The following is a 57298-nucleotide window of genomic DNA, read 5'->3' on the forward strand; positions in this document are numbered from 1 at the left end:
ATCCAGAGCGCCTGCTCGGCGCGTTCGCCATCGTGGGCGAGCTTCCGGCTCTCGACGCGGTAGCCGAAGGGCGGCACGCCATCCATCCAGATGCCCTTGCGGCGGCTGGCGGCGACATTGTCGCGAATGCGTTCGGCGGTCACCTCGCGTGCTCCAGCGCTTCAATTGAGGATTTCCGATTGTAGACAGCACTCCGCAGCTTGCGGACGACCTTCGATTTTTTCGGACGGCTGCGTCATGTCCGCCCTCTGTGGTTCTTGAGGCCGAAGAAGTTCCAGCCATTTCACCGCGTGCCGGTGATGGCGCGGGCGATCGAGGACAGCGACTTGTATGATCCTACCTGCCATTCGAAACAGTCGGCTGTGACCGTGACGACTTGCTCGACTCCCTGCCACTCGCGCAGCAGTCGCGTAAAGTGATGGGGCGCTCGTGGCCGTCCGAAACGGCCTCTCCGCGCTCGGCATACCCGTCACGGAGCCGGTGGGACGTGTCTGTCTGGGGAAGGGGAAGCTTCACTATCAGATTATTTGCGCAATACGGCGCTGACCTCGGCCGCGACCTTGCCGTTGGCGCCGCGGTGCCGCCGGCTATGGTCCTATTGATGCCGCGGCCGACACTGGTGGCGGGGGTGTCGGCGGCCTCGCTGCTGTTCCTGGCGCTGCTGGGCGCCTGGGCTGCCGGCGCGAACGTGGTGAAGGCGATATGGCGCGTGACCTTCTGGGGCACGCTCGCAGTGGCCCTTACCGGGATTGGGGCGGTGTTCGGGTCGGTCCAATGACGGCGATCAGGTAAACTTCGCGCCGCGGCTGCCTGCTTGGCGCCGGCGCGGCGTCAGCCGGCCGTGGCGCGGCGGCCGGTGCCGAAGCGGCCCGGTTTGCCCGGTTCAGGAAGGTCCATCCGCAGCCGCGCGGTATAGGCGTTGCGGACGTGCTGCGCCGCCGCCTCGGCCGCCGCTGCCGCGTTCCGCGCGGCGATCGCCTCGGCCAGGATCGCGTGTTCTGCGATCACTTCGGTCTGCCGTTCCGGCACCAGCAGGGTGGACCCGCGCCGGTCGGCAGTGACCATGTCCATCGTCGTGGCGCTCATCTTGGCGAGGTAGCGGTTATGCGCTGCGCGGCGGATTAGGTCGTGAAAGATCTTGTTGTGCACATACATCCGGTCGCAGTCGCCGAACAGCTCCGCCTCGGCCCGCGCGTGGCGGGTGATCGCGGCCAAGTCCGGCCCTGATCCATTCAGTGCCGCCTGTGCCGCCAGCGCGCTTTCCAGTACCTCGCGCGTAAGGAACAGTTCGCGCTGCGCATCCTCGTCCACCGATACGACGACCAGCCCGCTGCCGTCATGCCCTGACAAAAGCCCCTCGGCCTCGAGCCGGCGCAGCCCCTCGCGCGCCGGGGTGCGGCTGATGCCAAGCCACTCGGCCACGCGGTATTCCGAAATCCGGTTCCCCGGGGCGAGCTTGCCCGACTCGATCGCCTCGCGCACCACATCGTAGGCGCGTTCGGCAAGTGGTGTGCCGTCGCTGGGTTTGCGGATCGCCTTCTGGTCCGTCATTCTTCGTCACTCCTGCGGCTCGCGTTGCCGTGCAGCATACCAGATTGGATTTGCCGCGCCACCATGCCGCGGATCAGCGCGGGCGGAACATCGGGACCGGCGGGCCGTCCGGGTCGGATGTGCGGCAGAATACGATTTCGACAAGCTGTCCGATCGCCACGGCGTCAGGGTCAACGTCTACAAGGTCGGTCAGCATCCTTGGCCCTTCGTCTAGTTCGACAAAGGCTACGATGTTCGGCACCGCCCCGGCGCGCAGCACGGTCCAGGAATAGACGGTGCCGTGCCCGCTCGCCTGTTCCCAAGTCGTGTCGGCAGTCCAGCAGAACGGGCAGAGGCTGCGCGGGAACCAATGCGCCTGAGCGCAGGCGCGGCAGCGGCGGATCAGGAACCGGCCCTCGCGCGCCGCCTCCCAAAAGGGCAGGCTTTCGGGGTCAGGGCGGACCGGAGGGATGGCGCGGTCGTTGGTCATGCCGCGCGCTCCAAGATCAGGGTGCCGGCACCGTGTCGGGTCGCCAGTTGCCCGCCGGTGCCGTGGACCAGCGCCAGCGCGCAGTCCGGCACCTGCACGGCCGGATGCGCCTCGCCGCGCAGCTGGCGTACGGCCTCGATGATCTTGGTGATGCCGCCACGATTGGCGGGGTGGTTGTTGCACAGCCCGCCACCGTCGGTGTTGACCGCCAGCCGCCCGACCCCCGAAATCAGAGCCCCGTCCGAGACAAAGGCGCCGCCCTTTCCCTTGCCACAGAATCCCAGATCCTCGAGCTGCAGCAGCACGGTGATGGTAAAGCTGTCGTAGAGCGAGGCGTAGCGGATGTCGGCGGGCGTCACCCCTGCCTCGGCAAAGGCGACGGGGCCGGTGCGCACCGCCGCCGTCCGGGTTAGGTCGATCCGGCCGCCGTGCTGGTGCCCGGTCGATTCCCCCGCCCCGAGCACCCGCACCACCGGACGCGCCAGCGACCGCGCGATGTCCGGCCGGGCGACCACGACCGCGCCGCCGCCGTCGCTGATGACGCAGCAGTCCAGCCGGTGCAGCGGGTCCGCGACTAGGGGTGAATTCACCACATCCTCGACCGTCACGAGGTCGCGCAGCACGGCGTGCTGGTTGTGCTGCGCATGGTGCGAGGCCGCGACCTTGATCCAGGCGAGTTGTTCTGACGTGGTGCCGAACTCGTGCATGTGCCGGCGTGCGGCCAGCGCATAGCTCGCGGCGGTAGGAATGGCGTAAGGGTATTCCCACTGCACGTCCGGTGCGGCGGCATGGCGGATTCGCGGCTCGGTCCCGGTCCTGATGCGGTCGGCCCTGGGTCGCCCCGCCAGCGTGATGAGCGCGACGCTGCAGCGTCCCAGCGCGATGGCCGCCGCTGCATGGGCGACCTGCACTACAGGGGACACACCGCCGATGTCGGTGGCGTCGACATGGCGCACCGTAAGGTTGAGATAGTTCAGCATCGACTGGAGCCCGCCCGGCGCGTCGCCGGAACAGAAATAACCGTCAATGTCGTCGCGGCTCAGGCCCGCATCGGCGATGGCGCCGGCCGCGACCTCGGCATGCAGCTGGGCGTGGCTTTTGTCAGGGGCGTGGCGCGTCGGATGTTCGAAGGCGCCAACGATGCAGGCCGCATGGCGGATCGTCATCGCTCTCCTCCCGTCCTTACTCCGCACTATGGTATACCTTGACCGGCTAGCCCGGCAACCAGAATGTCTCAACGCAGTAAGGCTGCAATGGCAGAAACCCGGAAAAAGGTGTCGGCCAACCTTGCGCGCCGAGGATAATGGTATACAGTTTTCCGTGAACCTGCGGCCGCCCCGGCGCCGCCTTGTCCGGGGACTGCCCGATGTCCGTGAGGCTGCATTTCGGCAAGGTGCTGGACACGCTTCTGCAGCCGAACTTCGGCATCTACATCCTCGGCAACGCGGTCTCGTTAATCGGCACCTGGACCCAGCGCATTGCCGCTGGCTGGCTGGTGTGGGAGCTGACCGGGTCGCCCGCGTGGCTTGGCGTGATCGCCTTTGCCGACCTGTTCCCGGCGGTCGTGATCGCGCCCTTTGCCGGCGTTGCCGCCGATCGGTGGAGCCGACTTAGGGTCATGCGGCTGGCGCAGGCGCTGGGGGCGGTCTTTGCCGGGCTGCTGGCGCTCCTGTATTTCGCCGGGCTGGTCGATATCTGGACCTTGCTCGCCATGACGCTGGCGCTGGGCGTCGTAGATTCCTTCGTGCAGCCGTTTCGCCTCGCCGTCGTGTCGGCGCTGGTAGAGCGCGAGAGCCTGACATCGGCCGTCGCCATCAAGTCGGTGACCTTCAACCTCGCCCGATTCGTTGGGCCGGCGGTCGCGGGCATCATCATCGCCACGGTCGGCGTCGGCTGGGCCTTTGCCGTCAACGCGCTGTCGTTCCTTGCGCTGTTGGCGGCGCTGATGGTGGTGCGCGAACTGAGGCCGCCGCTGCCCCGCCCGCCGGCGCAGGGCCTGTTCGCCGAGGCGGCGGCGGGGCTGCGCTATGCCCTGCGCACCCCCGGACTGGCGGTCGTGCTCGGCCTGCTGTCGGCGACCTGTCTGTTCGCGCGTCCGGTTGTGGAGCTGCTGCCGGGCTGGGCTGGCCGCATCTTTGGCGGCGACGCGACGAACCTCGCCGCGCTGACATCGGCCATCGGCGTCGGCGCGGTGGCAGGTGGGGTCTGGCTGGCGGGGCGGCCGAGCGCCCAAGGCCTCGTGCGCATCATGATTTTGTGCTGTTACGGCCTTGTCGCCTCGCTCCTCGCTTTTGCCGTCGCGCCGGGGATGCTTGTTGCGCTGCCGCTGATGGCGGTGACAGGGTTCTTTCTCATCACCTCGGCGATTTCGACCCAAACTTTGATCCAGTTGAACGTCGAAGACCGGATGCGGGGTCGCGTGCTCAGCGTCTATGCGATGATCATCAAGGGCGGCCCGGCCGTGGGCGCGCTGGTCATGGGCTTTGCCGCGACCGCGGCGGGGCTGCGCTGGCCGCTGGTGGCGGCCATGGCGCTGCTGGCGCTCGCCACGATCGCGGCGCATCAGGGCCGCCGCCGGATGGAGGTCCAGCTGGAAACCGCCACCGATCTGAGGGGAGAGGGCGCATGACGATCCAGGACGGCGGGGCCGTGAAGGCCGACCTGCAGGGGTGGGAGGCGCTGGCCGACGCCTTCGTCGCCGAGGGGACGGACCATCATTTCCAGCTGATGGGCCATGGCCAGATGCTCTGGGCCACGTCGCTGGACGACCGGCCAGGGGTGCGCACCGTCGATGCCCGCCACGAACATTGCGCGGTGATGGCGGCGGTTGGCTACCATTATGCCACCGGCAAGGTCGGAGTCGCCTCGGTCACCTGCGGGCCCGGGTTCACCCAGATCCTGACCGCGCTGGCGCAGGCGGCGCAGGCGCGCGTGCCCGTCGTGGTGCTGGCGGCGGACGCGCCCGTGGGGATGCGCTGGTACAACCAGACGGTTGATCAGATAGGCCTCGCCCGCGGCGCAGGGGCCCGCGTCGTCGCGGTGCGGTCGGGTCGGCTGCTGCTGGACGGCGTGCAGGAGGCGTTCCACACGGCGAGGCTCGAACAGATGCCCGTTGTGCTGAACATCCCCTATGACCTGATGAGGGATCCGCAGCCGCGCGACCGCGCCTATATCGCCTCAACCGACCTCGTACCCCGGCTGTCGCCGCTGGCCCCGCATCCGGACGAGGTGGAGGCGCTGGCCGGCTGGCTGGCAGGCGCGGCCCGGCCGATCTTGCTGGCAGGGCGCGGTGCTTTGGGTGCGCAGGATCAGATCCGCGCGCTGGCCGATCGTTGCGGCGCGCTGCTGGCGACGACCCTGCCGGTGCGGGGCGCCTTTGACGACGATCCCTTCTGCATTGGGCTGGCCGGCGGGTTTTCCGACGACCTCGCGCGCGGTTGTTTTGCCGAGGCGACGCATGTGCTGGCGATCGGCGCCAGTCTGACGCAGTACACCACGGACGGCGGCACGCTCTATCCGCAGGCGCAGGTGGCGCAGATCGACACCGCGCCCAGCGGGTTGCGGCACGGGCGGCAGGTGGCGGCGACCTTTCTGCGCGCGGACGCGGCGCTGGGGGTCGCGGCTCTCGCCTCCGCCATCGACCCTGCGTCGGGATGGCGCAGCGACGCGATGCGGGCGCGGATCGACAATCCCCCGCCGCAAGAGCCGGTCGAGATCGAGGACGGCTTGCTGGACCCCCGCGCGGTCGTCGCCGAACTCGACGCCGCGATCCCCAAGGACTGGGACATCGTCGCCGGCACCGGCCATTCGTCCTATTTCACGTCCCACATGAAGGGGCGGCCGCCGGAACGGCACCACCTGCTGCGCGAATTCGGCGCCATCGGGTCTAGCCTGCCGCTCGCCATCGGCGTCGCGGTGGCGCGGGGCAGCGGCAAGGTCGTTCTGATCGACGGCGATGGCGGGTTGATGATGCATCTGCAGGAACTGGAATCGATCCGGCGGCAGGGCATCCGCCTGATCGTCGTGGCGCTGAACGACGGCGGCTACGGGGCCGAGATTCATAAGCTGCGCAACATCGGCCTGTCGGACCGGCTGGCAACCTTTGGCCGGCCCGACTTCGCGCGGATCGCTCGGGGCCACGACCTGCTGGCCGAAAACCCGGGCGCGGGCGGGGTTGCCGAGGCGCTGGCGCGGTACCTTGCGGCGGACCGGGCGGCGATCTGGGATTTCGCGATCTCCACCCGGGTCCGGTCGCCGCGCGGCCGCAAGCTGCCGGTCTGACGATGGCTGCCCGCCGCACCCTCGCGCGTTCAAGCCTCGATTGGGGCCGGGCAGCCGATCATCTCGGCCCTGAGCCAGCGGCCCGAGTGCACGAGGTCGGCAAAACAGTCGCGAACCGTGTCGATCATCAGGCGCAGGTCGGGCGTCATCTCGGCCTCTTCCGACAGGGCGATGACCCGGACGGAATACAGCCCCCGGATCGGCACCGCGCACAACTCGCCCCGTTCCAGTTCGGCGCGCGCCATCGCCGCGACGTGGATCGTCGGCCCCACGCCTTCGCGCACCAGCGCCTTGCAGGTGCCGGCGGTGTTGGCGACGGCCGCCACCGTCAGCCGCAGGCCGACGGAGGAAAACGCCTCCTCGATGATCGACCGGACGCCCGAATCCCGGTCACCGCCGAGGATCAGCGCAATCCCGGCCAGATCCGCGATGTCGATCGACACCGGGTCGAGCCTTGTGTCGTCGGGGCGGTGGATCAGGCACAGCGGCTCGCGCAGCAGGGGCAGGATGCGGAGCCCGTTCAGCGACCGCGGCCGGTTCATCACCGACAGCGCCATCTGCCCCTCGCGCAAGAGATCAGCTCGCGCCGGCATCAGCATCGACACGAATTCGCAGGTCAGCTGCGGGTGGCGGCGCTGGATCAGTTGCGAGAGCGGATAGGCCAGAAGCTCGGCCGTGCCGGGCGACACGCCGATCCGCAGACAGCGCTTTTCGACCGCGTCCGGCTGCTCCAACGCGTGGCGGAACCCGTCGATTTCCTCAAGGATATGCTCCGCCCGAGGCGCGAGGTTGCGGGCGGCGGCGGTCATGGTGATGCCGTGCGGATGCCGCACGAACAATTCGACGCCCAGTTCCTCTTCCAGCTTCTTGATCTGCCGGCTCAGCGCGGGTTGGGCCACGTTCAGCCGGACCGCCGCGCGGCCAAAACTGCCCTCCCGGGCGACGCTGGCAAAGTAGCGAAGCTGCCGTACCTCCACGCCACGACCCTCCTGCTGGTATCCGGTGCGGGCATTTGCGACGCCCCCCGGACTGGCGATCAGACTAGACGGTATACCACACGATGAAAATAGCTGTTGGACCAGATGACGTCGGGACGGGCGCCGGTGTGCCGGACGGGGAGGTCACGCGCGCGCTGGCGGCCTTTGTCGCCGAAACTCCGGTTGCGGCGGTCCCGTCTTCGGCGATCGTTGCAGCACGGGCGGCGGTCGTCGATACAGTGGGGGTGGCGCTCGCTGGCCTGGAAGAGCCGCCGTCGCGGATCGCCGCCACCGCCGCGCTGGCCGCAGGGGCTGCTGGCATCGCGCCGCTCTGGGGGCGGCAGACGGGAACCGCGCCGGCCGAGGCCGCCTGGGCCAATGCGGTTGCAGGCCACGCACTCGACTTCGACGACAGCCTGCCGAGCCTTTGCGGCCATCCCTCGGTGCCGCTTTGTGCCACCGGGCTGGCGGTCGCAGCCGCGTTGTCGCGGCGCGGGCGGCCGGTTGACGGCACGGCGTTCCTGTCGGCCTTCGTCGTAGCGCTTGAGGTGGCGGGCAAGCTGTCGCGGGCGTTGGGCCATGGCCACTACGGCAGGGGCTGGCATCCGACCGCGACGCTGGGCGTGTTCTCGGCCACCGCGATGGCTTGCCGGCTGCAGGGTCTCGACGCCACCACCACGGCGCGGGCCTTCGGCCTTGCCGCCGCGCAGTCGGGTGGGATGGTGCGCAACTTCGGCACCATGGCCAAGCCGTTCCAGGCCGGCCACGCGGCCCGCGCCGCGGTGATCTCGGCCGATCTCGCGGCGGCAGGGATGACCGCGGCCGAGGACGTTTTCGACGGGCCGCGCGGCTACCTCGCCGTCTATGGCAACGGGTCCGCCGCGCCTATGCCGGTTCCCGGCGCATCGTGGGACATCTTCGAACCCGGCATATATGTGAAACGCTGGCCCTGCTGCTATGGAAACCACCGCGGGCTAGCCGGGATTTTTGAACTCGTCGCCCGCCACGGCATCGCAGCCGACGAGGTGCAGCGGGTCGAGGTAGGGTTCCTGCCCGACGCGGACAAGGCGCTGATCCACCGCGCCCCCACGGATGGACTGTCGGCCAAGTTCAGCATCGAATACTGCGCCGCCGCCGCCCTGATCGACGGTCGCGTGACGCTGGCGAGTTTCGAGGACAGTGCCATCCTTCGCCCCGACATCCGGGCGCTGATGGGCGGGGTCCACCGCGTGCCGATGCCGGGCGAGGGGTCGTTTTCCGGCGTGCTCGGCTGGACCGACGTCGCCATCGACACTGCGCGCGGCCGGTTTGAAACCCGCGTGGACCACACTCCAGGCTCGCCCGAGGCGCCGATGACCGATGCCGACCGGCTCGACAAGTTCATGGGCTGCGTTACTGGTCTTCTGGGGACCGACGGCGCCGACCGCCTATTCGCGGCCTTGGGCTCGCTGGAGCGGATGCCCGATGTCGCGGCCATAGCACCGCTGATGGAGGTCCGGGCATGACCGCGCGCGATATGGTGATCTGCGAATGTTTCGCCCGCGACGGGTTGCAGCATGAACCGGATTTCGTCCCGACCGCGACCAAGATCGCGCTGATCGACGCCTTTTCCCGCGCCGGATTCGCCCGGGTCGAGGCGACGAGCTACAGCCACCCCGGTCAGGTGCCGGCCTTTGCCGATGCCTCCGACGTGTTGGACGGCATTGCTCGGCCGTCCGGCGTGGCGTTCAAGGCGACCTGCCCGAACCCGCGCGCGGTCGACAGGGCGCTGGCCGATCTCGACGCCGGGGCCGGCGCGGATGAACTGAGCCTGCTGATTTCCGCGACCGAGGCGCATACTGCGCGCAACCTGCGCACCACCCGCGCCGACCAATGGCAACGGGTCGCAGAGATGGCCACGGCGGCGCGCGGGCGGGCGCGGCTCGTGGGCGTGATCTCGATGGCCTGGGGCTGCCCGTTCGAGGGTGCTGTCGATCCCGCCCGGGTGGCCGAGGATGCAGCGCGGTTTGCCGACCTCGGCGCCCACCTCGTGACGCTTGGCGACACCATCGGTACGGCAACGCCCAGCAGCGTGCGGGCGCTGATCGCGCGAGTCCGGGCGGCGGCACCGGCGGTAATCCCGGTCGGCCATTTCCACGACACCCGCGGCACCGGGCTGGCCAACTGCCTCGCCGCGCTCGACGCCGGCTGCACCCACCTCGACAGCGCGATGGGCGGCACCGGCGGGCATCCGGCCGACATCGTCTATGGCGAGGGCTTCACCGGCAATGTGGTGACCGAGGATCTGGTGAACCTGCTGGAGGAGGAGGGCGTGTCGACCGGCCTTGACCTTGACGCGGTGGACGCGGCCTCGAGCGCCTGCGAAACCGCACTGGGGCGGCCGCTGCGCAGCATGGTTGCCCGGTCCGGCTGGGGCCTGTCCCGGCGAGGGGAGGTGGCGCGTGCCTGATGTCCTGACGATCGAAACGCGCGGGCCGGTCCGCATCCTGACGATGAACCGGCCCGACAAGCTGAACGCGCTCGACACCGCCCTTACCCGGGCGCTGTGCGACGCGCTGGACGCGGCGGCAGGGGACGCTCAAGTCCGGGCTCTGGTCCTTAGCGGGGCGGGGCGCGCGTTCTGCGCCGGGGCCGACACCGGCGAATTCAGGGATCTGGTGCCGGGGCAGGGAGACCGCGTGGCAGACCGCGCCTCGCTGACAGCCCGCCTACACCGGCTGCTGCGCGCGGTGCCGCAGCCCATCGTTTCGGCGGTCCACGGTGCGGCGGTAGGCGGTGGGGCGGGCCTCGCTATCGGTTGCGATATGGCGGTGGCGGCCGAGGGGACGCGCTTCGGCTATCCCGAACTGCGCCACGACCTCGTCCCCGCGCTGGTGATGACCAACCTTGTCCGCCAGATGGGGCGCAAGCTGGCGTTCGAACTGGTGGCGACGGGCCGGATGCTGTCGGCGGCCGAGATGCTGGCGGCGGGCCTCGTCAATCGCGTGGTACCCGACGGCGATGCCTTGGCGGCGGCGCTGGACCTGGCGGAGATCTGCGCCCGGCCGAAGCCCATCGCGATGGAGGCGACCAAGCGACTTTTCCACGAGGTGGCCGAGGCCCATTACGACGCCGCTATGGAGGCCGGACTGCAGGCGAATATCGCGATGCGCGGATACAGGGACGGGCCATGACCGACGAAAGCCGTTTGATCGTCACCCGCGACGGCCCCGTCGCCAGCGTCATCCTGAACCGCCCGGACAAACGCAACGCCGTCGATCTCTCGACCTGCCACGCGCTGCGGTCGGCGTTTCAGGAGCTTGACGCCGACCCTACAGTGCTCGTCGTCCTGATCTCCGGCGCGGGGCCCTCGTTCTGCGCCGGGGCTGACCTATCCGAACGCAAGGGCCGCGATGCCGCCTGGGTCAGGCAACGACGGCTGGCGGCTTTTGCCGCCTATGACGCCATCGAACGCTGTGGTGTGCCGGTGGTGGCACTGGTCCATGGCGCCGTCGTGGGCGCGGGTGGCGAGATTGCGATGGCCGCCGATTTCATCATCGCCGCCGAAGGCACGGTGTTCCGCTTTCCCGAACCGAAATGGGGCACTGTCGGCGCGACGCAGCGGCTGCAACGCGCCATCGGCATTCGCGGCGCCAAGGAATTGCTGTTCACCGGCCGCGATCTGCCGGCGGCTGAGGCGTTGGCGCGCGGGCTGGGCGCGCGGGTGGTGCCGGCGGGCGACCTTGAGGCCACGGGACAGGACATCGCTGCCGCCATCGCCGCCGCGCCCGCGCTTGCGATTCGTCTGACTAAGCAGGCCATCAACCTGGGTGGCACCACCGATCTGGCGAATGGTATACGTATCGAACTCGCTGCGATTGACCACAATCTGGCGGAAGGCGACTGGCAGAAAGGACAAGAGCGCTTTATGGATCGCAAGAAAGATAGCTAGATCAGGAGATTAAACGACCAATAGCATTTCGGCATGACCTCATTCATCAACGGCCTTTGACTTGCCTGGTTCCGGGCGCCAGTCTCGACCCAAGAATGGAATACCGGATGCCCCGTAGAGAAGGTGCACCGGAAGGGAGGATCTGACGATGAGTGACTGGCCGCTTTCGGACGAGCTTGTCATGGTGCGCGACACCGCCAGACGGTTCATGCGACAGGACGTGAAACCGGCCGAGGATCAGGTCGAACACGACGCAATCCATCTGCCTGACCACCTGCTGCTGCCGCTGCAGCAAAAGGCCAAGGATCTGGGCATCTGGTGCATCCGCTCACCGGCCGAATACGGCGGCGCCGGGCTGTCGCTCTTAGGACAGGCCGTGGTGGCCGAAGAAACTGCCCGCTGCCGGATGGGTGCCTACATTCCCGCCTGCGGTGCCATCGGATTCGACGTGCCGAACACCGTGTTCGAATGGGGCACCCCCTACCAGATCGAGAAGTACGCCAAGCCCGGCGTGATCGAGGGGCGCAAGGTGTTCACCGCCGTGACCGAGCCCACTGGCGGGTCGGACCCGGCGCGGTCGATCCGCACCCGCGCCGTACGGCAGGGCGACGACTATGTGCTGAACGGCACCAAGATGTGGATTTCCGGCATCCAGCACGCGACCTGGGGCATGGTCTTTGCCCGCACCGGCGACCAGGGCGACCGGGGCGGCATTTCCGCTTTCATCCTGGAACTCGACACACCCGGCGTGTCGACCCGGCGGATCCCGGTGCTGCGTGCCTATTCGCCCTACGAAATCACCCTGCAGGACGTGAAGATCCCGGTCAAGAACCTGTTGGGCGAAGAGGGCAAGGGCTTTCAGGTGTTCTCGAAATGGACCACCGAGGGCCGCATCCCCTATGCCGCCGGCACCCTCGGCGTGGCGCAGGAGGCGCTCGAGATGGCGATCGAGTGGGTCCGCCACCGCGAGACTTTCAAGACAAAACTTGCCGACAAGCAAGCGATCCAGTGGATGGTCGCCGACAGCGAGATGGAGCTGCAGGCGGCGCGGATGCTGGTCTACAAGGCCGCGATGGTCCACGAAACCGGCGGCGACCTGCGCTACTGGTCCTCGATGGCCAAGGTCACGGCGACGGAAACCGCGCACCGCGTGGTGGACCGCTGCGTGCAGATGTTCGGCGCGCTGGGCGTGGCCGAGGAGATGCCGCTGGAACGCTGGTTTCGAGAGTTGCGGGTCAAGCGCGTGGGCGAGGGGCCGTCAGAAGTGCAGCGCATGGTCGTTGCGCGCAGCCTGCTCAAGACACGGTCGACCGTCGATGCCGGTTGAGCTCAGCCTTTCGGATGGGATCGCGACGGTCACCATCGACCGCCCGGACAAGCGCAACGCGCTGGACGCGGACCACTATACCGCGCTGTCCGAGGCGTTCGTGCAGGTCCGCGACGACGACTCAATCCGTTGTGCGATCCTCACCGGGGCAGGCAACCGCGCGTTCTGCGCCGGGGCCGACATCGGTACCTGGCTCGGCCGCGACCGCAGGCTGACGGACCTCTGGGCGACGCAGACGGGGCTGCTGCCGAACCGCGGACTGGAGATCTGGAAGCCGGTGATTGCCGCCGTGAACGGTGACTGCATCGGCGGCGGGATGACGCTGCTGATGGGGACGGACATCCGCGTTGCCGCGCGCCATGCTACCTTTTCCCTGCCAGAAGGGCGGCGCGGCGTGATCCCCGCCAATGGCGGCACCCAGCGCCTGCTGCGGCAACTGCCCCATGCCGTGGCGATGAAGTTGCTGCTGTTGGGCGAGCCGATGACGGCGGACGAGGCCGGTCGCTGGGGTTTCGTCAACGACGTGGTGGAAGCCGATGAGGTGATGGAGGTGGCGCTGGCTTGCGCCCGCCGGATCGCTGCTGCCGCGCCGCTGGCGATGCAGGCGGCCAAAGAACTGGCGATCCGCTCACAGGATCTGACGATGGCCGAAGGGCTGCGGATGGAACAACTGGTGCAGCACGCGCTTCTGGCCAGCAACGACGCCGCCGAAGGGCGCGCGGCGTTCGCTGAGAAACGTGAACCGGCGTTCGGGGGGCACTGACATGGACGGGCCTCTCAGCGGCATCCGCGTGGTCGACCTGACCCAGATCTACAATGGGCCCTATGCCACCTTCCTGATGGCGATGGCCGGGGCCGAGATCATCAAGGTCGAGCCGCCGGGCGGCGAACACACCCGCCGCCGCCAACGCGACGGCGGCGGCGCGCATATCCCCCATGCTATGCTGAATTCCGGCAAGGTCTTCGTCGAACTCGACCTCAAGACCGAGGCGGGAAAGGCGGAGCTGACCGCGCTCATTGAAACCTCCGACGTGCTGGTGGAAAACTTCCGCCCCGGCGTGCTTACCCGGCTAGGATTTTCACGCGAGCGGCTGGCCGAGTTGAACCCCAAGTTGGTCTATGCGGCCAGCTCCGGCTTTGGCACCACCGGCCCCTACCGCGACTATCCGGCGATGGACCTTGCCGTGCAGGCGCTGAGCGGCGTGATGAGCATCACCGGCTTTCCCGACAACCCGCCGGTCAAGGCCGGGCCGGCGATCTGCGACTTCAACGCCGGGGTGCATCTGTATGGTGCCATCGTCACAGCGCTCTTGGAACGCGAACGCACCGGGCGCGCACGGGCGGTCGAGGTGTCGATGTTCGAGGCAATCTATCCTGCGCTCGCGTCGAACCTCGGGCTGATGAGTGGCACCAACAAGGACCGCCCGCCGCGTACCGGCAACCAGCACGGCGGGCTGTCGATCTCGCCCTACAACGTCTATGCCTGCCGCGACGGTTGGTGCGCGATCCTCGCCAACAACGAACACCAGTGGCGCGCGCTGGCGCGGTTCTTTGGCCAGGACTGGGCCATCGACGAACCCCGCTATGCCTCCATGTATGACCGCGTGGCCCGCATCGACGAGGTCGACGCGCTCGTCGCCGGCTGGGCGGCTGGGTTCACCAAGGACGAGCTGTTCCGCGGCCTCGTCGCGGTCGGCGTTCCGGCGGCCCCGGTGCGCGAGCTGTCCGAGGTGATGACCGACCCGCACCTGCACGCGCGCGGCGCGCTGGTGGACATCGACCATCCGATCTACGGGCCCGTGACGCTGCCGACCAGTCCGATGGTCTACGAAGGGATGGACCGTACGATCCGCTGGCCCAGCCGGAAACTGGGCGAGGATCAGGCGGTCCTGGACCAGGTGCGCGCCGCAGCCGCGGAGGCGGAGTGATGACCGCGACTCCAACATCCGCCCCGGTGGGCGAGGCCGACATTCCTGCCGCGACCCGTGTGCGCTATGGCCCGGGCACGCTGTACAGCGCGGTCCCAGCCGAGGTTGAGGCAATGGGTGCTTCGCGCGCCTTCGTCATCACCGGCCGCACACTCGGCGCCCATGCGCAGGTGGGGGAGCTGAAGCTCCGGCTGGGTGACCGCCTCGCGGGGCATTTTGCCGGCATGGGTGAACATTCGCCTCGTTCCACGGTCCTTGCTGCGGCGGCAGCGGCGCGCGAGGCCGGGGCGGACTGCCTGATCGGCATTGGCGGCGGCAGCGCGATCATCGGGACCAAGGGCGTCGCCCTGATCCTCGGAGAAGGCGACGATCTGGACGCGCTGCGCGCCGACTACGACTACCGCACGCAGAAGATCACGGTGCCGTCTCTGACCAACCGCAAGCCGCCGGTGATCGCGGTGCCGACGACGCTGACCTCGGGCGAGTTTTCGTCGGCGATGGGCATCACCGACGACGCGACCGGCGCCAAGGACATCTTCATCGACCCCGGCGTGGTGCCGCGGGTGATCGTGCTGGACCCGGTACTGGCGGCCGAGACACCGGCCCGGCTTTGGGCCTCGACCGGGGTCAAGGCGCTGCAGAACGCCATCGAGCGGTTCTACGCCAAGAACGCCAATCCATTCATCGAGGGCACCTGCCTCGAAGCCATTGCGATTGTGTTCCGCGACCTTGTGCCGTCGCTGGCGGATCCGCAGGACATCGCCGCGCGCGGGCGGCTGCAATTCCTGAACTGGATGACGGCGTTCGGTGCGGGCAAGGGCGGGATAGGCCTTGGCCACGGCATCTGCCACCAGCTGGGCGCGGTCAGCCACATTCCGCATGGCATCAGCGGCGGCATCGTTCTGCCGCACATGATGCGGTTCAACCGGCCCGATACGCTGGCCCGGCAGCGCCGGATCGCCACCGCGATGGGCATCCGCGACGCCGCGTCCGACACCGAGGCGTCGGAACGGGCCGAGGCCAGGGTGCGCGCGCTGGTGGCCGACCTTGGCCTGCCCGCTACGCTGTCTGCCGTGGGGGTGCAGCGGGCGGATCTGCCCAAGGTGGCCGAACTGACGCTAAGGGACCGGACCCTTGCCCCGACGCCGCGCCCGCCGCGCGACGCGGCCCAGGTGCTCGCCCTGCTTGAGGAGATGTATTGACGACCCGCGGTCGCCCGCGGAGGAGGCGGGCGGCGGCGGAAGACGGAACGGGCCGAGAGAAGCCCCCCTACGATAACTGACCCATATACCAGAGGAGGAGAGACAATGCGACTTCAGTCCCTACCCGCCGCCGTGTTCGCCGCGGCGCTGGCGCTTCCTGCCGCTGCGCAGGACGTCGATTTCAGCGGCCAGACCATCGACTTCATCGTGCCCTACGGCCCGGGCGGCGGGTCCAGTACCCACGCCCGCGCCATCGCGCCGCTGCTGGAACAAGAGCTTCCGGGCAATCCGACCATCGTCATTACCAATGTCGAGGGCGGCGGGTCGATCCGTGGGTTGAATCAGTTCACCCAGACCGCCGAACCCGACGGGCTGACCATCGCGGCGCTGGGCACCGGCAGCTACTTTGCCCCGCTGCTGGGCGATGCCACGGTGGAATACCCGCTGTCGGAATTCCGCCCGATCCTCGCCTCGCCCTACGGGCTGGTGGCCTATGGCCGGGCGGATGCGGGGTTCACCGGCGACTCGCTGCAGGACGTGCAACTGCTTCAGGACAACACCTTTGTCCACGTCGGCGACGGCCCGGCCAAGGCCGACATGCCGGTGATGTACTGCTATGACCTGCTCGGCATCGAAGTGCTGGGCGTCTGGGGAACCTCGCGCGGGGAAAGCCGACAGGCGTTCGAACGCGGCGAGAGCCAGGTCAACTACGATAACCTCGCCGGCTGGGAATCAGAGCTCAAGCCGATGATGGACGAAGGCGTTATGGTGCCGATCTTTACCATGGGCTATCTGAACGAGGCCGGAGAACTGGAGCGCGACCCGACACTGCCGGACACGCCGCATTGCATGGAACTCTATGAAATGGTGCATGGCGAGCCGGTGACCGGGGTCCAGCGCGAGGTCTGGGACGCCATGTTCGCGATCCGCATGTCCACCGCCAAGACCATCGTGCTGCCGCCCGGCACGCCGGACGACATCTTCGCCACCTACCAGGCCGCGATGCAGCGCGTGGTGAACCGGCCCGAGATGGCGGACCCGACCCTGCAACTCGAACTGGGCGGCTATCCGCAGGCGGTGGGCGAGGCGGCAATACGCGGCCACCGGCAGGCGTCCGTAATCTCCGACGAGGCCCAGGCGGAATTGCTGCGCTGGCTGGCCGACACCTGGTCGGTGACCTACTGACGCGACGACAGGGTGGTGCCATCAGGTGCCGCCCTCAACCTGAGGCCCGGCAGGGGCGGAGAAAGAAGTGATCGAAATGTTCGATGTCCTCGGCACAACGGCGCTGCCGGCTTTTGTGGAGTTGTTCCAGATCCAGCACCTGCTGCACCTGTTGTTCGGCGTGGTCCTGGGGCTGAGCGTGGGCCTCTTGCCCGGGCTCGGCGGGCTGACGGCGATGGCCCTGGTGCTGCCGTTCATCTACGGCATGGACCAGACCTCGGCGCTGGCCATGATTATCGGCATGACATCGGTCACCAATACGTCGGATACCTTCCCATCGGTGTTGATGGGGATTCCTGGCAGTTCCTCGTCGCAGGCGACGGTGGTGGACGGCTACCCCCTGGCCCGCAAGGGGCAGGGCGCGCGCGCGCTGTCGGCGGCATTCATGGCGTCGATGGTGGGCGGCGTGTTCGGCGCGTTCGTGCTGACCTTTGCGGTGTTCTTCGCCAAGCCGATCCTCTTGATGATCGGGTTCGGCGAACAGCTGTTGCTGGTCATCCTGGCGCTCATCCTGGTCGGCATGCTGACCGGCCCAAGCGTCATCAAGGGACTGGCCGGATGCGGCTTTGGCATCCTCGTCGGCTGCGTCGGCGCGGCGACGGCAACCGCCGAATACCGCATGACCTATGGCAGCCTCTACTTGTCGGACGGGATCCCGCTGGTGGTGCTGGCGCTGGGCCTGTTCGCGATCCCCGAAATCCTCGAGGTGCTGCGCACTCGCGAACGCATCGCCGAGGAGCAGCTTCTGGGAAAGGGCTGGCTTCAGGGATTGAAGGATACCTGGATCCACAAATGGATCGTACTGCGCTGTTCGGCCATCGGCACGATCATCGGCGCGCTGCCCGGGATCGGCGGCAGCGTCATCGACTGGGTTGCCTATGGCCACGTCGTGCAGACCAGCAAGGACAAGTCGCAATTCGGCAAGGGCGACATCCGCGGCGTGATCGCGCCCGAATCCGCTAACAACGCCAAGGAGGGCGGCGCGCTGATCCCGACCCTGCTGTTCGGCATCCCGGGGTCGGGGACGATGGCGCTGGTTCTGGCGGCCTTTACCCTCATCGGCATTACTCCGGGCCGCCAGATGGTGCAGGAAAACCTTTCGCTCACCTTCACCATCATCTGGTCGATCGCCGTCGCCAACATCTTCGGCGCCGGGATCGCCTTTGCGCTGGCCTCGCCGATCTCGCGGCTGACGGCGGTGCGCTACCGGCTGCTTGCGCCGTTCCTGCTGAGCGTCGTGTTTTTCGCCGCCTACCAGGCGACGCAAAGCTGGGGCGACCTTCTGACGATGATGGCCGTCGGCGGCATCGCGATCTTTCTCAAGCGGTTTGGCTGGTCGCGCCCGGCCTTCCTGATCGGCTTTGTGCTGTCCTCGGGGCTGGAGGCGGCGTTCTACCGAACCGCTCAGATCTACGGATTCAGCTTTCTCTACCGGCCGGTGTCGATTGTGCTGTTCCTGCTGGTCGCAGTGACGGGCTATATGGCTTGGCGCAGCAAGACGCGGGTCAGCGACCAGGTCGGCGACATGGAGGGCAAGACGCCGCGCAGGCTGCCGCAGGTGGCCTTTGCGACCGTGCTCCTGCTGGTGCCGCTCGCTGTGATCCTGGATACCTGGGATCTGCGCTTCCTCGGCCGGGTGTTCCCGCTGACCGTCGCCGTCATCACGCTGATGTTCATCTCGGTGGGGATATACAGGCTGGCGCGCGCGCCGGACGGGGCCTCAATCCTGTTTGATGGCGACCTCGGGCTCGATACCTCCGGCAGCGACCTAACGCTGTGGCACGGGGCGGGCATCATCGCGGGCTTTGCAGGGCTAATCGCCGTGCTGGGCTTTGCGGTGGGCTCGCCGGTGTTCGTCGGGCTGTTCCTGCTGGGGGTCGCCCGGGTGCGCTGGCCCTGGGCGATCTTCGGTGCGGCGGCGATGGCGGCGTTTCTCTACCTGCTGACCTCGGTCCTGAACGTGGCGCTGGTCGCGCCGCTGATCGACTGGGGCTTCTGAGGCCAGAGAGGGATTTGGAAATGGCGACACCAGGCAAGGCGGTCGAAGGCAAGGTGGTCCTCGTCACCGGGGCGGGCCGCGGCATCGGTCGCGCCATCGCCATGGCAATGGCGGCCGAAGGCGCGCGCGTCGTGGTCAACGACCTCGGCGTCGGCGTGGACGGCGCGGGGGGCGAGGCGGGGCCGGCGGAACAGACAGCCGACGACATTCGGGCGGCGGGCGGCGCTGCGGTGGCCAACACCGACAGCGTCGCGGACTGGGACGGCGCGCACCGCATGGTCGCGCAGGCACTGGACAACTTTGGCCGGATCGACGCGGTGGTGAACAACGCGGCGATCCTGCGCGACGCGATATTCCACAAGATGACGCGCGAGGACTGGGATCTTTCCCTGTCAGTGATCCTTTCCGGCAGCTTCTACGTCTCGCGCGCGGCGGCGCCGCACTTCCGGGCGCAAGAAGCCGGCGCCTATGTCCACGTCGCCTCGACCTCGGGCCTGATCGGCGGCATGGGACAGGCGAACTACGGCGCGGCCAAGCTGGGCCTGCAGGGCCTGTCCAAGGCCATTGCGATCGACATGGCACGGTTCAACGTGCGGTCGAACATCGTGGCCCCCACGGCCTTTACCCGGATGACGGAATCGATCCCGACCCAGACGTCGGAACAACGCGCCCGCGCCGCCGCGCGTCGGACCATCCCGGCCGAACGCAACGCGCCGATTGTCGTCTATCTGGCCAGCGACTTGGCGGCCCATGTCTCGGGCCAGATCTTCTACACCCGCGACAACGAGCTGGTCCTGTTCAGCCAGCCCCGCCCGGTCCGGCAGGCGCATACCGCCGAGGGCTGGACCCCGCAGACCATCGCCGACCACGTCATGCCGGTATTTGCGCCGAATTTCGTGCCGCTGGACCGGACCCGCGATGTATTCAAGGGCTATCTGCCGTGACACCCGATGCGCCCGACCTCGGCCGGCTGATCTCGCCGCGGGGGATCGCAGTGGTGGGCGCCTCGGACAACGCGCGGTCGGTCGGCGGGCAGCCGATGATCTACCTCACCAGCTATGGCTACGCCGGCACGGTGCATCCTGTGAACCCGACGCGAGTCCGGGTAATGGGCCTGCCCTGCGTGCCGTCGGTCCGCGACGTCCCCGACCCCTGCGACGTGGCACTGGTCGCGGTCGCCGCACACCGGGTCGCCGACGTCATCCGCGACTGCGGTGCGCGCGGCATCCCCTTTGCGGTGATCCTGTCCTCGGGCTTTCGCGAGGCGGGGCCGGACGGTCAGTTGCTGGAGGCTAACTTGGCGAGCGTTGCGCGTGCGGCCGGCGTACGGCTCGTCGGTCCGAACTGCATGGGCGTCCTTAACATCCCCGAGCACATCCACTGCGGCTTTGGCCAGGGGTTTCGGGTCCGCGACTACATCCCCGGACCGGTGGCGATGGCGACGCAAAGCGGCGGCTACGGCTTCACCCTGCTGCGCAATGCCAGCCGCGAGAAGCTGGGGTTCAACCATGTCGTGTCGGTCGGCAACAGCATCGATCTGGACGCGCTGGATTTCGTCGGCCACTTCCTCGAACGCGACGACGTGCGGATCGTCACCGCGTTCCTAGAAGGCGTCCGCGACGGCCGCCGCCTCCTGACGCTCGGCCGCCGCGCGCTGGCGCTGGGCAAGCCGATCCTGGTGTGGAAGGTCGGCAACACCCCAGCCGGCCGCACCGCCGCCGCATCCCACACGGCGAGCCTGACCAGCAGCTACGACCTGTTCCGTGCGGCGTTCCGCGAAGGCGGCATCATCGAGTTGCGCGATTACGAGGATCTCGTGGACGTGGCGCGCGGCTTCCTTGGCGGGCGGCTGCCTCGCGGTCCCCGCGTCGGGTTAGTCAGCGGGTCGGGCGGGGCCGGGGTGATCGCCGCCGACCGGTTCTCCGAAGCCGGGCTGACCCTGCCGGCCTGGTCCGACGCGACCCGCGCGGCACTGCGCGACGGGCTCGGCCCATTCTCGGGCACCGGCAACCCGATCGACCTGTCGGGCGAGGGCAGCCGCGACGGGCGCAGCCTGTCCAACATCGCGACGGACATCGTGCTGGCCGACGACGGCGTGGATATGGTCATGGTCCGATCCGGTCAAACCTCCGGGTCGGCCGCGGCCGCCCGCGCGCTCGCCGCAATCCGCGATGCGGCGGATAAGCCGGTGCTGGTGGCGACGGTGGCCGAGGATCATGCCGAGGGCAAAGCGGCGCTGGATGCCGCAGGCGTGCCCTGGTTCCTGACGGTCGGCCGTGCCGCGACAGCGGCGCGGGCGCTCGCCACCTTTGCCGCCGCCCAAGCCGCGCCGCCTGGCGACCCCAGCCCCCGCCCACTGCCCCGTCCCGCGCTGGAATTGCCCGACCGGGGCGGGTTTCTGAGCGAGGGGGACTCCCGCCCGGTACTGGCGGCATACGGCATCCCGCAAGTCCGCACGTTGCATGTCGCGGGCGCAGTGCCGGCGAATCACGGCCTGTGCTATCCGCTGGCGGTCAAGGCGAACTGTGCCGGCCTGCCGCACAAGACCGAGGCCGGGGCCGTGCGGCTGAACCTCCCTGACTTGGCTTCGGTGAGGGCCGCCGCGCGTGAGGTGACCGGAGCCGCGTGCACCGCCAGCCCCGACACGCCGCCCGACGGCGTGCTGCTGCAAGAGATGACCCGCGGCACCGAACTGATCCTCGGCGCGATGGACGACGCCTGTTTCGGCCCTATCGTCATGGTCGGCTTGGGCGGGGTTTTCGCGGAACTGCTGCGCGACACCGCCTACGGCTTTGCCCCCGTCTCGGCCGCGACCGCCCGCGCGATGATCGACAGCCTGCGCGGCAAGCCGCTGCTCGACGGCTGGCGTGGGGCCGCGCCCGCCGACCGCGACTCCGTGGCCGATGCGCTGGTGCGGCTGTCCTGGCTGATCGCCGACCACCGCGATCGGATCGCCGTCATCGACATCAACCCGCTGTTCGTCGAGGGCGACACCGTGCTGGCCGCCGATGCAGTGATCACGCTAAAGGACCTGGGCTGATGCCGCTCGACCCCGACAGGCTCGCCGCCTACCGCATTCCGGTCACCACGATGGAGTGGACCGAGCGCGACACCATGCTTTACGCGCTGGGCGTGGGCCTGGGCGCCGACCCTCTGGACACGTGTCAGTTGCGCTTCGTCTGGGAGGAAGGGCTGCTGGCCCTGCCGACGATGGCTGCTATCCTCGCAGCGCCCCATGCCTGGATACGCCACGCCGATGTCGGATCCTCGGGCCGCAGCGTCCACGCCGGCATCCGGCTCGCCCTGCACGCACCGATCCCCGTGGCGGGGCGGGTGCGGTCCGACAACACCGTGGCCGAGGTCATCGACAAGGGCCCAGGCAAGGCCGCACTTGTGACGACCCGGCGCGAGATCGTGTCGGACCCGGACGGCCGCTCGCTCTGCACGATCCTGTCTACGAGCATGCAGCGCGGCGACGGCGGCTTTGGCGGATCGCCAACCCCGGCCGAACCGCCGCGCCCGATGCCCGATCGCGCCCCGGACGAAGTCATGGACATCCACGTCCTGCCGCAAGCCGGACTGATCTACCGGCTTTCCGGCGATCGTAACCCGCTGCACGTCGATCCCATGACCGCGCGGCGCCACGGGTTTCCCCGGCCTATCCTGCATGGCCTCGCCACCTTCGGCAGGGCCGGCCACGCAGTGATGGCCCGGCTCTGCAGCTATGACCCCACGCGGCTGCGTGCCATCGCGGCGCGGTTTTCGCAGCCCGTCTACCCGGGGGACACCCTGCGCATCGGGCTGTGGCGTGAAACCCGCGGGCCGCACCGGTTCCGCGCCTGGGTGCCGGCGCGGGACGACGTGGTGGTGCTGGACGGTGGCGAGGCGGAGGTGATGGATGGCTGACGGACGCAGCGCGGCGCTGGCCGCATGGATCTCCGGGGCCGCCGACCGGCCGCTACCGGACGAGGTCCGCGCCGCGGCGCGCGAGGCGTTGATCGACCACATCGGCGTCGCCGTGGGTGCCGCGAACGAAGGCGTGACGCTGGTCGCCCGGCGCATGGCTCAACGCTGGGCAATGCCCGGCAGGGCGCGCATCTACACCGGCGGCCTCACCGGCGCCCCGCTCGCGGCACTGGTCAACGGCACGATGGCCCATGCCACCGACTTCGACGACACCCACGAAAACGGATCGGGCCATATCTCGGCGCCGGTGCTGTCGGCGGCACTGGCGCTGGCACTGGACCAGGGGCAGGAGGGCGACCGCGCGGTGGCGGGCTTCGTCGCGGGATTCGAGGTGATGGCCCGTCTTGGTGGTGGCTTCATCGACGGTGTGGGCCGCAACTTGCAGGCGCGCGGGTTCCATCCTACGGGCATCCACGGCGTCGTCGGCGCGGCGGCGGCGGCCTCTGTCCTGCGCGGCTTCGACGCCGCTGCCACCGCCAGCGCGCTCGGTGCCGCCGCCACTACCGCTTCGGGGCTCGTCGCGTCCTTCGGCACCCATGCCAAGCCGTTTCATGCCGGCCATGCCGCGATGAACGGGCTGATGGCTGCGGATCTCGCCGCCGACGGCTTTGCCGCCGCGACCGATCTGCTGGACCTCGACCGGGGCCTGCTGCCCGCGATGATCCAGGACGGAAAGGTCACGGTGCCGCCGCTCGACCTCGACCGCTGGCTGATCCTGCGCAACGGCTACAAGCCCTTTGCCTGCTGCCGCGCGACCCATGCGTCGGCGCAGGCGGGCCACAGGATCGGACCGCGCCTCGCCGGCCGCAGGATCACCCGCGTGACCACCCGCGTCCACCGCAGCGCTCCTTTCACCGCCGGGCGGATGGACCCGCAGACCCCGCTCGAGGCCAAATTCAGCGTCGCCTTCTGCCTGTCGGCGGCAATCTGCGGGTATCAGCTGGAGGACACCGATTTCGCCGAACCGATGCTGCGCGACACCCGCGTCCGGGCGATCCTGCCGGTGGTAGAGCTGCACCCGCAGCCCGACCAGCCGCAGTCGCAGGCGCGGATCGATGTCTGGCTGGAGGACGGCACGCAGCTGACCGAGGAGACGACGCTGTTCCTCGGCCACCCCGACAACCCGATGGGCCGCGACCGCATCGCGGGCAAATTCCTGTCGCTGGTGACGCCGGTCCTGGGCGAGGGCCGGACGACCCGCCTGCTTGCGGCGCTGGACCGATTCGAAAGCCCCGGCGCGCTGGGCGAAATGGCGGACCTGCTCGCAGGCCGGGCGGCATGACCGACGACGCGGACGACCTGCTGGCACTGATGACGAACAGCGCGGCCCGCTTTGCCGGGGCGTCGACCGACCGGGCGCGCGCCTTGCGCGGTAGGCTGCCGGGGTTCGACCAGGGCGTCTGGGACGCGATGACGGCACAGGGCTGGACCGGTGTGATGGTGCCAGAGGACGCGGGCGGGCAGGGCCTGACCCTCGCCGCCGCCTGCGCTTTGCTGGACCCGCTGGCCCGGGCGCTCCTCCCCGAACCGCTCGCTGCCGTGGCGGTCGAAGCGGCGGTGCTGGCCGGGGCCGTGGACGCGATCGAGGTGCTGCAGGGCATCGCTGCGGGCCGGGTCACGGTGGTCGCTGCGGGGGGAACGCTGGCGGTCGCGGCGGGGCGATTGTCGGGGCGGGTGAATCATGTACCAGTTGGCCCGGGGGCCGACCTGTTCCTTGTTGCGGCCCCCTACGGCCAGATCGCCGCCCTGCCGCCCGGCACGCCGGGCCTGACGGTGACGCCAGAACCCCGCGCCGACGGAACCTATGCCGCGCGGCTGGATCTGGACGCCGTTCCGATCGGCATGGCTCTAGCCGAAGGTGCCACCGGCCGGTCCGCCCTGCGCCGCGCCCGCGCTGCCGCCGTCATCGCCACCTCGGCCGAATTGTTCGCCTGCATGGACCGGGCGCTGGAGATCACGCTCGACTACATGCGTCTGCGCGAACAGTTCGGCCGGCCGATAGGCGCGTTCCAGGCGCTCCAGCACCGCGCTGTGGACCTCTACATCCAGAAGGAACTGGCGCGCGCCGTGCGGGACGAGGCAGTCGCCGCCTTTGACGCAGGGGCTGACCCTGACTGGCTGGACCTTGTGGCGTCGCGCGCGAAGGCCCGCGCGGGCCATGCGGCGGCGTTGATCGGCCGCGAGGCCATCAAGCTGCACGGCGCCATCGGCGTGACCGATGCCCATGACGCCGGTCTCTACTTGCGGCGCATCCTGTCGCTGGCTGCCTTGCACGGCAACGCCGACCACCACCGCATCCGCTGCGACGCGCTTAGCCCGACTCTGACCGAAGCTAAGGACACCAACCTCCCGCCGCCTCCGCCCGAATTTCTGGCCAACAGCAACGCCGACATCGACTGGAACGCTTGGCCGGAGCCGGTATTTCGCGCCGGCATCCGGGCCTGTTTCGACCGGTACTACCCCGACCACTTACGCCACAAGGGCCGGCGCGGGACACCAGCAGAGCTGCGCGACTGGCTGGCGCTGATGGTCGCCAAGGGCTGGATGGCCCCGGCCTGGCCGCGCGACCGGGGCGGCATGGGCCTGTCGCCGGCACGGCAACTGATCTTCATCGAGGAACGCGAACGCGCCGGGATCATGCGCCACCCCGATCAGGGTACGGTGATGCTGGGGCCGATGCTGATGCGGCATGGCACGGCCGCGCAGCAGGACCACTGGCTGCCCCGCATCCTGTCGAACAAAACGATCTGGTGCCAGGGTTATTCCGAGCCGCAGGCGGGGTCGGATCTGGCCAGCCTGCGCACCCGTGCGGTGGCGAGGGACGGCGGCTGGACCCTCGACGGGTCGAAGATTTGGACCACAATGGCGCACCACGCGACCCACATGTTCCTGCTGGCGCGCACCGACCTGCAGGCGAAAAAGCAGGCGGGGCTCAGTTTCTTCCTCCTCGACCTCGCAACGCCCGGCGTCACGATCCGGCCGATCCGCAACATCGCCGGCCACGAGGAGTTCTGCGAGGTGTTCTTCGACGCCGTCGCGATCCCGGCCGAAAATCTTGTCGGGCCGCTGCACGGTGGTTGGACCGTGGCCAAGTCGGTACTCGGGTTCGAGCGACTGAACAACGGCAGCCCGCGCCGGGTCGAGGGGCCACTGAAGCTGGTGACCGAACTGGCTCAGGCGACGGGGTTGGACGCCGACCCGGTGTTCCTATCGCGGCTGGCGGCGGTGACGCTGGACGTGGCTGACCTGAAATCCGCCTATGCCCGCTTTGCCGGGCAGGTCGCCGCCGGCGAGTCGCCGGGGCCCGAGGTGTCGCTGCTCAAGGTCTGGGCCGGCGAATGCGCGCAGCGGCTGACCGAATTCCTGATCGAGGCGGCGGGCGAGGCCGGTGGCGTCGCCGGGCGGCAGGACTTCAGCGGGGTGCAGCTCGACGTTCTGGCGCCGTTCTACGCTATGTTTCCCGCGCAGATTGCGTCGGGCACCAACGATATCCAGCGGAACATCCTCGCCACCCGGGTGCTGGGCCTGCCGCGCAGCTAGTCCTCGCGCCGGGGGCCGAAGACCGCGACTTCCAGCCGTTCGACGGCAGGCAGGAACCGCAAGCGGACCTGCAGGTCGAGGATCGTCTTGGCAAAAGCGTTCACCATGATTGCGCGGGTAACGTGGAATCCTAGGATCAGCGCGGAATTGAGGTGCAGCACCTGCGCCGTCACCGACATCTCGGCGATGCCCCCGGCCGATGAGGCGAGTGCAGCGGTGGCGAGGTCAAGCCCGGTTGCCGCCGACAGGATCGCCGCCACGCCGAACAGCGCCGCCGTGACCAGCAGGGTAAACACGACGCCCAGCAGGAACAGCCGCGGCATGCGCAGCACGATGTCGCGCCGGAACCGCGCGCCGACCGCGACGCCCAGCAGGTATTGCCCGCCGATGAACAGCCCGTGCGGCAGGTGCCCGCCGATCATGTCGAACGACGACAGCGCCGCCGCCGCGACCAGCGCGCCTAGCATCCAGGGGTTCGCAGCCCCAAGCCAGCGCATCGCCATGACCCCCAGAAGCGCCGCGAGGAACAGCGGCAGCAGGAAGGGCAAGGGAACCGACGGGGCGGTGACGATGGTCGCAAAGGTGCCGTGGATGTCCAACGCGATGATCGTCGGCGGCAGCACCAGTACGACGAGGCCCAGCCGCACTGTCTGGGCTACGGCAATGGGCTCGGACCGCGCGCCGGCGGCGGCGCCGATGTTCGCCATCTCGGATAGCCCGCCCGGCATCATCGCGAAGAACGCGGTGTTGCGGTCGAGCCGGCCGAAATGCGCGTAAAACACGCTGAAAAATCCGGTGACGCAGGCGGCGGTTAGCGCGATCACCACCATCACCGGAACCCACAGAACGATCTGCGCCAACAACGCGCCGGTGATGTTCAGCCCCAGCGCGGCACCGATCACCAACTGCCCTAGTCGCCGCATCCGCGTCGTCGCCAGCACTGGGCGGCCCGACACCGAGAAAAGCGCCGTCGCGATCAGCGGCCCAAGGATCCAGGCCAGCGGCACATCGGCCACCTCGAACGCGACGCCGGTCGCCGCCGCCACCGCCAGAGCCAGCCCGCGCTGCAGCCAGAGGAACAGGCGCGACACCGCCGCCTCCGACCGGGTTAGGCTGCAGCGAGCAAGGCGATCAGCGTGCCGGCATCGTCGAGGTTGTCCATCCTCAGCACTGCGTCGGCCAGCTCCCGGGCCTGCGCCTCGGGCAGGGCCTTGGTCGCCAGTTTCATGAACTTGTCCACGATGTCGGCCTCTGTCGCGAACGATTTTTCGCTGCCGCGCGGCGCCTCGACCGTTTCCTCGTGGACGCTGCCGTCGGTGAGTTGGACCTCGACCCGGACCATGTGCCGGAACCGCGACCCGCGCGCGGTGATGGCGGGATCCTCGCGGCAGGTGACCCGGCGCGAGAGCGAGATCCGGTCGGCGTTGTCCACCACATCGGGAGTGAACTGGTCCACGAATACGTCGCCTTCGATCAGCAGGGTCGCTACGCAGAACGGCAGGTTCAATTGGGCCGAGGTCAGGCCTTCGGGTCGGTAGGGCCAGCCAACATGATCGACCGTGACCTGGCTGCCGTGCACCACGATCTCCTTCAACTCGTCCAGTGTGAAGGGCCGCCGCGACTGGATCGCGCGGATTGCGTCGAGCGTTGTGTGGTTGCTGCCGACGCAGGAATAGAACTTGAGCGCGATCTTCTCCGTCTCCCACCGCTCGCCAAGATCGGCCGAAAGCTCGGTCATGTCGAAGCGATCGGTGGAGCGCGAAAACGTGGTGCAGAACCCGCCATAAGGCGCCTCGAGCACGTCGCGGATGCCGGTGAAGCCGTCCTTCGCAAACAGCGCCCCATACAGCCCGCTTTGTGAGGACCGCCCGGCGTGCATCCGTTTCACCATCGCGCCGTATTGCGCGGCCATCAGCCCGGCGGCCTGCGTCCCGGCGATCCCCAGCGCGTTCTGCGTCTGCTCGGCGTCCAGCCCGAGCGCGCGGGACGCCCCCGCCGCGGCGGAAAACACGCCGAGCGTCGCGCCGGAATGCCAGCCCTGGCCGATGTGTTCCTGCCCCATGCAGATGCCGACGCGGGGCCCGATCTCGTAGCCTGCGACGATGGCGGTCAGGAAGTCGCGACCGCTGATCGGGCTGCCTTCGACAGCCGCGATCAGCGCCGGCAACGTCACCGCGCCGACATGCAGGACGCCGACCCGGTGCACGTCATCCAGTTCGAACCCTTGCACCTGCGTGCCGTTCACCAACGCCGCGTGGGGCGCCGACAGCCGCTGCGCCGTGCCCCAGACCGAACACCCGGTCGAGCTGTCGATCCGGCCCAGCGTGTCCTGCAGGATCCGCGTCCACGGCAGGTTCGCGCCATAGAGCGCACAGCCCAGCGAATCTAGCACCAGAAGCTTGATCCGGGTCCGCACGCTGGCGGGGATGTCCTCGTAGCGCAGGCCGGACACGAATTCGGCGATGCGGCGGGTATGGGTGTCGTCAAAGGCGGTGTGGGCGGTCATGGCCGGGCTCCGTCAGCGGGGGGGTGGTCGGGAAGAACGGTCGCCGCGATGTTTTCGTCCAGCCGTTCGTAGTCATAGTAGCCGATCCGCTCGTAAAGCTCGGCCCGGGTCATCATCGCGGACAGGTCGGCAGACACGTCGCCGTTGGCAATCAGCCGGCCGTAGAATTCCTCCATCGCCCGCCCCGCGACGCGCAGCGCGGACACCGGGTAGATCACGAGGTTGACGCCCCAGGCGGTCCAGTCAGACAGCGGGATGATTGGCGTCCGCCCGAATTCCGTCATGTTGCCGAGCAGCGGGATGTCGAGCGCCCCGCGCACCTCGCGCACCATGTCGGCCGAAGTCATCGCCTCGACAAAGACGATGTCGGCGCCGGCGTTCACATAGGCCCGCGCCCGTGTCAGCGCCTCGTCGAGCGAGATCATCACCGCATCGGTGCGAGCGCAGATCAGCAGGCTGTCGGCGGCCTTCTTCGCCGCCGCGACCTTGCGGCACATATCGTCCATCGGGACCAGCCGCTTGTCGTTCAGGTGGCCGCACTTCTTGGGGAAGTCCTGATCCTCGATCTGGATCGCGGCGGCGCCTGCGGATTCCAGTTCGCGCACCGCGCGCATGACATTCAGCGCTTCTCCGAACCCGGTGTCGCCGTCCACGATCAGGGGCAGGCCGCTGGCTCGCACCACGGTGCGGGCGGCGCGAGTAACATCTTCCATCGTCAACAGACCGAGGTCGGGAAGCGCCATCGACGCCGACAGCGCCGCACCGGACAGATACAGCGCCTGGAATCCGGCGCGTTTGGCGAGCAAGGCCGACAGCCCGTCCCAGCATCCGGCCACCGCCGTGGTGCCGCCGCCATCGATCAGCGCCTGCAGGGTCGGCGGGGCGTGAGGCCGCGCGTCGCGGTTCAGAAGCCAGTCGGTCATGTGTCCCTCCAGTCGTCGGCGTCCGAGGCAAGTGTGCCCTGCCGGTGCACCTATTCTGCCGATGCGGGTCCTCGATACTGTTCGGTCTCAGTATACCAAAAACCGGAACTCGGTCTGCCTGCGTCATGGCACCTGGGACCATGCAAGGTCAAGAGGCTGGGGCGATACAGAAAGAACTGGCGCCCGGCAGCGCAGGACTGGTATACCATTTTTGAAATGATCTGGATCTCGAATCGAACGTGACTGGTGTTCCATGCTGAATGAGGTGGCACGGCGACTGCTGGCGATCCGGTTCGACACGCTGCCCAAGGTAGCCGTGGCGACCGCCGTCGATGCGATCCTCGATACCGTAGGCGTCACGCTGGCCGGGGCGCCGGAACCGGCGGCACTGGCTGCGCGCGCCGCACTGGTCGCCGGGGGCGGAAGTTCCGGGGCGGCGACCCTCTTTGGGCTGCCAGACACAGCCGGGGTACTGGACGCTGCGCTGGCGAACGGCACGGCGAGCCACGCACTCGACTTCGATGACTGTTCCAACACGCTGGGCGGCCACCCCTCGGCTCCCATCATACCGGCACTCTGGGCGTTGGCCGAGGCGGAGGGTGGAACGGGACGCGCCCTGATCGCCGCCTATGTCGCCGGATTCGAGGTCGAGACCCGGATTGGCCGCGCCGTCAATTTCCACCATTATGAAAAGGGCTGGCACCCTACTGCGACGTTGGGGATCTTCGGCGCCGCCGCCGCATCGGCCCACCTGATGCGGCTGGACGCGGAGCGCACGGCAATGGCGCTGGCGTTGGCGGCCACAATGTCCTCGGGGCTCAAGGCCAACTTCGGCACCATGGCCAAGCCGTTCCACGTCGGCCACTGCGCCCGCAACGGGCTGTTCGCCGCGCTTCTGGCGCGAGAGGGCATGACCGCCAACCCCGAGGCGCTGACCCATCCGCAAGGGTTCTTCGAAGTGCTGAACAGCCCGGGCACCTATGCGCCGGAACGCGTGCTGGAGCAATTCGCCGACCCGCTCGACATCGTGGAAACTGGTGTCGCGTTCAAACGCCACCCCTGCTGCGCCAGCACCCACCCGGCAATCGACGCGCTGCTGGCCCTGCGCGCCGACCAGGGCCTGACGGCGGACGACGTGTCCCACGTCCTGTCCTGGACCCACCCGCGCCGGCTGCGCCATACCAACCGGCCTAGCCCCTCCAGCGGTCTCGATGCCAAGTTTTCCGTCCAGTATGTGCTGGCCCGCGCGCTCCGGCACGGGATCGTCAGTCTCGACCATTTCAGCGATGTCGCGATGGCCGACCCGGCGACGCGCGACCTGATGGCACGGATCACCGCCGAACCGCACCCCGAGGCGCGGATGGACACGACCGAGCACTTCTTTGGCGAGGTGACGCTGACGCTGGCCGATGGCCGCGTGCTGCGGCACCGCGTCGAACGCCCCGTGGGGCGCGACCGCGACCACCCGCTGCCGCCCGGCGCGCTGCACGCCAAGTTCCGCGACTGTGCAGGCCGCTCGCTCGACACGGACCGGACCGATCGCCTGCTGGCCGCGCTGGTGGCGCTTCCCGACCTCCCGCGCATCGCAGACCTGTCGGACCTGCTGCGCGCGCCACGGCCCGGTCTGTCCCGCCGCGCCGCCCTCTGATCCATCGACCTGAAGGAGTTCCTATGACCCCGATCGACCTGCGCCAGTTTCAACCCGATGTGATCGTCGTCGGCGCCGGCAATGCCGCCCTCAGTGCGGCCATCTCGGCGCAGGAGAACGGCGCCCGGCCGCTGATCGTCGAGGCCGCGCCGTTCGAGGAACGGGGGGGCAACTCGCACTATACTGGCGGCGCGTTCCGCTTCGCCTACGACGGGGTGGACGACCTCTTGGAGATTTGCCCGGCGATGGCCGAGGAGGACCTGACGCAGATCGATTTCGGCACCTACACCGAGGAACAGTATTTCGACGACATGTTCGAGCTGACGCAGTTCCGCACCGACCCCGAGCTGTGCGAGATCCTAGTCCGGTCGAGCAAGGAGACTGCTAAGTGGGTCGCCCAGCAGGGCGTTAAGATGTGGCCAGGCCTCGGCCGGCAGGCCTACAAGGTCGACGGTAAGTTCCGGTTCTGGGGCGGGCTCGCTCTGCACATCTCGGGCGGAGGGCCGGAGATGCTTGCAGCACTCTATGCCCGGGCCGAGGTGCTGGGGATCCCGGTCGCCTACGAGACGCCGGCCGTCGAATTGCTGCGCGACGGCGACCGCGTCACCGGCGTCGCGGTGATGAGCAAGGGCGAGCGGGTGGAGCTTCGCGCCGGTGCCGTGGTGCTGGCCTGCGGCGGGTTCGAATCGAACCCCGAGATGCGGGCGCGCTACCTCGGCCCCGGCTGGGACCTCGCCAAGGTGCGCGGGACGCGGTTCAACATGGGCGCGGGCCTGCGCATGGCACTGGCCATCGGGGCGCGCAGCCACGGCAACTGGTCGGGCTGCCATTCCGTCGCCTGGGACGTGAACGCGCCGCCCTTTGGCGATCTGGCCATCGGCGACCAGTTCCAGAAGCACAACTATCCATATGGTATCCTGGTGAACGCCAAGGGCGAGCGCTACGTTAACGAGGGCGCCAACTTCCACTCGCACACCTATGCCAAGTATGGCGGCGAGATCCTGAAACAGCCGGGCATGTTCGCCTGGCAGGTGTTCGACGACAAGACGCGGCACCTGCTGCGAGGCGAATACCGCATCCGTCGCGTGACCAAGGTTGAATCCGACACCATCGACGGGCTGGCCGAGCAACTGGACGGCGTCGATACCGAAGCCTTCCTGCGCATGGTGCGCGACTTCAACGCCGCCTGCCGCACCGACACCCCGTTTGACCCGAACGTCCGCGACGGCCGCCGGACCGAGGGGCTAGCCATCGACAAGACCAACTGGGCCAACCCGATCGACACCCCGCCATTCCACGCCTACCACGTCACCACGGGCATCACCTTCACCTTCGGCGGGCTCAAGGTGACGACAGATACGGCGGTCGAATCAGAATTTGGCGCGCCAATCGCCGGCCTTTATGCCGCGGGCGAAATCGTTGGCGGGCTGTTCGTCCACAACTACGCCAGCGGCACCGGCCTGATGTCGGGCGCGACCTTCGGCCGGATCGCCGGTCGAAACGCGGCCCGGCACGCGCAGGTCGCCGACACCGAAACACGCGCCACCGCGTGATCTGAAATCCGACCTGCCCCAAGGGCGGGCGGCCACATCGTCTGGGAGGACAAAGAGATGACAAAACTGACACACAACCGCGGCCGGCGCGGCTTTCTCAAGGGCAGCGTGGCGCTCGGGGCCGCGGCGATCCTGCCGCTGCCGCTGCGCGCGCAGGAGTTCGCGCCCGACGAGATCGAGATGATCGTGCCTTACGGCGCGGGCGGCGGGTCCACCATTCATGCGCGCCTGTTCGCGGGCCCCCTGGGCGAGGCGTTGCCGGGCCAGCCGACGATCCTGATCCGCAACGTCGAAGGCGCCGGGTCCGTCGTCGGCATCAACGAGTTTGCCCAGAACGCCGAACCCGACGGCATGACCATCGGCGCGCTCGGCACCGGCACGTTCTTTCAGTACCTCTTGCGCAACCCGGCGGTACGCTACGACCTGCCGAGCTTTCGCCCGTTCCTCGCCTCTCCCTTCGGCGTGGTGGTCTATGGCCGGACCGATTTCGGTCTGACCGGCGATCCGGCGCATGACATTCCGTTCCTGCAGGAAAATATGCCGGTCTACGGCGGCGACGGCGCCACGGCGGCCGACCTGCCGACGCTGGTGTCGCTGGACCTACTGGGGATCAAGATCCGCCCGGTGTTCGGCCTGTCGAACGCCGACGCACGCGGCGGCTACGAACGCGGCGAATTCCAGGTCAACTTCGACAACATGGCGTCCTGGACCTCGGGCGTGCTGCCGATGATCGAGGAAGGCACGACCGTGCCGCTGTTCACGCTGGGCTACGAACGCAACGGCGTGATCGAACGCGACCCGATGGCGCCCGACGTCCCGACCTTCCTGGAGGTCTACGAGATCGTCCACGGCTCGCCGCTGGAGGGCATCGAATACAGCGTTTGGAAGATGCTCTTCGACATCCGCGTCATGGCGGCCAAGATGTTCGTGCTGCCCGCCGGCACGCCGGACGAGATCCTGCAGATCTACGCCGACGCCGCCGCCGCCGCGATGGCGAGCGAGGCGCTGCAGGGAGAGGCAGCGCAAGACGTACTCGGCCCCTATGACCAGGTCGTGGGGATCGAGGCGGCCGCCGCCGTGCTGAAAGGCGCAGCCGAGGTTAGCGACGAACAGCGCCAGTGGCTGACCGACTGGCTGCTCGAGGTCTATGACGTCACGCTCTGACCTTGCCTGACTTGGGACGCGCCCCGGTGCAAGCCGGGGCGCGATCTATCTTAGCGCCAACGCACAAGGCCGCCCGATGCCCCTGATCCTCGACAACGACGCGGTGGCGCGGCTGGTGACGCCGGCCGACGTGGTTGCGACGCTCGACACCGCCTACTGCGCCTATGCCGAGGGCCGGTCGCTGACCGCGCCACGGCTTGATTTCCAGTCGCCGCAAGGGCAGGGCGGGCAGAACTGGCAACTCGGGCTGGCCGCAGGCCTGGGACCCGACCGGTGGGCCTGCCTGAGGATCAAGTCCGACGTGATCTATCGCCGGACCGTCGACGGTCGCCCCCGCAAGGAGAAATTCTGCGTCGAGCCCGGCACCTACATGGGCCTCTTGATGGTATTCGACATGATCGACGGCGCCCTGCGCGCCATCGTCCACGACGGGCTGATCCAGCAGATGCGCGTCGGCGCGGATTCCGCGCTGGGCGTGCGCTACATGGCGCGCGAGGATGCGGTGAGCCTCGGCGTCCTCGGAGCCGGCGGCATGGCCCGCACCCATATCGACGCAATCCAGCATGTCCGGCCGATCCGCCGCATTCGCATCTACGCCCCGACTCGGGTCAATGCCGAGGCGCTTGCCGCAGAGGCACGCGCCCGTCACGGCATCGACGCCACGGCAGTGGACAGCGCCGAGGCGGCAGCCGCAGGGGCCGACATCCTGTCCGCCTGCACCAATGCGATCGGCCCCGTCGTCCCCGGCGCGGCGCTGGACCCCGGCACACATGTCACCTGCATCGGCGGCACGCTCGATTCCGTGGCGGATGGCCGCGTGGACCGCGCGCTGCGCTTCGGCACCGCGTCCGGCCCGATCGAGGTGCCGGACTGGGCGGTCGAGGACGAAGGCGTGACCTTTTCACGGGGTGAAAAGGCGGGGGCAGGCACCGCGCGGCGGTTCCACGCGATCCCCCGCGACCGCCGGGTTATGTTCGCCGACTTGTTGGCCGACCCGTCGCTCGGGCGCACCGCCGCCAGCCAGATCACCTTTTCCGAACGCGGCAACATTCACGGCGTTCAGTTCGCCGCTCTCGCGGGCCTGATCGTCGAACGGGCCGTCGCGCTGGGTGAAGGCGTCGCGCTGGACGACGCGCTTTTCCTGCAGAACATAAGGAACTGACGCCATGGCAGATCGATCCGCGGGCACGGTCGCCGAGACACATGCCGCGTTCGCGCGCGACCTGAGCCTTCACGACATCCCGCCCCACGTCGCGCAACTGGCCCGCCATTGCCTAGTCGATGCGCTGGGCTGCGCGATGTTCGGCCGGCAACTCCCGTGGTCGAGGATGATCCTGGCCGAGGCGGTTGAAACCGGTTCGGGCGGCCCCTGCGAGATCCCCGGCGAACCCGGCTTGCGTCTGCACCCGCCCCAGGCGGCGCTGGCCCTCGGCGCATTTTGCCACGCCTTCGAACTCGACAGCCTGCGCAAGCCCGGGGCCGGCGTCCATGCCGGTGCGACCGTGGCGCTGCCCGCCTTGGCCGTGGCGCAGGCGGTCGGCGCGTCGGACGACGACCTGATCGCGGCCATCGTCGCGGGTTGCGAGACGATGTTCCGGCTGGGTGCCGCGACGCTGCACACGCCTGAGAAGTCCGGCTTTCACGCCCCCGGCCTGACCGGCCCCTTTGGCGCGGCCATCGCCTGCGGCCGGCTGATGGGCCTGTCCGCGACGCAACTCGCCAATGCCCAGGGTATCGCCGGGTCGCTCGCCTCGGGACTTCTGGCCTTTGCCGCGTCGGGGCAGGGTGGCATGGTGAAACGGCTGCACCTCGGCCGGGCGGCGGAATCGGGCGTGCTGGCGGCACGCCTCGCCGCGCGCGGGTTCGAGGCGCCGCATGCGGTGATCGAGGGGCCCTATGGATTCCTCGACGCCTTTTGTTCGGATACCGCACCTGACCTTTTGACCCAGGGCCTCGGCACCAACTGGGCACTCGAAACGCTCTGCCTGAAACGGTACGCCTGCCACATTACCGCCCACGCTCCGGTGGAGGCGCTGCGCGGGATGATGGCCGACCACGGCTTTGGCGGGGCCGCCATCGCGGAAATCTCGTTGCAGGGCAGCGAGAAACTGGTCTCGCACCATGCCGGCAAGGCGCCGACTGACATCGGGCTGGCACAATACAGCGCGCCATTCGTGTTGGCGCTGTCGGCCTACCGCGACCCCGAGGATCCGGCGGCGTTCTCGGACGATGCGCTGACCGACTCCGGCATCCTCGACCTGATGCGGCGCATTACCGTGACCGAACGGCCGGGCGGCGGGGCCAAGGGCTGGGGGGTAGATCTGACGGTGGTGTTGCGCGACGGCACGCGCCTGACCGAGACCCGCGACAGTTTCGAGGGCACACCGGAACGGCCGCTCTCGGGGGAACAGGTCTGCGGCAAGGCGATGCGGCTCGCCGGGGACGATGCTGCAGAGATGGAGGCGCTGTGCCGGCGCTTCCTGCCAAGGTGATCCCGTGGTCGTTAGAATACTGAAAAACTCTATATAAGAAATGCGATCGCGGATCGAATCTATAGACGGTATACCATTTGTACGCTAGCCTCCCTGCCATGCGCGCCGGGGCGGAGGAGCGGCTCGGCGCCCGAAAGGGAGGATAGAACGATGAAGGATCGCAACCCGATGGACCACCTCCGCCGGCGCATCGCCGCGCCTCTGGCGGGGTTTGCCCTCGCGCTGGCGGCAGGGCCGCTGGCGGCGCAGTCGGACACCGATTTCGCCGGTGAAACGGTCGAGATGATCGTGCCCTACGGCCCGGGCGGCGGCACCACAGCCTTTGCCCGGCTGTTCGTGGCGCCGCTGCAGGACACCCTGCAGGGCGGCCCGACCGTGCTGCTCCGCAACATCGAAGGAGGGGGGTCGATCGTCGGCACCAACGAGTTCGTCAACATGGCCGAAACTGACGGCCGCACCATCCTGGCCATCGGCGCCAGCACCATCCTGAACCAGGTGTTCCAGGATCCCGCCGTGCGCTACGATCTGGGCGCGATGGTCCCGATCATCTCGTCGCCCGCCGGGACCGTGGTCTACGCCCGCCGCGACTACAACGGTGGCCTGCCCGAGGATCCGGTCAAGGCGATCCGTGTGCTGATCGAGAACCCGCCGGTGATCGCGGCACAGACTCTGACGTCGTCCGACCTTGGCGTACTGCTCAGCTACGACCTGCTTGGCATTCGGCCGCAGGTAGTGTTCGGCATTAGCCTCGGCGAATCGCGCGGCGGGCTGGAACGCGGCGAATTCCAGATGCGCCACGACACCATGCTGTCCTATGCCAACGCGGTCGTGCCGCTCATCGAGGACGGCGTGGTGCAGCAGCTCTTCACCATGGGCTACGAACAGGACGGAGTGATCGGCCGCGATCCCGTTGCCCCCGACGTGCCGACGTTCCTCGAGGTCTACGAGGCGGTGCATGGCGAACCGCTGGACGGAATCGAATACCAGGTGTGGAAGTCGCTGTTCGACATCCGTGTCACCGCCGGGAAGATGATCCTGCTGCCTGAAGGCACGCCCGCCGACATGGTCGCCGCCTACGAGGCCGCTATCACGGATGCGATGGACCATCCCGACCTGACCAGCGCCGCCGCGCAAGAGGTTATGGGAGACTATCCGCAGCTGATTGGGGCCGAGGCGACGGGCCGCGTGCTGACCGGCGCGCTGAGCCTCAGCGGCGCGCCGATGGACTGGCTGCAGGACTGGGCCGATGACCGCTACGGCGGCTTCTGATCCAGTCCACAGAAAAGGGCCAGCGCCATGACCGACCGAACGATCTACCAGGCGCTGGCCGAGGCGTTTCGTGCCGAAGGCGTTACCGCGCAGTTCGTTCTGATGGGCGACGGTAACATGCACTGGGTCACAGTGATGAAGGACTTGCCTGGTGTGACCACCGTCCACGCCCGGCACGAACACTGCGCCGTCGGCATGGCGATGGGCTACGCCAGCGCCACCGGCGGGGTCGGCGTCGCCTCGGTCACCTGCGGGCCGGGTATCACCCAGATCACGACCGCGCTCGCCTCCGCCGCGCGCAGCCGGGTGCCGGTCGTGGTGCTCGCCGGCGATGTGCCGCTAAAGGCGCGGTTCTACGGGCAGGCCATCGATCAGCAGCCCTTGGTGACCACCTGTGGCGCGCACTACATCGCCGGTCTGCATCCCGTACGGATGCACCAGTATGTGCGCGAGGCGTTCTGGACCGCGCGCCATGAACGCAGGCCCGTGGTGCTGGCGATCCCTTACGATCTGCAGAAACAGCCGATGCCTGACATCGGCCCCTACGTCCCCTCGGACGATCTGATCCCGGTCACTCCACCCTTGCCGCCCGATCCGGCGCAACTCGACGCGCTGGCCAGGCGGCTGGCGTCGGCGCGATGTCCGGTCCTGATCGCCGGGCGCGGCGTGCTGGCTGCCGGGGCGACCGACGAGCTGGCCGAGGTCGCGGACCTGTCGGGGGCATTCCTATCCACCACGCTGCTGGCGCGGGGTCTGTACGACGCACATCCGTTCTCGATGGGTGTCGCGGGCGGCTTTGCACGGCGCGTCGCGCGCGAGGTGTTCGCCGAGGCCGACCTGGTCGTCGCCATCGGTGCGAGCCTAACCTACCACACCGTCGACGGCGGTCGCCTGATCCCGCCCGACGCCCATGTCGTCCAGATCGACCCCGAACCGCTGGGTCTGAGAGAAGGGCTGCGCGCCGCCGACACCTACCTGCGCGCCGACGCGAGGCTTGCAGCGCTGGGACTGCTGGACCGGCTGCGCGCCGGTCCGGCCCCCGCCGCCCGGATGCGGACCGACGCACTCGCCGCCCGCATCCGCGACGAACCGGCGGACCCGACCGACTATGACATCGACCCCGGCACGCTAGACCCCCGGGCGGTGTTCGCGGAGCTGGAAACCGCGATCCCCGGCGACTGGGACGTAGTCAGCGGGTCCGGCCACCAGTCCTATTTCCACACCGTGATGCGCGGGCAGGCGCCCGGCCGCTACCATGTCATGCGCGACTTCGGCGCCATCGGAAACGCGATTTCCTATGCCATCGGCGTGGCCGTGGCGCGAGGCGACGGGCGAGTCGTTCTGTATGAAGGCGACGGCAGCCTGCTGATGCACGTGCAGGAACTGGAGTGTCTGCAACGGCAGGGCATCCGGCTGCTGGTCGTCTGTTCCAACGACGGCGCCTACGGGGCCGAGATCCACAAGCTGCGCGAGGACGGGATGGACGACAGCGGCGCGATCTTTGGCCGTACCGACCTTGGCGCCATCGCCCGCGGGTTCGGGTTGACCGGCGAGACGGTGACGGAGCTTGGTCATTTTGCCGACCTGCGCGCCGCCTACGAGGCCGGGACCAAGGCGGCGGTCTGGAATGTCCATGTCTCGGACAAGGTGGTTAACCCGCGGATGCGGCTCAATATCAAGGCTGGTCACGGCACCCGCTGATTTGCCCCGGCGGTGCCCTGGCCGAGGTGCGCGTCACATTCGAACCTTCGCTCCATTATCCCCGCAATCTCGGCCGTTCCCGTCGCGCGATCCTCGTAGGATGCTCTCGCGGCAATGCCCGCCAGAAGCCCGTGCCCTTGGACCAGTTCAAGAGCTGGCTGAAACTGTCGACCTGGTCGTCGTACCGCCCGCGAGGGAAGCTCTGCAGCTCTCGCCGGAACTCCGCCAACCAAGGTGCGTCCTTCGGAAGAAGGACCTCACCAGCCTCCACCGGCGAACAAGAGGCGTTGAACCGGACTTCCTTGTCCTGAACCGGGGTGATCGCACGGAAGCGGCGCCGGTTCGCTGGAAGACATTCCTGAAGGATAGGTATGCCGGTCGCTGCTTTCTCGATGAGTACAGCATCGGCCGACCAGGTGTGCCCTAGCGTCAGGACGTTTTTCTTCAGGTCCGGGTAGTCGAGGCGGTCGCGCAAGACGTCGAGGAGCCACCACTGGCGGCGATAGTATCCCCACGTTGTGCAGACCGAGTAGTCTGATCGAGCGTCTGCGGACATACCTGTGTCCCAGCTTTGCACCACGAGCTCGTACTGGTGGCGCTCGAGCTGGCTATCGTAGGTACCGAACCATTCCCACCGCAGGACGGAGCCGTCAGTGGCGATCGGGTTCTGTTGGTACTGACAGTTGAACGTGGCCGTTCCCATCTCCTTGCGCATCTCGTCGAGCTTCTCGGGTGGCAGGCGCGCCGGGGAGAGCACGTCGCCTGGACGCCTGAGGTGCACACGGCCCCGCGTAAGCGGCACCCGTTCTTCGATTTCTGCGATCGCGGGCAGGTTGAGGTGGCGATAAATGCCTTTCGACAGGAGATGTCCTGCAGGGTCGACTTCGTGAAGCCGCTGCTGGATGCAGATCACCCGGCCCTCGGACGGGTTGTCGAAGCGCGACAACAAGGAGGCATCCATGAACTCCTGCGCCCGGCAAAGCTCGGTCTCGCTCTGCGCATCGCTGGCTTTCAGGAGATCGTCGATCACGAGGACGTCGCAGCCGTGCCCGGTAACCGCTCCACCGATGGAGACGGCCTTGCGGCCGCCTCCTGCCGTTGTGCTGATTTCATCCTGGGTATTGCGCCTCGACGCGAGCCGCGTCGCCGGAAACGTGGCTCGATACCAGGCGCTTTCCATCACGCGTCGACAGTCGGCGCCATGCTTGCGCGCGAGGTCAAGGCCGTAGCTTGCCGAGATGATTTTCACGCGCGGGTTATGTCCGAGCAGGAAAGCAGTGAACGCCACGGCGACGGTGATCGACTTCAGGTGCCGCGGCGGAACGGTGATGACGAGGCGCTTGTCGCGCCCCGACTTGACGTCCTCGAGCGCCTGACACATCGCATCGATATACCAGCCGTCGACGAACTCCGTCAGACCACCGTGAAGCTCGGCAAAGACCTTTATCGCGAACGCCCGAAAATCGCCCGCATAGACCGCGCGAACCATCGCCCCGACATCTTCTGGAGACTGCTGTGTCATGACACGTCCCCCGAGACATCTTCACCGGCTGCTTCGATCTCCTGCGCCAGATAGCGCATGATCTCTAGGTCGCTGTCGGTGATCCTGAACGGCGTCCCGCCATCCGGTCCATCTCTGTCTTCCGATACCTGATCGCGCCGCGCGTCGTAGAACTTCATCAGGTCAATGATCTTGGCTAGGGCGCGGGGATCCCCCTTTAGGGCGTCGACTGACAGCTTTTGCATCAGCGCTTCCGCCAAAGGAACTTTCCTGGCTCCGCGTTCGTCCCTGATGGAGACCTTGCGGAACAGGGTCTCCTCGATGAGCGTCGAGATGTTGCGGCTGCCCTTCGGCCGGCCTTTCGGATTGCCAGACTGGCCCTTTTTGAAGCGTGTCGCGGCAGGCGGCTTCCTATATCCGACGTCAAAATCATCAGGCTGCGACATCATTCGCCTCCTCGCCCCGGGCTCCGCGGATCTCCGCGAAGCTCTCGCCCGTAGCATCGAGCACAGCCTCCTCGCCGGTCATCTCCTGCCAGCGGCGGATCGCAACGTCGCAGTAGAGGGGGTCGAGTTCGATCAGGCGCGCCACACGCCCGGTGCTCTCCGCCGCGAGGAGGGTCGAGCCCGAGCCGCCGAAGCAGTCCAGCACCACATCGCCGCGGTCGGTTACATCCATGAGGGCGTCGGCAACGAGGGCCGTCGGCTTGACCGTCGGGTGGTCCGCGAGATCTGCCTCGCGGCCTTTACCGAAGCTATTGACACCTGCGTAGTCCCAGACATTGGTCCGGTTCCGACCATGGCGGCCAAGCTCGACATTGTTGACGTGCGGTGCGCCGGGCCGCTTGAAGATGCAGACGAGTTCATGTTTTGAGCGGTAGAGCGATCCCATGCCGCCGTTCGACTTGTTCCAGACACAGAGGTTGATGAGTTCGAAACCGGCAGCCTTTCCGGCCCGGATCAGCTCTTGGATGTGGCGCCAATCCATGCAGACCATTGCAATGGCGCCAGGCGGGAGTACTTCGCGCAGGCGAGCAAACATCGTGGCGAGAAAGCTGTAAAACTCGTCGGCGGTCATCTCGCCTGAGGCCATCGCGAACTCGCGATGAGCAGTCGCTCCGCCGGACCGAACATGTCCCTGAACGGGCACATTGTAAGGCGGATCGGTGAACGCCATCCGAGGCGTGGTCCCAGCGAGCAGGCGGGCGTAGGTTGTCGCCTCCAAGCTGTCTCCGCAGAGCAGGCTATGGCGCCCGAGGCTCCATAGATCGCCCTGGCGGGTGATCGCTCGTGCCTCAGTATCGGGAAATTCCACAATCTCGGGCGCTGCCTCGGCCGAACCCGAAGGTCCCGCCAGCCTGAAATCGATCTCGCCCATTTCGAAGCCGGTCAGGGTGAGATCGAAGTCGAGCGTCCCGTCGAGAACGAGCTCCGACAACTCGGCAAACTCGATGCGGAGGTTGTCCTCGTCCCACTCCGACAAGCTGGCCAGCTTGTTGTCGGCGATGCGGAGCGCGCGGACTTGCGTATCGCTCAGATGATCGACGACCACCGCCGGGACCATCGCCATGCCGAGCGTCTTTGCGGCTTCCACACGGCCATGGCCGGCGATGATCGTGCCGTCCGACTTGATCACGATCGGGATGACGAAGCCGAATTGCGCGATACCGTCTGCGAGCTTCCTGATGCTCTTCTTGGTGTGACGCCGGTTGTTGTGCTCGTAGGCGCTGAGCGAGGTAATGGCGCGCTCTTCGACGAGCGATGCCATCCAGATGTCGGAAGCCGCCACGGAGACTGCTTCGTCAACTTTGGTTTTGGGCATTGTGGGCCCCTTTCTTCCAGGCGCAGTGCGCCGATCAAGAACAGGACCTGGGCGAGAGAGAGCTAAGGACAGCAACCTCCCGGACCTCGGTCCGCGAAGCTGCCCCTGGAATGCTCTCTCTGCCCGTGCGGGCTCGAGCCTCTGGCTCGGTGAGTGCTGCCCTATGGGACAGTGCCTTCAATAGGTGAAGACACGAGCTGGATAGCGTATCGCGAATTGTCGCGCAAGCCCTTGATTTGTTGACGAATAATTCGAGATACGGAGCGGTGATCGCGTTCATCGTGGCGTGGGAGATGATGTCCGGCAGCAAAGCGAGGCTGGCCGCTTGCGACCCAACGAGCTTTCGTCATCAACACAGCTCATGACGCGTTCCGCCGTTCTGTTAGTTCGTGCACGGCGCCGTGATAGTCCGCGGACGAGGCACGACAGTTGCGCACCTCGCAACAAGATCCACGATCAAGCCGTGGACGACCAAAACCCGCATCGCGAAGGACCAGCTTGAGCTTCAGCTCGACGCGCTGTCTTCGGACTGGACTAGTTGCGAAAGCGGAGCATCAGTGGATGCACGCCCGGCAGATCGCACCCGGGCGCTCCTCAGTACGGGGGCCGGACGACCCGGCCGTAACCAGAGGAGAAGCAAGATGGCTCAATCGCCTACCACCAAATCAGCCAAGTTGAAGAACATGCTCGCACGCCCGAACGGTGCCAGCCTCGACGCCCTCTGCAAGGCGACGGGATGGCAGAAGCACTCGGTCCGCGCAGCGATCCCAAGTGTGCGCAAGGCAGGCCACACCGTCATCCGCGAAGCCAACGGGGACAAGGGGCCTGTATACCGACTCGTCGCCACCGAAAGCGACAGCCAGTGACCGTCGCTGGCCTCGAGCAGATGGACCGGGCCGCGCTTAGCGCGGCCTGGTCCGAGCTTTTCGACACCCCTGTGCCGAAGAGCCTCAGTCAGCCGCTGCTACGGCGCTTCCTCGCGCGACGCTTGCAAGAAGAGGCGGGCGCGTCGCTCTCAGCGCGGCACCGCAAAGTCCTAGCGGACGCGGCAGCGAAGCCAACCCGAAGCGTCCTTCCCGGCGGCCGGCTGATCCGCGAGTGGAACGGGGTCACGCATATCGTCGACGTCACCGAGGCCGGCTTCGTCTGGAACGGTGAGACCCACCGGTCGCTCTCCCAGGTCGCGAAAGCAATCACGGGCGCACACTGGTCGGGGCCTCGCTTCTTCTGCCTCAGGAAAGGAGATCGCTGATGGCGGCCAACCATGTTCGCTGCGCGATCTACACGCGGAAGTCGTCGGACGAGGGTCTCGACCAGAACTTCAACTCGCTCGATGCACAGCACGAGGCCTGCGCGGCCTATATCGCGAGCCAGAAGCATGAAGGCTGGAAGATGCTGCCGACCCGGTACGACGACGGCGGCGTCTCTGGCGGGACGTTGGAGCGCCCTGCGCTTCAGCGCCTCATCGCGGACATCGAGGCACGCCGCGTCGACATGGTGGTCGTCTACAAGATCGATCGGCTGACGCGATCGCTTGCGGACTTCGCAAAGCTCGTCGAGCGGCTGGACGCCTGCGACTGCTCCTTCGTGTCGGTGACGCAGGCCTTCAACACCTCGTCCTCCATGGGTCGACACCGACGTCGACCAGGAAGCAGGGTCGGCTCCATCGCTACTACGTCTCGAACCGGATCATCAGCGGCCGATCCGATCCGACAGCCTGGCGGCTTCCGGCGCGCGAACTGGAGCAAGCCGTCAAAGCCGCGATCGCGTCTCATCTGGGGCAACTGGCCGCAGAACATCGACTCCTTGCTGAGCCGGATGCGACGCACCTGGCTGAGATCGCGCAGCGCCTCCGCGACACAGCGCAGAAAATTGCAACCGGGTGCACTGCGGATGCAGCCTCTATGCTTGCATCGGGGGTACTCAGCAGAGGAAGCATCGACCTCAGGCTTTGCCAGAAGACGCTTGCCCAGGCACTGAACCTGCAACCGTCCGCGCTCGCCGAACGCGCCTTGAGCATCTCCACGCCGTTCGACTTACGTAGGCGTGGCGTGGAAACCAGGATCGTGACGGGCGAGCGTGCGCCCGAAGCTGACCGCACACTTCTCGAAGGTCTGCGTCGCGCCGAGCGATGGTCCGCGGAGATCATCGCAGGCCACTCTGCGCAGGACATCGCGGAGCGCGAGCAATGCTCGCCGCGTCACATCCTCAGAACCGCACATCTGTCGGGACTGTCGCCGCGCATCAAGGCCGCCATCGTCGAAGGGAGGCAGCCCGTCGACCTCACGCTCGATCGCCTGATCCGCGACGACATTCCTCTCGATTTCAGAACCCAGGAAGCTCGCTACGGACTGGATCCGCGCCGTCCCTGTTAGACTCTGAAGCTTCCCTGCTCTTCGCAGAGAGTTCCCGGTTCGCGCAGAAAACTTCCCTGTTAGCTCGCGTAGGGAATTTCTTCTCAACTTATTGATCTTGCGCATGAATTCCTGGAGGTTGCACCGTCAGGAGTGCCGATTTCGCCCGTTTTCCCTGTAGATTCCCTGTTATCAGGGAAATCTGGAAAAGCGGATCTCTGCAAATTGCCGACAGAGACTTGCGTAGGGAATCCGCTACCGATGCGGACAGAGACGCGTCTCTGACTACCTCTCGGGAGCGCAAGCCGCGGAAATCGCGGCGTCAAATCTGAGAGAACGGACATCAGGGAAATCTGGAGGGGTCGGTGGCGGAGACGAAGGGATTCGAACCCTCGAGACGATTTCCCGTCTGCACCCTTAGCAGGGGTGTGCCTTCGACCACTCGGCCACGTCTCCGCCGGTGGGTCTAGCGGAGGGGGGGCAGGGCGGCAAGTGGGTTTTCCGGCGGTGGAGCGGGGTCAGGGGGCGTCGAGATGGCGGCGGGCGCGTCTCAGGTCGGCCTCGGTGGTGATCTTGAAGTTCTCTTCCGAGCCCTCGACCAGACGAACCTCCAGTCCTGCCGCACGGGCGACTTCGACGTCGTCGGCGGCGTCCGCAGGCGCGCGGGCGTGGGCGGCGCGGATCGCGTCGAAGCGGAAGCCCTGCGGGGTCTGGGCGCGGTACAACCCGGCGCGGGGGACGGGGGCGTAGTCGCGGTCGCCGTCGGCCCGCCAGAGGGCATCGACCACGGGGAGGGCGGCAAAGGCTCCCTCGGCATCGCCCAGGGCTGCGAGCACGGCGAGAATGACCTCTGCCGGGACGAAGGGACGGGCGGCGTCGTGGATCAGGACATGATCCGGCCCCGCATCGGCAAGCGCATCCAGACCCGCGCGGACCGACAGGGCGCGCGTCGCGCCGCCTGGAACCGGAGGGCGAAGGCGCGCGTCGTTCAGCCCTCGCAGGGCATCGGCGCAGAGCGCCTCGTCTCCGGCCGCGATGACCACCTGCACGACGGCGATGTCCGGAAGGTCGAGGAAGGCAGACACGGATCGGGCCAGGATCGTCCGGCCCCCGATATCAAGGTATTGCTTCGGGAGGTCCGCGCCCATCCGGGTCCCGCGTCCCCCGGCGACGATCAGCGCGGCAGTGCCTCCCGACATCCGACTAGCCCTGCGACGCGGCTGGCGAACGCTGCGACCGCCGACCGACCTGCGCCGTCCGTAGTTTACTGCCTCGCATGGGCCCTCCCGCCATTGCGGCAGGGAATAGCACAGGTCGAGCGCGGGACAAGCGTTCGAGGGACAGGCGTTTCACTCCGATCTGCTTGCGGGTCGGATGAGGTGGCCTGCCGCCACGGCGCCCGCGTCCCCTGAGGAGCGATGGAAAACACGTCTCAGCCGCGCTGTCGCTCATGCAGACCCGAAATGGTGGTGAAGGCCGAAATCGCCTCGGCGCTGGAACGGACGGTAAGGACGGCCATGCGCGTCTCGCCAAGGAAGGCCGAGACGGTGCCCGCGACATCGTCGCCCAAGCCAAGCGCGAAATCCGCTGCGCCGAATGACCGCGCCCAGACCGCGAAGTCGGGGTTGCGCAGGTCCGTGCCGGACACGCGGTTCGGATAGTCCCTCTCCTGGTGCAGGCGGATCGTGCCGTAGGTGCCGTTGTCCGAGATGACGATCTTCGGCGCCACGCCGCAGACCGCCGCCGTTGCGAGTTCGTTGCCCGTCATCATCACGCCGCCGTCGCCGACGAAGCCGATCACGCAACGGCCTGGATGGCGCAACGCCGCCGCGACCGAACCGGGAACGCCCAGCCCCATGGCGCCGCCCGCCGCACCGATCGCCTGCTGCGTCCCGTCCCAGGGCCAGCACTGGTGAACCCAGCTTGAAAAGTTGCCTGCGTCCGTCACGACGATGGCGTCGCGCGGTGCCTGGCGCGCCAGTTCCCGCACGACGATCCCGAAGTCGAGGCCGTCGTCGGACGCCTGCGGCCGGGCAGCCGAAAGGTCGCGCGCCGACGCGTTCGCCCGACGCGCCCAGTCCGCTCGTTCGGGCGGTGCGCCGAGCGTCATGCGGGCCAACGCTTCGCAGAAGGCCGAAGCGTCGCAAGGCACGGCCAGGTCGGTTCGAAACACCCGGCCCAGCACATTTGCATCGGGCCAGACGTGGATCAGCGGCTGACGCGGATCGGGCGCCAAGGGCAGGGTATAGCCTTGCGTCGGCACGTCGCCCAATCGCGTGCCGATGGCGAGGATCAGGTCCGCTTCCGACAAGACCTCGACGTGTCGTGCGGGGATCTTGAACCCAAGGTGCCCGGCGAAGAGCGGCGATCCGTTGTCGAAGATTTCCTGATGCTTGAAGGTCGGCGCGACGGGGATGCCATGCGCCTCGGCCAGCCGCGCCAGCGCCGCCCTCGCGGCGGGGCGGTCGAGACCGCTGCCGGCGATGACGAGAGGGCGTTGCGACCGGGACAGCAGAGCGGCCGCGCGCGCGATCTCGTCGTCGCCGGGTCCCGTGCGCGCAGGCGCGGACGGAGCGACGCCGGTCGGGGCAGGGCACTCGTCCGACAGCATGTCCTCGGGCAAGGCCAGGACCACGGGGCCGGGCGTGCCCGCAAGCGACAGCCGCCAGGCGCGCACCACGGTTTCTGCCAGCATCCCGGCCTCGGTGACCTCCCAGACCCCCTTGGCGATGCTGCCGAACATCCGTCCGTAGTCGACCTCCTGAAACGCGCCCCGCCCGCGCTCGTCGCGCGCGACCTGTCCGACCAGAAGGATCAGCGGAACGGCGTCCTGCTCGGCGAGATGGACGGCGATCGACGCATTCGTCGCACCGGGTCCGCGACTGACGGCCACGACGCCCGGTGCGCCGGTCAGCTTGGCGTCCGCGACCGCCATCAGCCCGGCTCCGCCCTCGTGGCGGCACACGACCGTGTCGATCCCGGAGAAGCCGTGGAGCGCATCGAGAAAGGCGAGGTAGCTCTCGCCCGGAACACAGAAAATACGGTCTGCGCCCAAGGCGTCCAGAGTATCGCGCAGCACCTCGGCCGCTCGGAGTTTGGAGTTGGACAAGCGCGTCTCCCGTGACATGTCGCCATCGCCTGTCGCCGCGCGAAACACACATCCGCCGACAACAGGGGGCCACTGAATGGTGACCCATCTATCTCGGAGTGACCATCGCTGAAATCCGTCGGTCGCAGGCTGAGCCCCTTGAACCCGACCAGCCAGCGAGGCCCCTCATAAGGCACTTCAGGGGCATCGGCGGGTTCCACATCGCCGTGACCTCTGCTCTTGTCGTCGGTCTGGATTATATCGGAAATCACGGCCCTCGGGCCGGAGCGATATGACGGGCGGCACACGAGGAGTCAGCATGACCGACACGCCGGACAAAGTGGTGCGGCTCGAGCGCGTTGACGCAACCGGGCTCGTCATCATCGACAACCCGCCGGTCAACGCCTCGTCGCATGCCGTGCGGCAGGGACTGACAGAGGCCTTGGCAATGGCGCAGGCGGACGACGACATCGACGTGATCGTCGTCTTCGGTGCCGGGCGAACCTTCATCGCGGGCGCCGATATCCGGGAGTTCGGCAAGCCGCCCCTCCACCCCCTCCTGCCCGAAGTGAACAACGGCATCGAAGCCTCTGAAAAGCCTGTCATAGCGGTTCTGCACGGAACGGCGCTTGGCGGCGGATTCGAGGTCGGTCTCGCCTCCCACGCCCGGATCGCGCTGCCGGGCACGCAGGTCGGCCTGCCAGAGGTGACCCTCGGTGTTCTGCCCGGTGCGGGCGGCACGCAGAGGGTGCCTCGGCTGATCGGCATTCCGGCGGCGCTCGACATGATAACCTCCGGGCGCCGGATCGGCGCGGACGAGGCGCTGAAGCTGGGACTGATCGACCGCATCGAAGCAGGCGACGTGCGCGATGTCGCACTGCGTATGGCCGAGGCTGTTCGGGCGGGGGACCTGAAGACTTGGCGCACGGGCGACCTGGCGGTCACGCCCGACGAGACGGCGCTCGAGGCCGAAGCCGAGAGGCTGGACCGCACCGCCCGCCACCTTTTCTCTCCGCACAAGTGCGTCGAAGCCGTGGCCCTCTCGACTGGCGACCTTGCCCGGGGCCTCACGCGAGAGCGCGAGCTTTTCATGGAGTGCATCGACAGCCCGCAGCGCGCCGGGCTGATCCACGCCTTCTTCGCCGAGCGCGCCGCAGCCCGCATTCCCGAAGCGGGGACGCCCCCCATGCAGGTCGAAAGCGTCGGCGTGATCGGCGGCGGCACCATGGGGTCCGGCATCGCGACCGCCTGCCTACTCGCAGGCCTTCCGGTGACCCTGGTTGAACAGACCGACGACGCACTCGACCGCGGCGGCGCCGCCGTGGCGGCAAACCTCGCGCAGGCGGTGAAACGCGGCAAGCTGACCGAGGACGCCCGCGCGGCGATCCTCTCGGACGCTCTGACGCTGACCACCGACATGGCCGATCTGGCCGAGGCCGACCTCGTGATCGAAGCCGTCTTCGAGGACATGGACATCAAGCGTTCGATCTTTCGCCGCCTCGACCGCATCTGCAAGCCGGGCGCGATCCTTGCCACGAACACCTCCTACCTCGACGTGAACGCCATCGCCGCCGAGACGACGCGACAGGAGGACGTCATCGGCCTCCACTTCTTCTCGCCTGCCCACGTCATGCGCCTTCTGGAGGTCGTGGTCGCCCATCGCACCGCGCCCGATGTCGTGGCGACGGGCTTTGCGCTGGCGAAGCGGCTCAGGAAGGTCGCGGTACGGGCGGGCGTCTGCGACGGCTTCATCGGCAACCGCATCCTCGCGCACTATCGCAAGGCCGTGGACTATATGCTGATGGACGGCGCATCGCCCCAGCAGATCGACGCCGCTCTCGAAGATTTCGGTTTCGCCCTCGGCCCTTTCGCGGTCTCGGACCTCGCCGGGCTCGACATCGCCTGGGCCACGCGCAAGCGAAAGGCACCCCTCCGCCCGCCGGAGGAGCGCTACATCGCCATCGCCGACCGGATCTGCGAGATGGGATGGTTCGGCCGCAAGACCGGACGGGGCTTCTACCTTTATGGCGACGGCAAGCCGGTGCCGAACCCCGATGCGCTCGCGATCGTCGACGAAGAGCGCACGAATGCCAGGATCACCCCGCGAGACTTCACCGACGACGAGATCGTCGCGCGGGTCATGACCGCCATGATATCGGAAGCGACGCGCGTGCTCGAGGATGGCATCGCGCTCCGGCCGTCCGACATCGACGCGGTCTTTCTCTTCGGGTACGGATTTCCACGTCACAGGGGCGGACCGATGCACCACGCCGATACGGTCGGCGCGGCGGAACTCGTCCGGCGGATCGAAGCCTGGGCAAGGGACGACCCGTACTACTGGCAGGTGCCGCCGCTTCTGGCCCGAATGGCGCAGGAGGGCGGCACCTTCGCCGAGATGAAGGAGCGCGAATGGACCTGAACTTCACCGAGCAAGAGCTTGCCTTCCGGGAGGAGGTGCGGCGCTTCCTTGACGAAAAGCTGCCTGCAGAGATCGCCGACAAGGTCATCGCGGGCCGCGAGTTGACCAAATCCGACATGGAGCGGTGGCACGCGATCCTGAACGCAAGAGGCTGGCTCGCCTCGACCTGGCCGGTCGATTTCGGCGGGCCCGGCTGGGGGCCGGTCGAACGTCACATCTTCGAGGAGGAGGCCTGCCGCGCCGGCGCGCCGCGTGTCCTGCCATTCGGGCTTCACATGCTGGCCCACGTCCTGATGAAGTTCGGAACGAAGGAACAGCAGGACCACTACCTCCCCCGCATCCTCGAAGGCACCGACTGGTGGTGTCAGGGGTATTCCGAGCCGGGCGCGGGATCGGACCTCGCCAGCCTCAGGACGACCGCGGTGCGCGGCGGAGACGCCTATCTCGTCAACGGTCAGAAGACCTGGACGACCCTCGGCCAGCACGCGAACCGGATCTTTTGCCTTGTCCGCACGAAAAAGGATGGAAAGCCGCAGGAGGGGATCAGCTTCCTCCTCGTCGACCTCGACAGCCCCGGCATCGAGATGCGCCCCATCCGCCTGATCGAAGGCGGGCACGAGGTGAACGAGGTATTCTTCACCGACGTGCGCGTTCCGGCTGAAAACCTCGTCGGCGACGAGAACCAGGGTTGGACCATCGCCAAGTATCTTCTCACCCACGAGAGGACGAACATTGCCGGCATCGGCTTCTCGGTTCAGGCCTTCGAGCAGGTGAAGGCGCTGGCTCGGACGGTGAAACGCGGCGGCAAGCGCCTGATCGACGACCCGCTTTATGCCGCGCGGCTGGCCCGCGTCGAGGCCGAACTCGAGGCGTTGAAGATCACCAACCTCAGGATGCTGTCCAACGCGCAGAAGAACGGCCAGCCCGGCCTCGAAAGCTCGATGCTCAAGATCAAGGGAACGGTGATCCGGCAGGCGCTGAACGATCTAGCCCGCCGCGCGCTTGGCCCCGCCGCCGGGCCTTTCCCGGCAGAAGCGCTTGCCGGCAACCTCGAGATCGCGCCGCCCGAGCACGCCCGCGCCGCGGCGCGGTACTTCAACAACCGCAAGATCTCGATCTTCGGCGGCTCGAACGAGATCCAGCGGAACATCCTCTCCAAGTCGATGCTGGAGCTTTAGACGTGGATTTCGAAACCTCCGACGACCGCCGGATGCTGGCCGACACGCTGGCGCGCTTCCTTGCCGAGGCCTGCCCGCCCGAAAAGCGCGCGACGCTGGCTTATGCCGCACCCTTCCACGACCACGAAGCGTGGTCCGGCCTCGCCGGACTCGGCGTCCTGATGGCCTTCATCCCCGAAGCCGAGGGCGGTCTCGGGGGCAGAGGCTTCGACGTGATGACGGTCTTCGAACAGATCGGCCGCGCCCTGTCGCCCGAACCCGTTCTTCCAGCGCTGATGGCCGCGCGTCTTCTCCTTGCGGCAAGAGGCGACGTCGATGGCTTGATGAGCGGAGAGGTCCGCCTTGCCGTGGCCATCGGCGAACCCGACGCGCCGTGGGACCTGTCCGACATCGCGACACGGGCGGAGCGCAACGCCGACCGGTGGACCCTCACGGGACGCAAAAGTGTCGTCTACGGGGGCAACGACGCCGACCGTCTGCTGGTCGCAGCGCGGACCGGCGAGGGCCTGTCTCTTTTCGATGTATCCCCTGAAAATGCTGGGGTGATCGGCTACGGCATGATCGACGGCGGCGGCGCGGCCGAGGTGATCCTCGACGCCACCCCGGCGACGCTGTTGATCGAGAACGCGGAAGACGCGCTGAACGACGCGCTCGACCACGGCCGCCTTGCGCTCTGCGCCGAAGCCCTGGGTGCGATGGACCATGTGCAGGCTCTCACGCTCGACTACCTGAAAACCCGCCAGCAGTTCGGCCGCCCCATCGGCAAGAACCAGGCCCTCCAGCACCGCATGGTCGATCTGATGACCGAGATCGAGCAGGCGCGGTCCATCACCATCCTCGCCGCTTCGCGCATGGCCGAGGGTGACCGCGCCCGCAGCGTGGCCATGGCCAAGCACCTGGTGGGGAGGGTCGCGACGCTCGTCGCCGAGGAAGCGATCCAGATGCACGGCGGCATCGCGATGACATGGGAACACCCCGTCTCGCATTACGCCAAGCGACTGGTGATGATCGACCACCAGCTCGGCGACACGGACTTTCACCTGTCCCGGCTGATGGAGGATCTCCGCGCCTGAGGCCGTCTTCTGTCGCAAAATACTCCGGGGTCTGGGGCAGCGCCCCAGCTCACCCCTTCCGGTAGCGAAACACGCCCGTGGCGGTCGCGACGATTTCGCCCGTCTCGTCCTCGACCCGGCCCGACGCGAAGAAGGTGGACGAGCCGCCGCCCGTCTTTCGGCCTTCCGCGATCAGAAGCGACCCCTTCGGCCGCGACAGGAAGTTCGTCGTCATCGACAGCGTCATCGCCATGACGCGGGTGTCGGGATCGCCTGTGAAGCAGCCCGCGTAGCCCATCACCGTGTCGAGAAGGACGGCATGGACCCCTCCGTGAGGGATGCCGTGGCGGTTCAGGATCGCGTCCGTCACGTCCAGCTCGAAGCGCGCATAATCCGCGCTCCAGTCCGCCATGCGAAAGCCGATGAGTTTCTGAAAGGGATAGGGATCTTCCCTCAGCCGTGGATCCATCGCGCCTTCCCCGTTCCCGTCATCCCGATATCCCCGCATCGCCTCAGCCCCTCCCCGCCGCCGCAAGACCCGAGGTTGCGTAGCCGGGCACCTGCGCACCAAGCTGAAGCGCGCGTTCGGGGTTCGAGGCGTTGCCGTCTAGGGCCCGCCGCTTCACACCCTGGAGGATGGCGGCCATGCGGAAGAAGGCGAAGGCCAGGTAGAACTCCAGCCGGTCGATGCCGGGCAGTCCCATGCGCCGGCAATAGTCCTCGACGAAGGCAGCGTCCGAGGGCAGGCCGAGTGCTGCGCGGTTCACGCCCGCCAGTCCGCGTCCCGCGGTGCCCGCTGGCCTGCTCCATTGCATCAGGACCGCCGCCAGGTCGGCGAAAGGGTGGCCGAGCGTCGAGAGCTCCCAGTCCAGCACGGCGACGATCCGCGGCGCATCCGGCGCAATCAGAAGGTTGTCGAGCCGGTAGTCGCCGTGAACCAGCGCCACCAGCCCATCGTCCGGTGGCATTTCGGCATCGAGCCACTGGATCAGCGCATCCATGTCCGGGATCGTCTCGGTCTCGCTCGCGCGGTACTGTTTGGTCCAGCGGTCGACCTGGCGGCGATAATAGCTGCCGTGCGGCCCGTAGTCGGCCAGTCCCACGGCATCGAGGTCGACCGAATGGATCGCGGCCAGGACCCGCGCCATGTCCTGCACGATGGCGGTCCGGTCGTCCTTCGTCAGGCCAGGCATGGCGGGATCGTTGAACGTGCGGCCCGGCACCAGGTCCATCAGGTAGAAGGCCGAGCCTATGACGCCGTCGTCCTCGCAAAGCGCGTGCATTCGCGCCACTGGGACGTCTGTTCCGGCCAGCGCGGATTGCACGCCGAACTCCCGTTCGACGGCATGGGCGGACTTCAGCAGCACGCCCGGAGGCTTCCGGCGCAGCACATAGTCGCCGGCCGCCGTGCGCAACGCATAGGTCGGGTTCGACTGCCCGGTCTGGAACTTCTCGACCCCGACGGGCCTCTCGAAGCCGGGCAGCCGGTCTCTGGCCCACAGGGCCACCGCGTCGACGTCGAGAGTTAGCGCGTCCGTCACCGCTCAGCCCCGTCCTCTCTCGATCATCGGCAGAACGTCCGCGCAGGCCGTGCGATACTCCGTCTCGATCCGGTCGACGAGGGCCGCGACCGGCACCACCTCGCGCACCGCGCCGATGCCCATGCCCGACCCCCAGATGTCGCGCCAGGCCCTGGGCTTCGCGGATCCCTTCGAGAAATCCATCGGCTTTGCGTCCGCCAGCATGGTGTCCGCGTCCAGCCCCGCCCGCGCGATCGACGGCTTCAGGTAGTTGCCGGGAATGCCGGTGAAGGCGGCCGAGTTCACGATGTCCTCGGCGCCCGAGTCGACGATCATCGCCTTGTAGTCGTCGGGCGCCTGCGCCTCGACCGTCGCGATGAACGGCGAACCGACATAGCCGAGGTCCGCCCCCATCACCTGCGCCGCCAACAGGCTGCGCCCGGTGGCGATGCACCCGGAGAGAAGGACAGGGCCGTCGAACCACGCCCGGATCTCCGAGACGAGAGCGAAGGGAGACTGCGGCCCCGCGTGCCCGCCCGCCCCGGCGGCGACCGCGATCAGGGCATCCGCACCCTTGTCGATGGCCTTCCGCGCAAAGGTGTCGTTGATGATGTCGTGCATCACGAAGCCGCCCGCCTCATGCGCTATGGCGTTCACCTCGGGCCGCGCGCCAAGCGAGGTGATCCAGAGCGGCACGCGCCACTTCGCGCAGATCTCGACGTCGCGCATCAGGCGCTCGTTCGAACGGTGGACGATCTGGTTGACCGCGAAGGGTGCGGCGGGCCGGTCGGGGTTCGCCTGATTGTGGCGGTCGAGCTCCTCGGTGATCCGCTTCAGCCAGCGCTCCAGCATCGGCGTCGCGTCGCCGTCCTCGTCGCGCGCGTTTAGCGCGGGGAAGGATCCGACGATCCCCGCCTTGCACTGCGCGATGACGAGGTCCGGGCCGGACACGAGGAACATGGGGGCGCCTACCATCGGAAGGCGCAGGGATTGCAGGATCGGCGGAAGGCCCGGCATCAGGATGGCGCACTCGCACTCGGCAGGGCTTCGGGCATGGGGTCTCCTTCCTGTCCTGCGACGAGTCATGCAATGCGGAACGGTCGTTCGCAAGGTCGCCAGCCCGGCGCATCGACCTGACGCCTTGCAATTCCCCGCCCCTGCGCGAAAAAGTGCGACGAGCAGAGGAGGGACGGCATGGCAGGCCTGTATTTCGAGGAATTCCACGAGGGCCAGCACTTCGTCCACGAGTTGCGGCGGACCGTGACCGAGGCCGACAACACCATGTTCAGCCTCATGTCGATGAACCCGCAGCCTCTGCACATCGACGCGCACTTCGCCGAAGGGACCGAGTGGGGGCAGCGGCTGTTCAATTCGATGTTCACCTTCGCGATCATGGTGGGCCTGAGCGTGCAGGACACGACGCTCGGGACGACGGTGGGCAACCTGGGCTTCTCCGAGGTGACCTTCCCCGCGCCGGTCTTCCACGGCGACACGCTGAGAGCGGAAACGCGCGTCCTGTCGGTGCGCGAAAGCAAGTCGAAACCCGATCGCGGCCTCGTCGAATTCGAGCACTCCTGCTTCAAGCAGGACGGCACGCTGGTCGCGCGCTGCAAGCGGATGGCCATGATGATGAAGCGGGCGGTGTGACGCGATGACCTTCACCACACGCCCCGACATCCTCGGCACCTTCGGCGCGGTCGCCACGACACACTGGATCGCCAGCGCCGTGGGGATGCGGATGCTGGAGGCCGGCGGCACGGCCGCCGACGCTGCCGCCGCCGCCGGCTTTACCCTGAACGTCGTCGAGCCGCATCTGAACGGGCCCTTGGGCGACATGCCCGCCCTCGTGTGGGCCGCCGACGCGGAAGCGCCGCGCATGATCTGCGGGCAGGGGACGGCGCCAGCGGGAGCCACGGTGGCGCATTACCGCGACCAGGGGCTGGACCTGATCCCGGGGGCGGGCCACCTCGCCACGGTCATCCCGGGCGCGTTCGACGCCTGGATTGTCATGCTGTCGCTCCACGGGCGGCTGACGCTGCGCGAGGTGCTGGAGCCCGCGATCCACTACGCCAGGCATGGCCATCCGATCCTCGCGCGGGTCTGCGACACCATCGCGGGGCAGGCCGATCTCTTCCGCGCCGAGTGGCCGACGTCTGCCGCCGTCTGGCTGCCGGGCGGCGACGTGCCCCAACCGGGAGCGCTGTTCCGGAACGTCCAGCTTGCCGATTTCTGGACACGCCTTCTGGAGGAGGCCGAGACAGCGTCGGGCCGCGAGGCGCAGATCGAGGTGGCGCGTCGCGCGTTCCGCGAGGGTTTCGTCGCCGAGGCTATCGACGGCTTCGTTCGCGAAATCGAACCGATGGACGGCACCGGCGTTCGTCGCAAGGGCGTGTTGACAGGGGCGGACATGGCCGGATGGCGCGCGACCGTGGAGGATACGGTCTCGACCCGTCACGCGGGGTGGGAGGTCTTCAAGGGCGGGTTCTGGTCGCAGGGTCCGGTCCAGCTTCAGGCGCTGAACATCCTCGACGCGCTCGGTATCGCCGGAGAGGCGCCGCTGTCGGACGGCTTCGTCCACAAGGTGACCGAGGCGCTGAAACTCGCCTTCGCCGACCGCGAGGCGTTCTATGGCGACCCGGATCACGCCGACATTCCAGCAGACCGTCTCTTGTCGCCGGACTACGCCCGCGAGCGCGCAACCCAGATCGGAGACA

50 protein-coding genes, 1 tRNA gene and 1 pseudogene (1 of these 52 cut by a window edge) are annotated in these 57298 nt (G+C 67.9%); 34 read left to right on the top strand and 18 right to left on the bottom strand.

The annotated features are described in order from the left end of the window. Nucleotides 1–149: pseudogene (locus C8D95_RS22990) on the bottom strand (recombinase family protein); the annotation flags it as partial. Nucleotides 150–283: 134 nt separating this feature from the next. Continuing rightward, the gene (locus C8D95_RS18440; RefSeq protein ID WP_428842852.1) at nucleotides 284–406 is read right to left on the bottom strand and encodes a DUF2924 domain-containing protein; all 123 of its coding nucleotides are present in this window, start codon (nucleotides 404–406) and stop codon (nucleotides 284–286) included. Nucleotides 407–601: 195 nt separating this feature from the next. On the opposite strand from C8D95_RS18440, the gene C8D95_RS18445 reads away from it, so the two are divergent. Beyond that, the gene (locus C8D95_RS18445; RefSeq protein ID WP_206508330.1) at nucleotides 602–778 is read left to right on the top strand and encodes a hypothetical protein; all 177 of its coding nucleotides are present in this window, start codon (nucleotides 602–604) and stop codon (nucleotides 776–778) included. Nucleotides 779–831: 53 nt separating this feature from the next. Here the strand turns inward: C8D95_RS18445 and C8D95_RS18450 are convergent, their stop codons facing one another. The 3 genes from C8D95_RS18450 to C8D95_RS18460 all read right to left on the bottom strand — a co-directional run bounded on the left by C8D95_RS18450 (nucleotide 832) and on the right by C8D95_RS18460 (nucleotide 3186). Next, nucleotides 832–1551: a GntR family transcriptional regulator gene (locus C8D95_RS18450; RefSeq protein WP_109760682.1), complete on the bottom strand. Its 720-nt coding sequence runs from the start codon at nucleotides 1549–1551 to the stop codon at nucleotides 832–834. A gap of 73 nt (nucleotides 1552–1624) precedes the next feature. Then, nucleotides 1625–2020 carry a Zn-ribbon domain-containing OB-fold protein gene (locus tag C8D95_RS18455; protein WP_109760683.1) on the bottom strand — a complete coding sequence of 132 codons (396 nt, stop codon included), beginning with the start codon at nucleotides 2018–2020 and terminating at the stop codon, nucleotides 1625–1627. Continuing rightward, nucleotides 2017–3186, bottom strand: a complete 1170-nt coding sequence (locus C8D95_RS18460) for a thiolase domain-containing protein (RefSeq protein WP_109760684.1) — start codon at nucleotides 3184–3186, stop codon at nucleotides 2017–2019. Before C8D95_RS18460 ends, C8D95_RS18455 begins: the two co-directional genes overlap by 4 nt. A 200-nt stretch (nucleotides 3187–3386) precedes the next feature. Here C8D95_RS18460 and C8D95_RS18465 point away from each other — a divergent pair, with 200 nt between their 5' ends. Continuing rightward, a complete protein-coding gene (locus C8D95_RS18465; RefSeq protein WP_109760685.1) occupies nucleotides 3387–4649 on the top strand; it encodes an MFS transporter in 1263 nt (420 codons plus the stop codon). Further along, nucleotides 4646–6301, top strand: coding sequence for a thiamine pyrophosphate-binding protein (locus tag C8D95_RS18470; RefSeq protein WP_109760686.1), 1656 nt, complete (start codon nucleotides 4646–4648; stop codon nucleotides 6299–6301). The genes C8D95_RS18465 and C8D95_RS18470 overlap by 4 nt, the downstream gene beginning before the upstream one ends. 29 nt (nucleotides 6302–6330) lie before the next feature. Here the strand turns inward: C8D95_RS18470 and C8D95_RS18475 are convergent, their stop codons facing one another. After that, nucleotides 6331–7278 (bottom strand): LysR family transcriptional regulator, encoded by a 948-nt coding sequence (locus C8D95_RS18475; protein ID WP_109760687.1) that lies wholly within the window; start codon nucleotides 7276–7278, stop codon nucleotides 6331–6333. Nucleotides 7279–7361: 83 nt separating this feature from the next. Here C8D95_RS18475 and C8D95_RS18480 point away from each other — a divergent pair, with 83 nt between their 5' ends. From C8D95_RS18480 to C8D95_RS18550, 15 genes are all read left to right on the top strand, one after another. After that, entirely contained in the window at nucleotides 7362–8783 is a 1422-nt protein-coding gene (locus tag C8D95_RS18480; RefSeq protein ID WP_109760688.1) for an MmgE/PrpD family protein, read from the top strand. Next, nucleotides 8780–9727 carry a hydroxymethylglutaryl-CoA lyase gene (locus C8D95_RS18485; RefSeq protein ID WP_109760689.1) on the top strand — a complete coding sequence of 316 codons (948 nt, stop codon included), beginning with the start codon at nucleotides 8780–8782 and terminating at the stop codon, nucleotides 9725–9727. Before C8D95_RS18480 ends, C8D95_RS18485 begins: the two co-directional genes overlap by 4 nt. After that, complete coding sequence (locus C8D95_RS18490; RefSeq protein WP_109760690.1) at nucleotides 9720–10451, top strand: enoyl-CoA hydratase/isomerase family protein; 732 nt, start codon at nucleotides 9720–9722, stop codon at nucleotides 10449–10451. The genes C8D95_RS18485 and C8D95_RS18490 overlap by 8 nt, the downstream gene beginning before the upstream one ends. After that, on the top strand, nucleotides 10448–11209 hold the full coding sequence (locus C8D95_RS18495) for an enoyl-CoA hydratase/isomerase family protein (RefSeq protein ID WP_109760691.1): 762 nt from the start codon (nucleotides 10448–10450) through the stop codon (nucleotides 11207–11209). The genes C8D95_RS18490 and C8D95_RS18495 overlap by 4 nt, the downstream gene beginning before the upstream one ends. 148 nt (nucleotides 11210–11357) lie before the next feature. Next, a complete protein-coding gene (locus C8D95_RS18500; protein WP_109760692.1) occupies nucleotides 11358–12536 on the top strand; it encodes an acyl-CoA dehydrogenase family protein in 1179 nt (392 codons plus the stop codon). Next, on the top strand, nucleotides 12526–13299 hold the full coding sequence (locus C8D95_RS18505; RefSeq protein ID WP_109760693.1) for an enoyl-CoA hydratase/isomerase family protein: 774 nt from the start codon (nucleotides 12526–12528) through the stop codon (nucleotides 13297–13299). Before C8D95_RS18500 ends, C8D95_RS18505 begins: the two co-directional genes overlap by 11 nt. A 1-nt stretch (nucleotide 13300) precedes the next feature. Continuing rightward, entirely contained in the window at nucleotides 13301–14464 is a 1164-nt protein-coding gene (locus C8D95_RS18510; RefSeq protein WP_109760694.1) for a CaiB/BaiF CoA transferase family protein, read from the top strand. Continuing rightward, a complete protein-coding gene (locus C8D95_RS18515) occupies nucleotides 14464–15666 on the top strand; it encodes an iron-containing alcohol dehydrogenase (protein ID WP_109760695.1) in 1203 nt (400 codons plus the stop codon). The genes C8D95_RS18510 and C8D95_RS18515 overlap by 1 nt, the downstream gene beginning before the upstream one ends. A gap of 105 nt (nucleotides 15667–15771) precedes the next feature. Next, the gene (locus tag C8D95_RS18520; RefSeq protein WP_109760696.1) at nucleotides 15772–16851 is read left to right on the top strand and encodes a type 2 periplasmic-binding domain-containing protein; all 1080 of its coding nucleotides are present in this window, start codon (nucleotides 15772–15774) and stop codon (nucleotides 16849–16851) included. A gap of 76 nt (nucleotides 16852–16927) precedes the next feature. Continuing rightward, nucleotides 16928–18889, top strand: a complete 1962-nt coding sequence (locus C8D95_RS18525; RefSeq protein WP_109760799.1) for a tripartite tricarboxylate transporter permease — start codon at nucleotides 16928–16930, stop codon at nucleotides 18887–18889. A 20-nt stretch (nucleotides 18890–18909) separates the two neighbouring features. Continuing rightward, nucleotides 18910–19833 carry an SDR family oxidoreductase gene (locus C8D95_RS18530; RefSeq protein WP_109760697.1) on the top strand — a complete coding sequence of 308 codons (924 nt, stop codon included), beginning with the start codon at nucleotides 18910–18912 and terminating at the stop codon, nucleotides 19831–19833. After that, nucleotides 19830–21929, top strand: coding sequence for an acetate--CoA ligase family protein (locus C8D95_RS18535; protein WP_109760698.1), 2100 nt, complete (start codon nucleotides 19830–19832; stop codon nucleotides 21927–21929). Before C8D95_RS18530 ends, C8D95_RS18535 begins: the two co-directional genes overlap by 4 nt. Next, nucleotides 21929–22795, top strand: a complete 867-nt coding sequence (locus tag C8D95_RS18540) for a MaoC/PaaZ C-terminal domain-containing protein (RefSeq protein WP_109760699.1) — start codon at nucleotides 21929–21931, stop codon at nucleotides 22793–22795. The genes C8D95_RS18535 and C8D95_RS18540 overlap by 1 nt, the downstream gene beginning before the upstream one ends. Beyond that, nucleotides 22788–24137 carry an MmgE/PrpD family protein gene (locus tag C8D95_RS18545; RefSeq protein ID WP_109760700.1) on the top strand — a complete coding sequence of 450 codons (1350 nt, stop codon included), beginning with the start codon at nucleotides 22788–22790 and terminating at the stop codon, nucleotides 24135–24137. Before C8D95_RS18540 ends, C8D95_RS18545 begins: the two co-directional genes overlap by 8 nt. Further along, a complete protein-coding gene (locus tag C8D95_RS18550) occupies nucleotides 24134–26395 on the top strand; it encodes an acyl-CoA dehydrogenase family protein (RefSeq protein ID WP_109760701.1) in 2262 nt (753 codons plus the stop codon). The genes C8D95_RS18545 and C8D95_RS18550 overlap by 4 nt, the downstream gene beginning before the upstream one ends. Here C8D95_RS18550 and C8D95_RS18555 read toward each other — a convergent pair. Genes C8D95_RS18555 through C8D95_RS18565 form a run of 3 tightly spaced genes read right to left on the bottom strand, consistent with a single transcriptional unit; the run spans nucleotide 26392 to nucleotide 29824 of the window. After that, a complete protein-coding gene (locus C8D95_RS18555) occupies nucleotides 26392–27486 on the bottom strand; it encodes an AbrB family transcriptional regulator (RefSeq protein WP_109760702.1) in 1095 nt (364 codons plus the stop codon). The genes C8D95_RS18550 and C8D95_RS18555 overlap by 4 nt on opposite strands. Nucleotides 27487–27503: 17 nt before the next feature. After that, nucleotides 27504–28901, bottom strand: a complete 1398-nt coding sequence (locus tag C8D95_RS18560; RefSeq protein ID WP_109760703.1) for an MmgE/PrpD family protein — start codon at nucleotides 28899–28901, stop codon at nucleotides 27504–27506. Next, nucleotides 28898–29824, bottom strand: a complete 927-nt coding sequence (locus C8D95_RS18565; RefSeq protein ID WP_109760704.1) for an isocitrate lyase/PEP mutase family protein — start codon at nucleotides 29822–29824, stop codon at nucleotides 28898–28900. Before C8D95_RS18565 ends, C8D95_RS18560 begins: the two co-directional genes overlap by 4 nt. A 253-nt stretch (nucleotides 29825–30077) precedes the next feature. Here C8D95_RS18565 and C8D95_RS18570 point away from each other — a divergent pair, with 253 nt between their 5' ends. The 7 genes from C8D95_RS18570 (at nucleotide 30078) to C8D95_RS18600 (ending at nucleotide 39651) form a co-directional block, all read left to right on the top strand. After that, complete coding sequence (locus C8D95_RS18570) at nucleotides 30078–31472, top strand: MmgE/PrpD family protein (protein ID WP_109760705.1); 1395 nt, start codon at nucleotides 30078–30080, stop codon at nucleotides 31470–31472. Between the two features lie 23 nt (nucleotides 31473–31495). Beyond that, complete coding sequence (gene tcuA, locus C8D95_RS18575; RefSeq protein WP_109760706.1) at nucleotides 31496–33025, top strand: FAD-dependent tricarballylate dehydrogenase TcuA; 1530 nt, start codon at nucleotides 31496–31498, stop codon at nucleotides 33023–33025. A gap of 57 nt (nucleotides 33026–33082) precedes the next feature. Further along, nucleotides 33083–34189: a Bug family tripartite tricarboxylate transporter substrate binding protein gene (locus C8D95_RS18580; RefSeq protein ID WP_109760707.1), complete on the top strand. Its 1107-nt coding sequence runs from the start codon at nucleotides 33083–33085 to the stop codon at nucleotides 34187–34189. A gap of 76 nt (nucleotides 34190–34265) precedes the next feature. After that, on the top strand, nucleotides 34266–35351 hold the full coding sequence (locus tag C8D95_RS18585; RefSeq protein WP_109760708.1) for a hypothetical protein: 1086 nt from the start codon (nucleotides 34266–34268) through the stop codon (nucleotides 35349–35351). Between the two features lie 4 nt (nucleotides 35352–35355). After that, a complete protein-coding gene (locus C8D95_RS18590) occupies nucleotides 35356–36681 on the top strand; it encodes an MmgE/PrpD family protein (RefSeq protein WP_109760709.1) in 1326 nt (441 codons plus the stop codon). Nucleotides 36682–36831: 150 nt separating this feature from the next. Continuing rightward, nucleotides 36832–37950 carry a type 2 periplasmic-binding domain-containing protein gene (locus tag C8D95_RS18595; RefSeq protein ID WP_109760710.1) on the top strand — a complete coding sequence of 373 codons (1119 nt, stop codon included), beginning with the start codon at nucleotides 36832–36834 and terminating at the stop codon, nucleotides 37948–37950. A gap of 27 nt (nucleotides 37951–37977) precedes the next feature. Continuing rightward, nucleotides 37978–39651 carry a thiamine pyrophosphate-binding protein gene (locus tag C8D95_RS18600; RefSeq protein ID WP_109760711.1) on the top strand — a complete coding sequence of 558 codons (1674 nt, stop codon included), beginning with the start codon at nucleotides 37978–37980 and terminating at the stop codon, nucleotides 39649–39651. A gap of 55 nt (nucleotides 39652–39706) precedes the next feature. On the opposite strand, the gene terL is transcribed toward C8D95_RS18600, so the two are convergent. The 3 genes from terL to C8D95_RS18615 are packed head-to-tail and all read right to left on the bottom strand — an operon-like array spanning nucleotide 39707 to nucleotide 43048. Beyond that, nucleotides 39707–41173: a phage terminase large subunit gene (gene terL, locus C8D95_RS18605; protein ID WP_109760712.1), complete on the bottom strand. Its 1467-nt coding sequence runs from the start codon at nucleotides 41171–41173 to the stop codon at nucleotides 39707–39709. After that, nucleotides 41170–41598 carry a DUF5681 domain-containing protein gene (locus tag C8D95_RS18610; protein ID WP_109760713.1) on the bottom strand — a complete coding sequence of 143 codons (429 nt, stop codon included), beginning with the start codon at nucleotides 41596–41598 and terminating at the stop codon, nucleotides 41170–41172. Before C8D95_RS18610 ends, terL begins: the two co-directional genes overlap by 4 nt. After that, nucleotides 41585–43048, bottom strand: a complete 1464-nt coding sequence (locus tag C8D95_RS18615) for a DNA methyltransferase (protein ID WP_241239681.1) — start codon at nucleotides 43046–43048, stop codon at nucleotides 41585–41587. The genes C8D95_RS18610 and C8D95_RS18615 overlap by 14 nt, the downstream gene beginning before the upstream one ends. Before the next feature lie 566 nt (nucleotides 43049–43614). Between C8D95_RS18615 and C8D95_RS22345 the strand changes: the two genes are divergently transcribed. The 4 genes from C8D95_RS22345 (at nucleotide 43615) to C8D95_RS18635 (ending at nucleotide 45348) form a co-directional block, all read left to right on the top strand. Continuing rightward, nucleotides 43615–43839 carry a DUF3489 domain-containing protein gene (locus C8D95_RS22345; RefSeq protein WP_109760714.1) on the top strand — a complete coding sequence of 75 codons (225 nt, stop codon included), beginning with the start codon at nucleotides 43615–43617 and terminating at the stop codon, nucleotides 43837–43839. After that, nucleotides 43836–44225, top strand: coding sequence for a DUF2924 domain-containing protein (locus C8D95_RS18625; RefSeq protein ID WP_206508328.1), 390 nt, complete (start codon nucleotides 43836–43838; stop codon nucleotides 44223–44225). The genes C8D95_RS22345 and C8D95_RS18625 overlap by 4 nt, the downstream gene beginning before the upstream one ends. Beyond that, a complete protein-coding gene (locus C8D95_RS22350; protein ID WP_206508326.1) occupies nucleotides 44225–44953 on the top strand; it encodes a recombinase family protein in 729 nt (242 codons plus the stop codon). Before C8D95_RS18625 ends, C8D95_RS22350 begins: the two co-directional genes overlap by 1 nt. 71 nt (nucleotides 44954–45024) lie before the next feature. Continuing rightward, complete coding sequence (locus C8D95_RS18635; protein WP_109760716.1) at nucleotides 45025–45348, top strand: hypothetical protein; 324 nt, start codon at nucleotides 45025–45027, stop codon at nucleotides 45346–45348. 345 nt (nucleotides 45349–45693) lie between these two features. Here C8D95_RS18635 and C8D95_RS18640 read toward each other — a convergent pair. From C8D95_RS18640 to C8D95_RS18650, 3 genes are all read right to left on the bottom strand, one after another. Continuing rightward, nucleotides 45694–45783: transfer RNA gene (locus C8D95_RS18640), tRNA-Ser, on the bottom strand. Nucleotides 45784–45845: 62 nt separating this feature from the next. After that, nucleotides 45846–46526, bottom strand: a complete 681-nt coding sequence (gene ispD / locus C8D95_RS18645) for a 2-C-methyl-D-erythritol 4-phosphate cytidylyltransferase (protein ID WP_109760717.1) — start codon at nucleotides 46524–46526, stop codon at nucleotides 45846–45848. A gap of 233 nt (nucleotides 46527–46759) precedes the next feature. Next, on the bottom strand, nucleotides 46760–48436 hold the full coding sequence (locus C8D95_RS18650) for a thiamine pyrophosphate-binding protein (protein WP_206508324.1): 1677 nt from the start codon (nucleotides 48434–48436) through the stop codon (nucleotides 46760–46762). A 298-nt stretch (nucleotides 48437–48734) separates the two neighbouring features. Here C8D95_RS18650 and C8D95_RS18655 point away from each other — a divergent pair, with 298 nt between their 5' ends. From C8D95_RS18655 to C8D95_RS18665, 3 genes are read left to right on the top strand one after another with little or no spacing between them, the layout of a single operon-like run. Continuing rightward, complete coding sequence (locus tag C8D95_RS18655) at nucleotides 48735–50834, top strand: 3-hydroxyacyl-CoA dehydrogenase NAD-binding domain-containing protein (RefSeq protein ID WP_109760718.1); 2100 nt, start codon at nucleotides 48735–48737, stop codon at nucleotides 50832–50834. Further along, a complete protein-coding gene (locus tag C8D95_RS18660) occupies nucleotides 50825–52012 on the top strand; it encodes an acyl-CoA dehydrogenase family protein (RefSeq protein WP_109760719.1) in 1188 nt (395 codons plus the stop codon). The genes C8D95_RS18655 and C8D95_RS18660 overlap by 10 nt, the downstream gene beginning before the upstream one ends. A gap of 2 nt (nucleotides 52013–52014) precedes the next feature. After that, a complete protein-coding gene (locus C8D95_RS18665) occupies nucleotides 52015–53085 on the top strand; it encodes an acyl-CoA dehydrogenase family protein (protein ID WP_109760720.1) in 1071 nt (356 codons plus the stop codon). A gap of 49 nt (nucleotides 53086–53134) precedes the next feature. On the opposite strand, the gene C8D95_RS18670 is transcribed toward C8D95_RS18665, so the two are convergent. Genes C8D95_RS18670 through C8D95_RS18680 form a run of 3 tightly spaced genes read right to left on the bottom strand, consistent with a single transcriptional unit; the run spans nucleotide 53135 to nucleotide 55601 of the window. Then, entirely contained in the window at nucleotides 53135–53533 is a 399-nt protein-coding gene (locus C8D95_RS18670) for a PaaI family thioesterase (protein WP_109760721.1), read from the bottom strand. A gap of 43 nt (nucleotides 53534–53576) precedes the next feature. Then, a complete protein-coding gene (locus C8D95_RS18675) occupies nucleotides 53577–54605 on the bottom strand; it encodes a phosphotransferase (RefSeq protein WP_109760722.1) in 1029 nt (342 codons plus the stop codon). Between the two features lie 3 nt (nucleotides 54606–54608). After that, on the bottom strand, nucleotides 54609–55601 hold the full coding sequence (locus C8D95_RS18680) for an NAD(P)H-dependent flavin oxidoreductase (RefSeq protein WP_109760723.1): 993 nt from the start codon (nucleotides 55599–55601) through the stop codon (nucleotides 54609–54611). A gap of 177 nt (nucleotides 55602–55778) precedes the next feature. On the opposite strand from C8D95_RS18680, the gene C8D95_RS18685 reads away from it, so the two are divergent. Together C8D95_RS18685 and C8D95_RS18690 are read left to right on the top strand one after the other, a co-directional pair. Continuing rightward, nucleotides 55779–56231, top strand: coding sequence for a MaoC family dehydratase (locus C8D95_RS18685; RefSeq protein WP_109760724.1), 453 nt, complete (start codon nucleotides 55779–55781; stop codon nucleotides 56229–56231). Nucleotides 56232–56235: 4 nt separating this feature from the next. Beyond that, nucleotides 56236–57298: the 5' portion of a gamma-glutamyltransferase family protein gene (locus C8D95_RS18690; RefSeq protein WP_109760725.1), read on the top strand. It continues 731 nt past the right edge of the window; the window shows 1063 of its 1794 coding nt (coding positions 1–1063); the start codon lies at nucleotides 56236–56238; its stop codon lies off the right edge, out of view.

This window comes from Silicimonas algicola, assembly GCF_003148765.1.
In the GTDB taxonomy this organism is placed as follows: domain Bacteria; phylum Pseudomonadota; class Alphaproteobacteria; order Rhodobacterales; family Rhodobacteraceae; genus Silicimonas; species Silicimonas algicola.

Bases quoted from the DNA above. Each gene is read 5' to 3' on its own strand.
- C8D95_RS18445 (WP_206508330.1), top strand. From the start codon at position 602: ATGCCGCGGCCGACACTGGTGGCGGGGGTGTCGGCGGCCTCGCTGCTG.
- C8D95_RS18450 (WP_109760682.1), bottom strand. From the start codon at position 1,551: ATGACGGACCAGAAGGCGATCCGCAAACCCAGCGACGGCACACCACTT.
- C8D95_RS18455 (WP_109760683.1), bottom strand. From the start codon at position 2,020: ATGACCAACGACCGCGCCATCCCTCCGGTCCGCCCTGACCCCGAAAGC.
- C8D95_RS18460 (WP_109760684.1), bottom strand. From the start codon at position 3,186: ATGACGATCCGCCATGCGGCCTGCATCGTTGGCGCCTTCGAACATCCG.
- C8D95_RS18465 (WP_109760685.1), top strand. From the start codon at position 3,387: ATGTCCGTGAGGCTGCATTTCGGCAAGGTGCTGGACACGCTTCTGCAG.
- C8D95_RS18470 (WP_109760686.1), top strand. From the start codon at position 4,646: ATGACGATCCAGGACGGCGGGGCCGTGAAGGCCGACCTGCAGGGGTGG.
- C8D95_RS18480 (WP_109760688.1), top strand. From the start codon at position 7,362: ATGAAAATAGCTGTTGGACCAGATGACGTCGGGACGGGCGCCGGTGTG.
- C8D95_RS18485 (WP_109760689.1), top strand. From the start codon at position 8,780: ATGACCGCGCGCGATATGGTGATCTGCGAATGTTTCGCCCGCGACGGG.
- C8D95_RS18495 (WP_109760691.1), top strand. From the start codon at position 10,448: ATGACCGACGAAAGCCGTTTGATCGTCACCCGCGACGGCCCCGTCGCC.
- C8D95_RS18500 (WP_109760692.1), top strand. From the start codon at position 11,358: ATGAGTGACTGGCCGCTTTCGGACGAGCTTGTCATGGTGCGCGACACC.
- C8D95_RS18505 (WP_109760693.1), top strand. From the start codon at position 12,526: ATGCCGGTTGAGCTCAGCCTTTCGGATGGGATCGCGACGGTCACCATC.
- C8D95_RS18510 (WP_109760694.1), top strand. From the start codon at position 13,301: ATGGACGGGCCTCTCAGCGGCATCCGCGTGGTCGACCTGACCCAGATC.
- C8D95_RS18515 (WP_109760695.1), top strand. From the start codon at position 14,464: ATGACCGCGACTCCAACATCCGCCCCGGTGGGCGAGGCCGACATTCCT.
- C8D95_RS18520 (WP_109760696.1), top strand. From the start codon at position 15,772: ATGCGACTTCAGTCCCTACCCGCCGCCGTGTTCGCCGCGGCGCTGGCG.
- C8D95_RS18525 (WP_109760799.1), top strand. From the start codon at position 16,928: ATGTTCGATGTCCTCGGCACAACGGCGCTGCCGGCTTTTGTGGAGTTG.
- C8D95_RS18530 (WP_109760697.1), top strand. From the start codon at position 18,910: ATGGCGACACCAGGCAAGGCGGTCGAAGGCAAGGTGGTCCTCGTCACC.
- C8D95_RS18540 (WP_109760699.1), top strand. From the start codon at position 21,929: ATGCCGCTCGACCCCGACAGGCTCGCCGCCTACCGCATTCCGGTCACC.
- C8D95_RS18545 (WP_109760700.1), top strand. From the start codon at position 22,788: ATGGCTGACGGACGCAGCGCGGCGCTGGCCGCATGGATCTCCGGGGCC.
- C8D95_RS18550 (WP_109760701.1), top strand. From the start codon at position 24,134: ATGACCGACGACGCGGACGACCTGCTGGCACTGATGACGAACAGCGCG.
- C8D95_RS18560 (WP_109760703.1), bottom strand. From the start codon at position 28,901: ATGACCGCCCACACCGCCTTTGACGACACCCATACCCGCCGCATCGCC.
- C8D95_RS18565 (WP_109760704.1), bottom strand. From the start codon at position 29,824: ATGACCGACTGGCTTCTGAACCGCGACGCGCGGCCTCACGCCCCGCCG.
- C8D95_RS18570 (WP_109760705.1), top strand. From the start codon at position 30,078: ATGCTGAATGAGGTGGCACGGCGACTGCTGGCGATCCGGTTCGACACG.
- tcuA (WP_109760706.1), top strand. From the start codon at position 31,496: ATGACCCCGATCGACCTGCGCCAGTTTCAACCCGATGTGATCGTCGTC.
- C8D95_RS18580 (WP_109760707.1), top strand. From the start codon at position 33,083: ATGACAAAACTGACACACAACCGCGGCCGGCGCGGCTTTCTCAAGGGC.
- C8D95_RS18585 (WP_109760708.1), top strand. From the start codon at position 34,266: ATGCCCCTGATCCTCGACAACGACGCGGTGGCGCGGCTGGTGACGCCG.
- C8D95_RS18590 (WP_109760709.1), top strand. From the start codon at position 35,356: ATGGCAGATCGATCCGCGGGCACGGTCGCCGAGACACATGCCGCGTTC.
- C8D95_RS18595 (WP_109760710.1), top strand. From the start codon at position 36,832: ATGAAGGATCGCAACCCGATGGACCACCTCCGCCGGCGCATCGCCGCG.
- C8D95_RS18600 (WP_109760711.1), top strand. From the start codon at position 37,978: ATGACCGACCGAACGATCTACCAGGCGCTGGCCGAGGCGTTTCGTGCC.
- terL (WP_109760712.1), bottom strand. From the start codon at position 41,173: ATGACACAGCAGTCTCCAGAAGATGTCGGGGCGATGGTTCGCGCGGTC.
- C8D95_RS18610 (WP_109760713.1), bottom strand. From the start codon at position 41,598: ATGTCGCAGCCTGATGATTTTGACGTCGGATATAGGAAGCCGCCTGCC.
- C8D95_RS22345 (WP_109760714.1), top strand. From the start codon at position 43,615: ATGGCTCAATCGCCTACCACCAAATCAGCCAAGTTGAAGAACATGCTC.
- C8D95_RS22350 (WP_206508326.1), top strand. From the start codon at position 44,225: ATGGCGGCCAACCATGTTCGCTGCGCGATCTACACGCGGAAGTCGTCG.
- ispD (WP_109760717.1), bottom strand. From the start codon at position 46,526: ATGTCGGGAGGCACTGCCGCGCTGATCGTCGCCGGGGGACGCGGGACC.
- C8D95_RS18655 (WP_109760718.1), top strand. From the start codon at position 48,735: ATGACCGACACGCCGGACAAAGTGGTGCGGCTCGAGCGCGTTGACGCA.
- C8D95_RS18660 (WP_109760719.1), top strand. From the start codon at position 50,825: ATGGACCTGAACTTCACCGAGCAAGAGCTTGCCTTCCGGGAGGAGGTG.
- C8D95_RS18670 (WP_109760721.1), bottom strand. From the start codon at position 53,533: ATGGATCCACGGCTGAGGGAAGATCCCTATCCCTTTCAGAAACTCATC.
- C8D95_RS18680 (WP_109760723.1), bottom strand. From the start codon at position 55,601: ATGCCGGGCCTTCCGCCGATCCTGCAATCCCTGCGCCTTCCGATGGTA.
- C8D95_RS18685 (WP_109760724.1), top strand. From the start codon at position 55,779: ATGGCAGGCCTGTATTTCGAGGAATTCCACGAGGGCCAGCACTTCGTC.